We start from the raw sequence: 55279 nt of genomic DNA, 5'->3' as shown, positions 1-55279 counted from the left end.
CGCAGTGTAACATAAGGCTTTGACAGTTTGATGAATTCGCCTTTGACTCATGGTTTGATGTATGGATAGTTAAATCCTATTTGTGCATGGTCGAATAGGGTGCGCGGTCACATCATCTATTAAAATCCATCCGCACTATCATGACAGTTAATTCATGCTGTGCATATTTATTGATTTGAAAATAAGCAATAAAGTTTGTAAGTAAAAAAGCGATTCGTGGAAGAATCGCTTTTTTGAACCTTGAATGTGATCTTTTTTACACTGCGATGTACGCAAGGTTTCACCAGTCGCGAGCTTTAACTCGTCTTGAGATTTAACCAATCGCGTGGTTTTAAGTAATAGTCGGTGAGTTTTTTCTCTGCGGAATCTTCTGCCCATTCAGGACGGTACGACCATCCCGCCAAGTTCGGTAAGCTGACTAAAATGGACTCAATCCGTCCACCTGTCTGCAAGCCAAATAAAGTGCCACGGTCATAGACCAGATTGTATTCCACATAACGTCCACGACGGTAAAGCTGGAACTCACGTTGTGCTTCGGTATAGGCTTTGTCACGATTACGCTCAAAAATAGGCAGAATTGCAGCCAAATAACCGTTACCCACCGCCTGAATATAGTTGAAACAGGTGTCAAAGTCCCATTGATTCAGATCATCAAAAAATAAACCACCCACGCCACGCTGTTCATCACGGTGCTTTAAATAAAAATAGTCATCACACCATTGTTTATGTTCTGCATAGACTTGATCGCCAAAAGGCGCACATAAGTCATGTGCTGTTTGGTGCCATGCCAACACATCTTCATCATTTGGATAAAATGGTGTCAGGTCAAAACCACCACCAAACCACCAAATTGGCGGTTGTCCTTCAGGTTCAGCGACAAATAAACGCACATTGGCGTGCGAGGTGGGTACATGCGGGTTTTTCGGGTGAATTACCAATGATACACCCATCGCTTGCGCAGGTACGCCTGCAATATTGGGATGACGCTCAGTTGCAGAAGCAGGCAGTTTTGAAATATTGATATGCGAAAACATCACCCCGCCTTTTTCAATGACTGTACCGTTTTGTAAGACACGGGAACGACCACCGCCACCTTCAGGACGTTGCCAGTCATCAATTTCAAACTGTGCGCTTCCGCCACCTGCCTGTTCTTGTTGTTCTAAAGCCGCACAAATTCGCGCCTGCAAATCGAGAAGAAATTCACGTACACGTTGAATATCCGCGTGAGTAGGATGCGACATGGCCACCTCAGGATAAAAATAAAATGGCTTACATCAAAACATAAAACTGTCTAAAAATTAAGGGGTTTATCCAGTTTGCTGCAAATCGCTCAGGCAATTGTGCAAGGTGCTTTGTATTTCAGCATGTATTCCGAGCAAAAGACTAGGTTGATTTCCATGCCTAAGCTCAGCACAATAGTTTTTACAATCTAAATTTTAGTCAGCAGCAATTAACTGAATGGGGCAGAGTGGATGACACAGCAGGCAAATTCTTTAATTCAAAAATACAATGTGCCTGGACCACGTTATACCAGTTATCCAACCGTACCTTATTGGGATGATGCTACTTTTTCAGCCGAGGCATGGCAGCAGACGCTGAAGCGTTCTTTTGATGAATCTAATGCCAGCGAAGGCATTAGTCTGTATATTCATTTGCCATTTTGCGAAAGTCTATGCACTTTTTGTGGCTGTCATAAACGTGTCACCAAACGCCATGAAGTTGAACAGCCATACATTCAGGCGTTATTAAAAGAGTGGGACTTATATTGCCAATTGCTCGAAAGCACTCCCATCATTAAAGAAATTCACTTGGGCGGTGGCACACCAACTTTCTTTTCTGTCGAACATTTGACGCAGCTCATTCAAGGCATTCTGGCAAAAGCCAAAGTGGCAGAACAGCACGAATTTAGTTTTGAAGGTCATCCCAATAACACCACCCGCGAACATTTACAGGCCTTATATGACTTGGGTTTTCGTCGGGTCAGTTATGGCGTGCAGGATTATAATGAAAAAGTGCAGCGCGCCATTCATCGGATGCAGCCTTTTGAGCATGTGCAACGTGTGACCGAGTGGGCGCGTGAAATTGGCTATGATTCTATTTCACATGATTTGGTTTTTGGTTTGCCCTTTCAAAATCTAGACGATGTACTGAATACCATTGAGCAGACCCAACGTTTAATGCCAGACCGTTTGGCATTTTACAGTTATGCGCATGTGCCATGGATTAAAGGCAATGGGCAGCGTGGTTTTAAAGATGAAGATGTACCTAAAGATGAATTAAAACGTCAGTGCTATGAAGAAGGCAAACAGCGTCTTTTGGCCTATGGTTATCATGAAATTGGGATGGATCACTTTGCCTTAGAACGTGATGGTATGTATCAGTCGTTTAAAAATGGTACCTTGCACCGTAATTTTATGGGCTATACCGCATCTAAAACGCAGCTTATGATTGGCTTGGGTGTTTCATCTATTAGCGACAGTTGGTATAGCTTTGCGCAAAATGAAAAAAGCATTGAAGATTATTATGCCCGTTTAGCCTGCAATGAAATTCCTGTGTTTAAAGGGCATGTGCTGGATCGGGAAGATTTGGTAATACGTCAGCATATTTTAAATTTAATGTGCAGCTTTGAAACGTCGTGGGCCAGTCCAGAATTGGCATTTCCTGAAATTGAGCAAGTGCTGCAACAGTTACAGGAAATGCAGGAAGATGAATTACTGCTCATTCAAGATCAGCACATTCAGATTTTGGAAAAAGGTAAACCTTTTGTGCGCAATATTTGTATGGCCTTTGATTTGCGTTTAAAACGCCGTATGCCGAATAATCGTATTTTTTCGATGACGATTTAAGTAAGTTGAGTAGAAATTATTTAATTCAAAAATTAAAAGGTGACTCAGAAGTCACCTTTATCATACATGTGCGCCATGCGTTCGTGTTTGGTTTGCAAATATTCTTCATTGAATGGATTTAGACCCACAGTTAAAGGCACACGGTCTACCACCGTAATCCCTTGTTCCTGTAATGCTTGAATTTTCAAAGGGTTGTTGGTGATTAAGCGCACAGCTTTAACCTGCAAATGATCTAGCATAATGCTGCACATATCATAGCGACGTGCATCGGCAGGTAAATTCAGCATTAAATTGGCATCCACCGTGTCATGTCCTTGATCTTGCAGGGCATAAGCACGAATTTTATTGGTCAAGCCAATCCCGCGACCTTCTTGGCGTAAATATAAAATCACACCTTGTCCTGCGTCATTAATCAGACGTTGAGTGGCTTGAAGCTGTGGGCCACAGTCGCATTTTAAAGACGCGAAAGCATCGCCAGTTAAACATTCTGAGTGAATCCGTACCAGAACGGGCTGGGTTGGCGCAGTGTCCAAACCTTTGGATAATGCCACGTGTTCTTCGCCAGTTTCAGGATCTTGAAATACCGTAATGTTGAATTCACCAAATGCGGTCGGTAATCGTGAGGTTGCGACAAACTTAATCGGCACTGTTTAACTCGTGAAATAGTCGATAAATTGTTTAAAGTATAGCGTAATGCTCAGACATTAGTAGAATAGCGAACACGAATTTATACAGAAGATTTTCTTTTTTGTATAAAGCGCACGATAATGGTTGATAAATAGTTAGATTATTCAGGATAATCTACCCACCCAACGTGTGCCCAACTGAAATCACTGCTCAAAACTACATCGCTAGAAATGTGGCTGATTGAAGGTAATACCATTCGGTTATATGATCGAGTAATTCCCATTGACCTCGCTTAGGATTTGCCAGGCTTTAGAAGGCTTTGCCACATATGCTGTATACAGAAATTCCAACTCAACGCCCTGTAACACCATTGCTCGATGCGATTGACCATCCGCAGCAATTACGTTTACTCGCGCAAAGCCAGCTTCCACAGGTGGCAGATGAGTTACGTCAATTCATTTTGTATGCCGCAGGTCAAAGTGGAGGACACTTTGGCGCAAACTTAGGCGTGATCGAACTGACCGTTGCGCTGCATTATTGCTTTAATACCCCACACGATCGCTTAATTTGGGATGTCGGTCATCAGGCTTATCCGCATAAAGCCCTAACAGGACGCCGCGAGCAACTCACCACCATTCGCGCCAAAGATGGTTTGGCTGCATTCCCTGCGCGTGAAGAATCTATTTTTGATACCTTTGGCGTTGGTCACTCCTCAACAGCAATTTCTGCAGGATTGGGGATGGCGTTGGCACGACGTTATCAACAAAACCCGTGTGAAGTTGTTGCCATTATTGGCGATGGTGCCATGACGGCAGGTATGGCTTTTGAAGCCATGAATGATGCAGTGGCCCACCAAGCCGATATGATGGTGGTGCTGAATGACAACGATATGTCAATTTCATGCAGCACAGGCGGCTTTGCCAAACATCTTGCTGCTATTTGGGAGCGTGGTGAATCGGTTTATGTCAGTGAAACAGGTGAAGCTTACGTGCAGCCACATCCAAAGTGGACGTATAACTCGCGTTTGCACTGTGCTGCTACTGAAGCTGCTGACAACTTATTTAAAGCGATTGGGTTTGATTATTTCGGCCCTTTCGATGGACATGATGTTGAACAACTCACACATGTGTTCAATGCACTGAAAAAACGTAAAGGTCCACGTTTAATTCACGTTTACACCAAAAAAGGCAAAGGTTTTGCGCCTGCCGAAGCCGATCAAATTAAATATCACGCCATTGGTAAAATTCATGCCAAAGCTGCGCTTGTCACCGCACCTAAATATTCTGATGTATTTGGGCAGTGGTTATGTGATCAGGCAGAACAAGATTCGCGTTTATTGGCAATTACGCCAGCCATGTGCGAAGGTTCGGGCATGGTGCAATTTGCCAAACAATTTCCTGAACGCTATTTTGACGTCGCGATTGCCGAACAGCATGCCGTGACTTTGGCTGCGGGCATGGCCTGCGAAGGTTTAAAGCCTGTGGTGGCGATTTACTCTACCTTCTTGCAGCGCGGTTATGACCAACTGATTCATGATGTCGCTTTGCAAAACTTAGATGTCACTTTTGGCATCGATCGTGCAGGTTTGGTGGGTGAAGATGGTCCAACCCATGCAGGTGCTTACGACTATGCCTATATGCGTACCGTACCGAATATCGTGATTATGGCGCCAAAAGACGAAAATGAATGTCGTCAAATGCTGCACACGGCTTATTTATATAACGGTCCTGCAGCAGTGCGTTATCCACGCGGGCATGGTTTGGGTGTCGAAATTCAGCAGCAAATGACAGCAATTCCATTAGGACAAGCTGAAATTGTGGCGCAGTTTAATCCACAATATGATGACTATATTTCAGTGCTGGCTTTTGGTAGCCGTGTGCAAGCGGCAGTTGAGGCGGCAGAAGCATTTGCTCAGCAGCATGATGTCGCAGTACGTGTGGTGAATATGCGTTTTGTGAAGCCATTGGATGAAAAACTGTTAGCTGAGATTGCAGACAGCACTGCATTATTCGTCACTGTAGAAGAGCATGCGATTATGGGTGGTGCAGGCAGTGCCGTGAGTGAATACTTGGCGAAGGCCCAGATTGTCAAACCGATTATTCATTTAGGTTTAGAAGATAGCTTTATGCAACAAGCGACACATGGTCAAATGCTGCAACAGGCAGGTTTAGATGCACAAGGCATTGAAAAATCAATGCAAAATGCTTGGCAAAAACTGCATCAATCTATATTGAATTAATTTTTAGCAACACTTCTTCCCCAAAAGCCTCAATATTTGCTAAAATATTGGGGCTTTCATGCATTATTCTTTATCAAACTCTTCAAATTTGTAGTGGGTGTTCAATGGAACCTATGGTGGTGATGGCTGCGCGTGCGGCTCAAACAGTTGGTCAAGAGCTTTTAAAAGCGCATCAGAATCGTCATAAACTCGATCTACAAGTCGAAGAAAAAGGCATTGATGGTCCTGTAACGCGCGTAGATCGTTACCTCGAGCAATTGACCATTGATACATTACGCAAAAGTTATAAAAATCACAGCTTCCTGGGCGAAGAATTTGGCATGCAGGAAGGCAAAGGTCACGATGCCGACTGGTGTTGGGTGATTGATCCTTTAGATGGCACGCTAAACTTTGTTCACGGTTTCCCTCATTTCTGTATTTCGATTGCAGTGCAACACAAAGGTGTGACACAGCACGGTGTTATTTACGATCCTGTAAAAGATGAGTTGTTCTCTGCGAGCCGTGGCCGTGGTGCGATGATGAATCAACGTCGTATTCGTGTAAATGTAAAAGACAGTTTAGACAACACCTTCTTGGCAGTGGGTCATGCTTATCGTGCTAAGCGCGATGGCGAAATTGTTTCTTATGCCAAAAACCATTTTGAAAGTTTATTGAATGTGACAGAAGCAGGCGCTCAATACCGCCGTGCAGGTTCTGCTGCATTAGACTTGGCTTATGTGGCTGCAGGTCGTTTAGATGGTTATTTTGAACTTGGCTTAAAACCGTGGGATATTGCTGCGGGTGAGTTAATTGTGAAAGAAGCGGGCGGTACTGTGGTCGATGCACGTGGTGGCAGCGACTCTATGGAAAATGGGCAAGTTTTGGCATGTTCAATGAAAATGTTAAAACCACTTATGAAAGCGGTTGTGCCTGCTTGGGGCGAAGCAGCAAAATAATCAGCTGATCATATTTATACTTAAATAAGACACTTAGCAAAGCTCTCATCCTGAGGGCTTTTCTTTTACCTAACGGTCTAAAACTGCTGGTTTTAAATCTGTTGTTATCGTCCATATACTAGCCATAAAAGCAGAATCTATCACTGTTTACACAAAAAACAGCAAAAGTCGATTAAATAAGGTGACTTTTAAAATAATCCTGCTATAATCCGCGCACGCACTTAATTTCTGTTCATTACCTGAACATTTCTCTTCTAATCATTGTGTATGCGCGTGCGGTCCAAAGAGAGGACGATATCTCGCGCCCCAATCGCTAAAGCGATTCCTTCAGGTTAAGCCGTAATCATGCGTGCGTTATATCACATCGTCGTTACTCGGATCGCCGCTGAATCTTAAATTGTCAGCGATAATTGCTGTACCGCTTTTTGCCGATGTCCATCTGACTTTATTTAATGGAGCACCCATTTTCAGGGTGAAAATCTCTATGAGCAAAACTTTTGCTGATTTTTCTTTACATGAATCTTTACAACAAGCTTTAGAAGGCTTGAACTTTACTACGCCGACTCCTGTTCAAGAACAATCGATCCCAGCGGCACTTGAAGGTAAAGACTTATTGGTATCTAGCCAAACAGGTTCTGGTAAAACTGCTGCATTTTTACTCCCAACTTTAAACGCGCTTGCTAATCAAGATACTTTCGTACCATTTAAAGAGCGTATGAAAGCTATTACTCAGCCGTCAATTTTAGTGCTTTGCCCAACACGTGAATTGGCTCAACAAGTTAGCCAAGACGCGATTGCATTTGTACGTCACATGAAAGGTGTACGTATTGCAGCAATCATGGGTGGTATGCCTTTTGGTAAGCAAATCCAACAATTAAAAGGTGCGCAAGTGGTTGTAGCGACTCCAGGTCGTTTACTTGACTTGGTGAACCGTCGTCAAATCAAACTTGATAAAGTTGATGCCTTAATTGTAGACGAAGCTGACCGTATGCTCGATTTAGGCTTCTCTGAAGACCTAGAAGCGATTAGCGATTTAGCTGCTAACCGTAAGCAAACCTTGATGTTCTCTGCAACTTTTGCAAGCCGTATTATCACACTTGCAGAACGCATGATGAATGAGCCTGTACGTATTGCGATTGAAACAGGTCACTCAACGAATATGGACATCACCCAGACTTTACACTGGACTGATGGTTTCGAGCACAAGAAAAAATTATTGTCACACTGGTTATCTGATGAAGGTGTAGATCAAGCGGTTGTATTCGCATCTACTCAAGAAGATACCGATATGCTGGCTGAAGAATTGGCTGAAGCGGGTCACTCGGTTGTTGCACTACACGGTGCAATGCCACAAACCGTTCGTAACCGTCGTTTACGCAGCATTCGCGAAGGCCGTGCAAAAATCTTGGTTGCAACAGACGTTGCAGCACGTGGTTTAGACGTACCAACTATTTCTCACGTGATTAACTTCGGTTTACCAATGAAAAATGAAGACTATGTACACCGTATTGGTCGTACAGGTCGTGCGGGTCGTACTGGTAACGCGATTACTTTGGCAACTTACCGTGAGCGCGGCAAAATCCGTGCGTTGGAAGATTTCTTAGATGCACGTTTAAGCGTTTCTGAAATTGAAGGCTTAGAGCCATCTCCACCTCCAGCACGTTCTGGTCGTGACGGTGGTCGTGGTCGTCGTGATGGCGGTCGCGGTGGTCGTGGCGGTTTTGGTGGCGGTCGTCGTTTTGAAGGCGAAAGCAACTTTAAACGTCGTGAAGGTGGTGATGATCGTCCACGTCGCAGCTTTGATGACAAACCACGTGGTGAACGTCCTGCATTTGGTGAAGATCGTCCGCGTCGCGAGTTCAACTCAGACCGTCCACGTCGTGAAGGTGGTTTCGGTGATCGTCCACAGCGTTCATTTGAAGACCGTCCACGTCGTGAATTTAATTCAGATCGTCCACGCCGCGAAGGTGGTTTTGGTGATCGTCCACAGCGTTCATTTGATGATCGTCCACGTCGTGAATTTAATTCAGATCGTCCGCGTCGCGAAGGTGGCTTCAACGATAAGCCGCGTTTTGATGCGAATGATGACAACCGTGGCAACCGCGTAGATTACAAACCACGTCGTGAAGGTAGCTTCGGTGATCGTCCAAAACGTGATTTTGGTGATCGTCCTGCACGTCGTGAAGGTGGTTTTGGTGACCGTCAACCACGTTCGTTTGATGATCGTCCTAAGCGTTCTTTTGGTGGCGAAGATCGTCCACGTCGCGAGTTCAATTCAGATCGTCCACGCCGTGAAGGTGGTTTTGATCGCCCACGTCGTAAATTTAACGACTAAAACCGCGATAGTCATTTGTATAAAGAAAAACCAGTGCTCAGCACTGGTTTTTTTATGTTAAATATTTTTGCTTTAGATAAATAAAATGTATAATAGGTCACGTTTTTAACTCTATTTGCTAATTATGAACATCAATAGCTTACGATTGCTCATGCAGACGAGAGAGGGAATGATGCCGTATATTGGTTTAGCACTCATCTTATGCAATTTAATGTATTATATTATTTCTTCTTACTTTTAAATTGTTGCTGTCCTAAAAGTGATTTAAATAACAATAATAAGACTGCTTGAACAATACGTGCACAGTTTTTAAAAATTTGCTAGATAACATTTTGCGCTTCAATCCTTTATAGTATGCGTGCTGAAAAAATGCAGGAAGACCCTCAGCTATGAATAATCCAATGCCTCAACATGAGCCGTCATTGATTGAAGTCAATGAACTGAGCTTTAAACGAGGGAAACGTGTCATTTTCGAAAATGTCAGTTTAAAGATTCGCCGTGGTCAAATTACTGCCATTATGGGACCTTCAGGTACTGGTAAAACCACGTTATTACGTTTGATTGGTGGTCAGTTGACTCCCGATCATGGTGATATTTTTCTGGATGGAAAAAATCTTGCGCAAATGTCGCGTCAGGAGTTGTTTGCTGCGCGCGCACGTATGGGCATGTTATTCCAAAGCGGTGCGTTATTTACCGATATGAGCGTATATGAAAACGTCGCGTTTCCATTGCGTGCACATACCCAGTTGCCTGAACATTTAATTGCAGAACTGGTGGCTTTAAAACTTGAAGCAGTCGGTTTGCGTGGCACAGAACAGCTCATGCCTGCAGAACTCTCAGGCGGGATGAACCGTCGCGTGGCATTGGCGCGTGCGATTGCGTTAGACCCTGAATTGATCATGTATGATGAACCATTTGCAGGGCAAGACCCGATTGTAAAAGGTGTGTTGACTCGTTTAATCCGCTCGTTGCGTGAAGCGTTGGATTTAACCACTATTATCGTCTCGCATGATGTTGGTGAAACTTTATCAATTGCCGACTACATTTATATTATCGCGGAAGGCGTGATTCAGGGCGAAGGTACACCTGCAGAATTAAAACAGCATGAATCGGCATTTGTACGTCAGTTCTTAACAGGCGCTGCCGAAGGGCCAGTCGATTATCAATTTAGCCATCGGGCTTATTTAAGTGATGAGGTGCGTTCATGAATGCTATTGCCGCATTAGGTCAACGCGTCATTGAGCGTGTTCGTGGCATTGGTGTCGCCACCCAAATGTTGTTGCAAATTCTATTTTCCATGCCAACCCTGCTTGGGGTGAAGCTGTTCCTGTACCAAATGTACCGTGTTGGCGTGATGTCGTTATTGATTATTGCGGTGTCGGGTTTATTTATTGGTTTGGTCTTGGGCTTACAAGGCTACTCCATTTTGGTCAATATCGGTTCAGAAGCCATGTTAGGCACCATGGTGTCTTTGACTTTATTGCGTGAACTGGCACCTGTAGTGGCTGCACTGTTATTTGCAGGACGTGCAGGCTCTGCCTTAACTGCAGAAATTGGTTTGATGAAAGCCACAGAACAATTGGCCAGTATGGAAATGATTGGGGTAGACCCACTCAAGCGTATCGTGTCACCACGTTTATGGGCAGGAATTGTCAGCCTGCCAATGCTCTCCATTATTTTTGCTGCGGTTGGCATTATGGGCGGCAAAATGGTTGGGGTCGATTTTCTAGGTGTCGATGAAGGTTCTTTCTGGAGCGGTATGCAAAGCAGCGTGCAGTTCTATAAAGATATTTTTAATGGCACAATTATTAAAAGTTTTGTTTTTGCATTAATTTGTACTTGGATTGCAGTATATCAAGGCTATGCCTGTGTTCCAACATCGGAAGGCATTGCGACGTCGACCACACGAACCGTGGTGTATTCTTCATTATGTGTTTTAGGTTTTGATTTTGTGTTGACTGCGGTCATGTTCGGAGGTGTTTAATGAAATCACGTACAAGTGAGCTGGCCGTAGGTGTATTTGTCATTTTGACAGGCATTGCATTATTTTTCTTGGCTATGAAAGTCAGTGGATTGGTGGGTACCAATTTGCGCGACAGTTACAATATGACCGCAACTTTTGACAACGTGAATGGTTTAAAACCACGCGCCAAAGTCACTATGAGCGGTGTCACCATTGGTCGCGTCAATGATATTACCCTAGACCCTGTATCGCGTTTGGCTACAGTTGAATTTGAACTGGATGGCAAGTTGACCAGTTTTAATCCTGAACAACTAAAAACAGTGCAAAATTATGCGCTTGAAGAATTGCGTTACAGTGCAGAATACCAAGAAGCAAATCCTCAGCAACAAAAAGAAATGGAACAACAACTGTTGGGTAACATGAAATCCATCACCAGTATTGATGAAGATGCTTACATAATGGTAGCAACCAATGGTTTATTGGGTGAGAAATATCTCAAAGTGGTTCCAGGTGGTGGTTTGAACTTTGTGAAGCGTGGCGAAAGTATTGCCAACACGCAAGGCACCATGGATTTAGAAGATTTAATCAGTAAGTTTATTACTGGCGGTGCAGCGAAAACATCCAACGTAGCGTCAGATGCAGATAAAGATACAGCGACAGCTGAAACAACAGATGCAGAAGTGTTATTTGTTGAGTAATGAAGGAGATTGTCCGTGAAAACACTTTTAAAGCAAACTCTGGCGGTAAGTGTACTTTCAACCATGTTGGCAGGAACTGCATTTGCTGCACCTGCAGAAGCGCCACCAGCTTTTGTGAAAAAAGTTGCCGATAGCTTGATTGCACGTTTAAAAGCAGATCATGCTAAATTGCAGAACAATCCAGCATTGGTCAAAACGATTGTGCGTCAAAACCTTGATCCGTATGTAGATGCGCAAGCATTTACCCGTATTGTGATGGGTACTTATGCGACGAATCAATACAGTTCAGCAGCACAGCGCGCGCAGTTTGAGAAAAACTTCCGTGAAACCTTAATTGAGAATTATGGCACAGCGTTTGCGAAATTTAGCAACCAAAGCTACACCATGCGTCCTTATAAGGCGACCAACAGCAAGAACCCAGTGGTGACCATTGACTTCTTGCATAATGGTGAAAAAATTCCTGTGTCATTCCAGTTGGCAGACAAAGGCAGTCAATGGAAAATCCGTAACATTAACGTGTCGGGTATTGATTTAGGTTTGCAATTCCGTAACCAGTTTGCAGCGAACGTGAAGCGTAATGGCGGCAATATTGATAAAGCCATTGCAACCTTTAAGCCAGATGCAGAAGCTGCGGTTGAAAAGAAAAAATAGGTTAGGTGTGGCGTGATTGAATTATCAAATCAGGAATTATGTGTTTCTGGAAAAATAGATTTCAGTAATGCAGAGCAATATTACCAAAAAGGTCTGCAGTTGATTCGTAAGCAGCAGTTGCCTTTGGTGGTTAATTTGGCGCAGCTAGAACACGGGAGTACTTTAGCTTTGGCCGTTTTGGTGCAATGGTTGCGTCAGACGCCTGAAGCCAAGGGCTTACAGTTTAAAGCGGTTCCTGAAAAAATGATGAAGATCATTCAAGCCTGTCATTTGCAAGATGATTTGCAGCTAATCGTCTAAAACTGAAAAAACCATCAAAAAAGCACCTTCTTGTAAGGTGCTTTTTTATTGCGTTTAGTTTCCCGCTTTATTCGTAAGCATCCGGTGAAGCTTATTTGAGTCAGGCAGGCTTCCACTTATGCGGTAGTAATTCTTCAACCTGGATTATTTTCTGTGTCGGCAGTCTTTTCAACACATCACTTAAATAGGCATAAGGGTCCAGTCCATTCAGTTTTGCTGACTGGATTAAGGTGCTGCAATTGAGGCTAGACTGATTATTGCGGTGGTTAAAGATATTAATGAAAAGACAGTTGCAAGATGGTCATTGATCAGCAATGTACCAACCGAGATTACCGCAGTGGAATTGACGACTTGGTATTACTGGCGTTGGTCAATCGAATGTTATTTCAAACTTCTCAAGCAAGCAGGCCATGATATTGAGTCATGGCTTCAGACTACGCCAGAAGCGATTTTAAGGCGTTTGCTGATCAGTTGCATGGCTTGTGTGTTGACGTGGAGAGTGCAGCGTTGTACAGATGAACAAAATCAGAAAGTCCGTGCATTTCTGACTAGGCTCTCAGGTAGACAACAGAAAAGAGGCAAGATAGAGAGTGCGCCTGCCATATTGGCAGGACTCTCGATTTTACTAAATACTCTTCAACTGCTCTCAGAATATTCAATAGATGAACTGAATGAAATCGCAACCATTGCACTAGGTACTTAAAGATGTGTAGATACCTATGCCTAAAAAGAGAGGGAATAAAAGGCATCAAATCCATTTTTTCCATCTAAAGTAAATTAATGGACCAATAAAGAAGCCAATTAAAATAATACTGACCACAATAAAACTGGTGGTGCCTTTGGCAAAAGGTAACACATCGGTGTTCATACCATAAACACTGGCAACCAACATCGGTGGCGCTAACATACTTGGTAAAATCGAGAATCGACGAATCGTGTCGTTCTGTTCGGTGTTAATGAAGCCTGAAGTGGTATCGAGCAAGAAGCGCACTTTTTGGAATAAGAAGGCATCGTGTTCGACCAGTGAGCGTACATCTTCACTGAGTTCTCGAATGTCGGCATCGTAAATATGACTGCCCAACGCACGCGGACGAGCCAAAAAGGTCAGGACACGACGTAAATCAATCAAACACAGTTGCGCTTTTCCAAGCATGTCTTCTAATTGCGCCAATCGGGTAATCATGTCATCGAGGTCTAAAATTTGCTCACGATGACGGTTATTCAGAACTTCTGTGGAATACTTTTCCAAGTCCTTGTGGATATCTTCTAAGATATCCGCAAGTTCGTCCAGTTTGGCTTCAAGCAAGCCTAAAAGCACCCAAGTCGGGTCTTTATAGTCAATTTCGTAGTCGTTACGTCGTGCACGCGCCCGAAATGCCCGAAACGCCACTAATTTTTCACCACGTAGGGTAAACAGGTGACCTTTATGTAAAATAAAGGCGACGGTTTGCACAGTGGCTAAAATACTGGAATTGTCTTCAGTTTCGCCATCGACTTGATAGTTTTTATTTTTAGTTAAAAAATAGGTACTAATGTGTAAAATACCGTCATCATCACGGTAGAATCGCGCTGAAGATGAAATATCTTCCAAAGATTTTAAGGTTGGTAAATTTTGTGAGTATGCGTCTAGTACCCATTGCTGTTCTTCTTGTGAAGGGGCAATCAGGTCAATCCAGACCAGATCTGGATGCAAATCAAAACCACCGTTAATGGTGGCATCTTCCAGACTACCGCGCTCTGTGGCATAAAAGGCTTCAAGCATTCGTCTTTTCTCCTTGCGCAGTATGGGTTTTGTGGATGGGTGTATTTTAGACAAGGATCTTACTAAATACACTGCTCAGAATGCTATTTTATTTAAAAATCTCCCTGAAGTTTAATTTTATGGCATGACAGCCAGATAACATGGTGAAAAAATGATGTCGTCAATTGCTATTTTCTGTGGTTCTGCCCCAGGAAAAGATTCAGTTTTTGTTGAAAATGCACGAAAAGTGGGTGAAACATTGGCTGCACAAGGCAAAACTTTAATTTATGGCGGTGGACGCTCAGGCTTAATGGGTGTGGTGGCAGATAGTACTTTGGCCGCAGGTGGGCGTGCAATTGGTGTCATGCCTGAAAGTTTGGCAGAGCATGAATTGGCGCATCCGCATTTGACCGAATTACACATCGTAGAAAACATGCATGCCCGCAAAATAAAAATGTCAGAATTGGCCGAGGGCTTTATTGCTTTGCCGGGTGGTTCTGGAACTTTAGAAGAAATTTTTGAGCAATGGACGTGGGCACAATTAGGAATTCACTCAAAACCCTGTGCCTTTTTTAATGTAGCTGGCTTTTATGATGATTTGCTGAAGTTTTTAAGACAGACCTCTGAAAAAGGTTTTACTCAGCCACGTTTTTGTGAGGCATTGATTGTATCGAATTGTATTGACAATATTTTGCAGCAATTTGAACAATACCGTGTTCCTGAAATGAAATGGGAAGTGCCTGAGCTAGAGTGGGTGCAGCAGGAACTGGCGAAATAAAATGGCTGAGATCAACAACATCATTACCGTTGCAGCTGCAATTATTTTAAATGTCAAACAGCAGTTATTGGTGGTGCGTAAACAGCATACCGCGTGTTTTATGCAGGTCGGTGGCAAATTAGAACCCAATGAAGCGCCTGAAACGACCATGTTGCGAGAAATTGCCGAAGAAATTGGCTGTCAGGCGCAAATTCAACAATTTATTGGACGCTATGAAACAGCAACGGCCAATGAGCCCGACTGCCGTTTGGTCAGTTATGTGTATTGGGTTCAGCTTGATCAGGCACCAAAAATTGCTGCTGAAATTGCCGAAATGAAGTGGGTAGATTTGGATGATCAAGATACTTTGTTGGCACCGCTGACCCGTGAAGTGGTGATGCCGTGGTTAAAACAATATTTACAACAAAATTAAGAGCAGTTGATCATTCTTCTATATTTTAAGTTCAACTTTTTAATGCGTTGAGCATATTCAACCGAATAGTTTTTTTATTCAGCACTGGCCAGACAAACCGCCTCGACTTTTTGACAGCCGAGCTTGAGCAACTGCTGTTTGAGTGCATGAATTGAACTGCCCGTCGTGACCACATCATCCACAATTAAAACCCGACGAAAACGGATTTTAGGCGCATTCTGAATTTGAAATTGCTGTTGGATGTCTTCCAATCGTTCTAAGCGACTTAAGCCTTTTTGCGCGTGCTGTTGTAAGCGGGTCACAGGTTGCCAAATCGGGACATTTAAATGCCGCGCTAGTCCTTTTGCTAACAATAAAGATTGATTGTAGCCGCGTTCAGTCAAGCGGGCAGTGGAAATTGGCATCGGTACAATGGCTTGGATTTTAGGATAAGACAGTTGTTTTAGCGCGCCTACTAAAAGCAGTTGGTAATGTAACTGCTGTTCATATTTAAATTGTTGAATGATGCGATTAATTGGATAGTGATAATCAAAAGTGACTTGAATCTGCATTTCTTGTCGTTGTACCGCTTGGCTACGCCACGGCAATTGTTGCCAACAGGTTTGACAGACCGAATGTTGCCATTGCGTGTCGCTATGGCAGAGCTGACACGGTTGCAGTTGGCGCAGCCATTGTATGCCGCATTGTAGTAGATTGATCGGCTGAGTCATCTTAGGACTGCAATCCGTTTAAACATAGGCATAACGTGGTGCCTCAGGCAGCCAGCGTTTTAGCAAAGCTTCGGCATGTGTAGGATAATCGTTTAAAATTTGCTGTGCCACATGATGCGCCTGTGCCAGCAAATGATCATCCCGTTCTAATTTAGCCACCCGAAAGCCCATATCTCCCGTTTGTTTGGTTCCTAAAAGTTCCCCAGGGCCACGCAGTTCTAAATCTTTTTCTGCAATCACAAAACCATCGTTGGTTTCGCGCATAATCCGCAAGCGTTCTTGTCCATTTTGCGAAAGTGGATTTTTATACAACAAGGCACAAAAACTGGCTTTGGCACCCCGTCCGACTCGTCCACGTAACTGATGCAGCTGTGAAAGTCCTAAACGCTCGGCATTTTCGATCACCATAATTGAAGCATTGGGTACATCGACCCCGACCTCAATTACTGTGGTGGCAATCAGTAATTGTAGTTGATTGTCTTTAAATTGCCGCATGACGGCTTGTTTTTCATCGGCTTTCATTTTACCGTGTACCAACCCAATATTCAGTTCAGGAAAGCGTTCTTTAATTTCAGCAAAAGTCACTTCGGCAGCTTGTGCATCTAAGGTTTCCGATTGTTCCACCAAGGTACAGACCCAATAGGCTTGTTTGCCTTCGGCACAATTGCTGGCAATACGTTGTAAGACTTCTTCACGACGATCTAGCGGAATGGTCACCGTTTGAATAGGCGTACGCCCTGGCGGTAGTTCATCAATCACCGAAGTATCCAAATCGCCATAGGCGGACATGGCTAAGGTACGTGGAATAGGCGTTGCAGTCATCACCAATTGATGCGGTGTAGTATGATTGGCACCCTTATTGCGCAAAGCCAGACGTTGATCGACCCCAAAACGGTGTTGTTCGTCAATAATCACCAAACCCAATTTGGCAAATTGCACATTGTCCTGAAATAACGCATGTGTCCCAACCACCAAATTGGCGCTACCATCTTGAATGCTCAGTTCAGCCGCTGCCCGTGCTTTGCCTTTTTGCTTGCCAGACAACCACGCCACTGTTAAGCCCAACGGCTCAAACCATTTTTGAAAGTTCAGATAATGTTGTTCTGCCAAAATTTCAGTGGGTGCCATCAGCGCGACTTGCCAACCTTCTTCTAGCGCATGACACGCTGCGACTGCAGCGACCAGCGTTTTACCTGCACCTACATCACCTTGTACCAAGCGCAGCATGGGTTTATTACGCTGCAAATCCTGCATGATTTCTTGCGAAACCCGTTGCTGTGCGCCTGTCATTTGAAATGGCATGTTGCCGAGTAACGCAGGCGCTAGTTTTTGACTTGGGGAAAAGGCAGGTGAGGCAATTTGCTGAATATAAGCCCGTCGGGTCAGTAAACTGACTTGATGCGCCACCAATTCTTCAAAAATCAGGCGTTGCTGTGCAGGGTGAGAGCCTTGTGCCAATTGCAGCATATTGGCATTTAAAGGTGGATGATGAATATAATCTAGCGCCTGTTTGAGTGCATAACCATTGGTCATTTTTTCAGGCAAGAGTTCAGGCAAATCATCACTATGCTGTGCCAAAGCTTGTTTGACATATTCACGTAATTTGGCTTGGGTCAGCCCATCGGTGCTTGGGTAAATAGCGGTCAGTTGGGTTTTAGGCAGTGGAGTATGTTCAGTAATCAGTTGTAATTCGGGATGATACATTTCCAGACCACGCGCTCCAACCCGTACTTCGCCAAATACTCTTAAACGATTGCCGAGTTTGGCACGATCTGTAATACCTTTATAAATATGATAAAAACGTAAGGTAATTTTGCCAAATTCATCTTCTAAATTGACAGCCATCGACTTGCGTTTACCCGGTGGAAAATCGACCCCTTTGACCACACCTTCGAGTAAATAGCTACGTCCCACGTTTAATTGGTTCATGGGGATGATCGTGCTACGATCTTCATAGTCACGCGGTAGATGAAACAACAAGTCATCTGTGGTGAAAATATTTAGTTTTTCGAGTAATGCGGCAGAGGCAGAGCCTACCCCTTGCAACTGATGGACTGCAGCCATGTCCCCTCAACTTCAAATGCTATGATTAGGTGCTGAATGCATATTCTATTTATTGGTTATGGTAAAACATCGCAGCGTGTTGCAAAACAACTATTTACGCTCGGTCATCAAATTACCACAATTAGCCGCAGTCCGAAAACAGATCCTGATATGACGCATCTGCTTCAGGATATTCAACAGCTCGATTTATCACAGATTCAACCTGTGGATGCCGTTTATGTATTACTTGCACCATCTCGAAATACGGTTTTGAGTTCTGTAGAAGCGTATCAACAGACTTATGTAGATTCTGTTCAGCCGATTGTTACTGCATTAAAAGATCATCCTGTAAAGCGAATTATTGTGGTGTCATCTACACGGGTTTATGGTGAAAACGCAGGTGAATGTATTGATGATGATACTGTGCCTAAGCCGAGTGATGTGCAAGGTCAGTTGTTGTTGCAGATGGAACACTTGTGGCAACAGGCTTATCCTGAACAATGTGTGATTGTACGTCCTTCGGGTATTTATGGCACATCGGCAGCACGCATGCTCAAACTTGCAGAAAGCACGCAAAGTTACCCGAATATACATTGGTCAAATCGAATTCATATTGATGATTTGGCGGGGTTTTTGGCACATTTACTTCACGTGGAACATCCAGAACCATCATATATTTGTAGCAATAACCAAGCTCAGCCTTTGCATGAAATGATTTTAAAGATTCAGCGTGAATTGAATTTACCTGAATTGGTATTGGAAAGTGAGAGAGAAACAGGGAAAAGGATTTTTGCCCAGAGGATGGTGGCGAGTGGATTTGAATTATTCAATGTGTAATCATTTATATCAAATAATAACCAAACAACAATAACTAAATTTAGTTGCAATTTTTACTTAGTAGTAACTATAATTAGTTGCAAAACCATGAGCCAAATATGGGTAAAACAGAAAAACTGTTGGATAAAATTGGGAATTCAAAGAATACATTCCCGTATAAGGACTTAGTTGTTTTACTAAGTCAGCTCGGCTATGAAAAGTTTGAAATGGCAGGCTCTCGCGTCCGTTTTTATAACTTCAAAACCGAGCACATGATTTTACTGCATCGACCTCACCCTGAAAATGAAATCAAAGGTGGGGCATTGAAAGCTGTAAAGCAGGCACTCAAGCAGGAGGGTTTTTTATGAGCTATTTTAAATACAAAGGTTATCTGGGGACGATTGAACCAGACCTTGAAACAGGCGAGTTATTTGGAAAATTGGCGTTCATTCGAGATCTTATTACTTATGAGGCTGAAACCTTAAAAACACTTGAGCAAGCTTTTCAGGAATCGGTAGATGGATATTTAGATTCTTGCGCAGAATTAGGGAAGAAACCTGATCAACCATTCAAGGGAACATTTAATGTTCGTATCAGTCCTGAATTACATCGCAAAGCTGTTTTAGCTTCGGAGGAGAGTTCTTTGAATGCATTTGTGAGTGATGCAATTCAAGAGAAATTAATGCGTTTAGGTGTGTGATTTATCAGGGTCTGTTGCTATTGCGTTATGTGCCAGTCATTTAGAATGACTAAATTTCCTGTCCCATGCCTTATATCAGCTAAAAAACTTACGAGATCTCTCTCTCTCACGTCGCAGACATAGACGAAGTGTCAACAGCCCCTAGAGTTTATCAGTGCTATGAACTTTCTTTCATATTCAATTCAAAGCATAGCGACCCATTGCTATACAGATCGCTATGTTTTTTTGTGTGAAAATTACTTCTTCTTACGTTTTAAGCGTTTCTTCGCCTGTTGTGCAGCAAGTGCCTCTAACGCCTCACGCAATTCTTCATCGCTAAAGGTGGTGATGTGTTGCAGCATCTGTAAAGTCACATCATCCAACACCAAATTGGCGTATTGTGCGACGTTTTTAAAGTTATCATCAAACACAATCGCATTGTCACTGTTGGTGCTGATATAACCTTGCTGAGTCAAAACTTTAATAAAGCTTTGGAATAAGGCTTTGTCAAAGAATTCAGGTGAATTGAATTCATACAGCACCGACAAACGCTGACCGACCAAATGGCTGAGTTCTTCGACTTGACGTGCCGAAATATTGCCTGAGCCGCGTTGTGTAATCAGCGCCAGTGTCATGTAATAACGCTCTAAACTCTGCATTACAGGTGCAGCCAATACTACCAACTGGTTATGGTCTTCACTATTTGGTGCAGGTGAAATTAAGTTGCCATCCGCATCTTCAGAAATCAATTTGGCCTGAATTAACGCTTCTACATAGGCACAAATCCGTTCTTTGAGTTCCTGATCTTGCCATTTCAAGAACAACTCAGCTTTCAGGAACGGATATAAAGTACGAATGACGTTGATTAAATCACCACGACGAATCGAACCATTATGTTTCACCAATGCTGCAATTAAAGATGGTAAGACAAAGGCATGCAAAATATTGTTGCGGAAGTAGGTGAGTAACACCGCCTGATGGTCTTCAATCGCGATAATATCGCCCAAAACGTGCTGCACGCGTTTAATCAGTTTGAGTTTTAAGCCGTAGGCAATAATTTCTTTACCTGATAATGGTGTGACTTGAGTGCGCTCATCATAAGGCAGGGCAGTGAGCAGATTACGGTAAGTGTCTAACTGCTTCACACAAATTTCTTCATCCAAGGTATGTTTTGGTGTTGCCAGTAAAATCAGCGATAACAAAGATACCGGGTTAATTACCGCAGCACGGTTAATGTTTTCCAAAATCGCATGTGCTGAAGTATTCACTGCATCTGACACTTGTGGTGGAATAGGATCATCATTTTTTTCAATGCTGATGTGTTCGGCATCGTGTTGTTTTAGAACATCATCTAAAAACACAGGTTCGCCAAAATTGACATGCACCTTGCCAAAAATCCGTTCAATCTTGCGCATGGTTTTTAAAATGCCCATTAGCGATTCAGATTCTTTTGGCTTGCCTTGCATTTCACCGACATAGGTTGAACCTTCCATCAGGCGTTCATAACCAATATAAGTTGGCACAAAAGCAATCGGTTTAGCACGACCACGCAAATGACTGTGAATGGTCATGGCGAGCATGCCTGTTTTTGGTGGCAACAAGCGGCCTGTACGTGAACGTCCACCTTCAATAAAGTATTCAAGCGGCGTGTTACGCGACAAAATACTGAATAAATATTCTTTAAAGACGGTTGTGTATAAGCCGTTGCCACGGAAAGTACGACGGATAAAAAACGCACCGCCACCACGAAGCAATTGACCTACAAATGGCATATTCAGGTTATCGCCCGCAGCAATGTACGGCACCATCATGCCGCGTTTGTAAATCACATAAGACAGCAATAAATAGTCGATATGACTGCGGTGACATGGGGTATAGATAATTTCATAGTCTTTGGCCAGTTCGCGCACGGTACTAAAATTATGCACTTCCACGCCATCGTACAATTGTGTCCATAAGCGGGTCAGTGCCATATCGGCAAAGCGTACCGCTGCATGAGAGTAGTCCGACACGATTTCATTTAAATAACCAATCGCACGACGCTCGGCTTCAATCACGCTAATTTTACTGCGTAAACTTTCACGACGAATGGCATCTTGCACATCGGGAGATTTAATCAGACTGAGCATGACATTGCGGCGGTCAGACAAGTCTGGGCCAAGTACGACTTCACGTTGTCCATCTAAGTAATTATTTAGAGTGTTAACAATAAAGGTCGCAGGCGACAGGTTCGGATGCTCAGTTTTGGCATGTTCAATTAAAGCGCGTAATGATTGTGGCTCGTGAAATTCCAAATAAGACTGACGACCATGCACCCCAATATTCATTAACTGCTTGACTGTGCCAGGCGTTGCCCACGTATCGGTAAACAGTAGTTTAAACCACGAATCCTCTTTGTCTGGAGAACGTCCCCACAACACGGTCACAGGTACCAATTCAATATCAAGTTCTGGGTGTTGTTCTAATTGTTCAATTAAACGTAACAAGCGTGGCGGAAAAGCATAAGGTGGTGGATTGAGTAGGTTGTTCTCATCGTGATGCTGTAAAAACAGAATCGAGGCTTTTTCTTTATGTGAACCCATCACCAATGGATCAAGCGCAGGCGTGAGTTTTAAGCGACGTGTTTCGCCATCGACCACCAAGGCATTGCTGCGTGAGTGATTTTGCAATACGTAGCAAGTTATCTTGGTGCGAGTGGCATTTGAGTCTACACTTTGCGCATCCTTGACAGGGACTTCACCCAAAACATGCGGTGTCACCACAAGGTCAAGCAGCTTACCAGAAAGCTGACGATACATTTGACCAAAACCACGCTTGGACATACTCACTCCTACTTCATCACCTAAGTCCCTAGCCAGTAGGGAATTTATTTTGCGTCATTGTATCTAATAATCGCGCTGCATTTTTAGATAATTTGCATGAATATTGTTAGATTTTATCGTTAAAAATCGTATTTTTAGCAAAATTGATCGGCTAAGTTGTGACACAGCGGTCAGTCTTTGATGGGTAAAAGATGCAGAATCTATGGCAAAATAGCAGGCTTAAAATAGTCAGTTTATTTTGACGATTTATTTTTTCATCGACTTCGATCCCGCATCCCCAATTTCCGCCATACATAGGTTAGTTATGAACGCACTCACACAAGAGCTGGTTGAACTTCTTTGTTTAGAAAAGTTAGAAGAAAATATCTACCGAGGTATCAGTCGTAACTTGGTGGGTAAACGTGTTTTTGGTGGACAGGTTTTGGGACAGGCTTTACGTGCTGCATCTTATACCACTGATCGTCCTGCGCACTCATTGCATGCCTATTTCTTGTTTGGTGGCGATGTCAACGCACCTATTATTTATGAAGTTGACCGTTTGCGTGATGGTAAAAGTTTTTCTAGCCGTCAAGTACGTGCCATTCAGCATGGGCGTACCATTTTTACTGCGATGGTGTCCTTTGCGCCGTTGGAAGACGGTCTGAATTATCAAATTTCAGAGCCAAACTATCCTGCAGCAGAAGCTTTAAAAAACGAAGCGGAACTCAAACAGCATATTGTCGAGTTTGTACCTGAAAATGTGCGTGCCAGTTTTATGCGTGATCGCTTGGTGGAGATTCGCCCGATTAATCCGAGCAATCCATTTTTACCGCAGCCTGAAGCACCTGCTTATGCACACTACATTCGTACCCATGACAGCATTTCACCAGAGGTGGATGAAGTGTCTTTGCATCAGGCAATTGCGGCATTTTATTCAGACTTCACGTTAATGACCACAGCACTGCGTCCGCATGGTTTGAGCTATTTATCACCAAGTTTGCAGTGTGCCAGTATTGACCATGCCATGTATTTCCATAAACCGTTCCGTGTGGATGACTGGATGCTGTACGACATGGAAGCCACCATTAGCACTAGTTCGCGTGGTTTGAACTTTGGGCGCATGTGGCAAAATGGTGAATTGGTGTGTAGCACCAGTCAGGAAGGCTTGATTCGTTTACGTGAAATCGAAACGCAATAAAATATAGCCTTTAAAATCTACATTCATCAGCCGACATTCATGTCGGCTTTTTTACATCCTGAAGCACGATCTGAACCTAATCAAAGTGCGCTAGAAAAATAATACTCGATTCAATTTCAGCCACATGGCATAGTCCACACATCACATTAAAAAACTCAATTGCGTATGAGCCTCAATACACAAATTCTAATTGCCGCAATTTTGGGTGTGGTGTTTGGTTTTATTCTGAATCTATTTCCAGACAGCACATTTTTTAGCGCCAGTTTGTATGGCATTGGTTTAATGAGCAGTATTTTTATTGGTTTATTAAAAATGCTGCTGATCCCACTAATTTTTAGCTCAATTGTGGTCGGTGTGTCGAACTTACAGGCTGTAGGGCAATTGAGTCGAGTCTGGAAAATTACGTTGGCGTGTTGTGTCACCACCACGACTTTGGCTTTAATTTTAGGTTTGGCGTGTGCGCATTTATTTGCAGTGGGTAAAGGCGTAGATATTGTGATGTTTCAAGATGCTATGGCGCAGCATCAAAGCCCAGACACGCTTACGCCGTCTTCGTTTTTTACCAATTTCATTCAAAACACCTTAATCAATCCGTTTAAAGCTTTTGCCGAGGGTAATGTTTTGGCAGTGGTGATATTTGCCTTATTGGTGGGTGTGGCGCTGGTCAAAGGCGGGGAGCACTTTAAAACGGTACGTAAACTCAGTCAGCAATTTTTTGAAATTATGATGTTGATGATTGGCTGGGTAATGAAACTGGCACCTTTGGGGATTTTTGCTTTATTGGCTAAGTTGGTTGCAACCGAAGATATTTCAGTCCTGAGTCGTTTGGCAGAGTTTGCTGCAGTGGTCACGGGCACCACGATTTTTCATGGTGTGGTGGTCTTGCCTTTGCTGTTGTGGATATTTGGCAAAATGGATCCGATCACCTTTTTTAAAGGCACACGTGCTGCCTTAATTACGGCTTTTGCCACCAGTTCCAGTTCTGCCACTATGCCACTTTCGATGAAATGTGCGCAGGAAAATTTAGGTGTGCGTCCGCAAACTGCAGGCTTTGTGATCCCGTTAGGTACACAACTGAATATGGATGGAACGGCATTGTATGAAGCTGCAGCGGCTTTGTTTGTTGCCAATTTAATGGGGCTGGATTTAAGTTTAGGACAGCAATTAATTGTCTGTGCCACAGCCATGATCGCTTCTTTGGGCGCGCCTGGTATTCCAAGCGCAGGTATGGTGACGATGATTATGGTATTACAATCGGTGGGCTTGCCTGCAGAAGCGATTGCGATTTTATTGCCGATCGACCGTTTGTTGGATACTGTGCGTACTGTGGTCAATGTGCAGGGCGATATGATGATTAGTGTGGTGGTCGATCGGCATACTCGTGATGACCCTGCACTGCATTCCTGATAATGGGTTTAAAATCGAATCAAGTTTTCAGCATCATCCTGTTTTATTGTGCTATGTAAAGACATGAGCCAAAGCAGATTAATCCCAACATGGGCTGTAGGCCACTTCCCAAATATGACCATCTAAGTCCTGAAAATAACCTGCATAACCGCCGTAAAAGGTGCTCTGTGCAGGTTTTAAAATTTTCGCACCTGCATTTTTTGCTTGTTTCAATACCTGATCGACCTCGAGTGGGCTATGTACATTATGTCCTAAAGTGATTTGTGCAGCACTGCTGGCTGTACCTGTTAAGCCTGTATCTTGTTGTAAACTTTGTTTAGACCATAAAGCCAGTTTTAAGCCTGCTTGCAGTTCAAAAAAGACCACCGCACCTTGTTCAAATTCCTGTCCAATAATGCCTTCAGTTACAAGTCCTAAGCCGTCGCGGTAAAAATCGAGTGCACGTTGTAAATCTTCTACCGCTAAGGTAATCACTGAAATGTGTGCCTGCATGTTTGATCTCCTTATCTTATGTAATTGTTTAAGCGTTTAATTGTTATGATCTTGACAGTAGGGCATTTCTGGCTGCGTTGTAAAGTGCAACTTTGGTGGAGAGGGAGATTGTGATTACGGCGTAAAACTGAAAGTGGACATACAAATAAAAAGTCCTATTCGAGATTGAGCGAATAGGACTTTATGTTATAGACCAATAGTCAGTAATTTAACGGACTATTTGGTTTCGGTATCAGATGCGGTTAAATCGTCAGTTTCTAAAAATTCAGGCTGATCAACATCAACATCATCGCCAGTCGCTTCTGGAATGCTGTCTAAATCAAATTGATGTGCTTGTTCTAAGGTGAAGTTCAAACGTCCGCCCATCACACTCGCAAGCTCTTCCAAACCTTGTTTGTTGAGTGATGAAAACAATTGAATCGAGAAATCTAGTTTCATCTTTTTCAACTGCTGTTTGACTTCAAGCAATACTTTATTGGCAGGGCCGCGGTTGAGTTTGTCCGATTTGGTGAGCAATACATGCACGAACAATTTACGTGAATATGCCCACTCCAGCATCATCACATCAAAGTGCTGTAAGGGATGGCGAATATCCATCAGTAACACCAATCCTTGTAAACTTTTACGATGAATCAAATAATTTTCGAGTTCTTTTTGCCACACAATTTTCATGGCTTCAGGTACGGCTGCATAACCATAACCGGGTAAATCGACCAAACGCTGTTCAGGGTTGCCCAAACTAAAGAAGTTGATCATTTGAGTACGACCCGGTTTTTTAGAAGCACGTGCCAATTGTTTTTGATTGGTTAAAGCATTAATTGCACTGGACTTACCTGCGTTGGAGCGTCCTGCAAAAGCCACTTCGTAGCCAGTATCTTCTACACATAAATTCAGTTTAGGCGCACTCATTAAAAACTCGGCTTTACGCAGCCAGTTTAAGGCGCGAACAGAGTATTCAGTAATGGCAGGGTCTACTTTTTTCTCGTAGCTAATTTTCTGCCGTGGCTGTGCTGCTGCCTTACTGTTTTTCGATTTTCCTCTGCTATGGTGCATAACTTAACTTCAATTCATGGTCTACAAACAGGCATTATAAAGCAAGTCATACAGGCAAGCGACCTTTGCGCTCTGAATGCCCGAAAAAAGCAACATCTAGGATGATATTGCTTTGACCGTTTAAGTTGCTTTAAAGATGAATCAGTGGGATTGGAGATTGTGTACTGAACTGTAAATTGGGTACAGGCTGTAATACTTCACCCAAGCTGTATTGATCTAAGCTTTGATAAAACTGTTCCATTGCCTGATTGAGAATGCCTTTTAGTCCACATTGCGCACGCAGCACGCAGGGCGGGGTATTACATTCTACAATTTGATTTTCACCTTGCAGGATCCTCACCACATGGCCTAAACGCAAAGGCAGTGCTTCAGGATGCAAACGAATCCCGCCACCTTTGCCACGAGTGGTAATGAGCCATCCTTGCTTACCCATAAAGTGAACGATTTTAACCAGATGGTTCTGGGAAACATGCAAATCCTGTGCAATTTCCGCAATGGTATAGGGTACATCTCGTGGACGCGAGATATACATTAAAATACGCAGCGCATAGTCGGTGAATTTATTTAATTGCATGATCGCACAGATGTTTTTTTAAAATACAAATAAATTAAGGCTAGTCTAGCATAACTAGACTAGCCTTACCTATTAGCTTTTAACGCTTTAGATTAGTGGCGAACACCACCTGTACCAAACGCTTCGCTATGGATTTGCTCATCTTTGATGCCACGCGCAAGTAAAGCTTTGCGCTGTTCTGCCATGAATGGCATTGGACCACATAAGTAGTAATCAGCATCGGCTGGTAACAGCGCTGCATCTACAGTGCTGAGGTCTAAACGACCCGCAACATCGTAATCTTGACCCAGTACATCACCTTCGTTCGGGAACTCATACGCAGTCAACGTATGAATACGTGGACATTTCGCAGTTAAGTCTTGTAGATGCTGTTTCATGGCATGCACTTGTTTGCTACGACATGCGTGAATAAATGTCACAGGTTGTGGTACATCTAAAGTCACCAATTGATTCAACATTGCAATCATTGGTGTTAAGCCAACGCCGCCGCTAATGAAGACATTACGTTTGTTGCTGTCGATGAGGAAGAAGTTACCTGTTGGTGCAGATACTTCAACTTCAGAACCTTCTGGTAATTGGTGCAATACGTTCGATACCCAACCTGCAACTTTATCTGCACCATTGCCTGGCTCACGTTTTACAGAAATACGTAAGTAATCTTGTTGTGGGCTAGTCGATAGCGTGTATTGACGTGGTTGCTTCAAGCCAAGTTCAGGAACAAATACGCGTACTGAAATATATTGACCTGCTTCGTATTTTGGTAAATCGCCACCATCTACTGGCTCGAAGTAAATAGAAGTGATTTCGTCACTTTCTACAACTTTCTTGGCAATTTTGAAATTACGCCAGCCTAACCAGCTGCCTTTAGTTTGTTCGTGTTGTTCATAGATCGCACGTTCAGCATTAATAAATACTTCTGCTAACTGACCATAAGCAGCTGCCCATGCATCAATTAGAGGATCTTCCATTGAAATGTTTAATACTTCGCTAATTGAGTGAAGTAGGTTTTCGCCCACAATATTATAGTCAGGTGCTTGAATGTTTAAGCTCACGTGTTTGTGGGCAATCAATTCAATCACAGGCGCAAGCACAGAAGGATCTTCAATGTTTTCAGCATAAGCCAATACAGCACCTGCAAGCGCTTGAGCCTGTGCACCACTACGTTGGTGACCCATGTTAAAGGTTTCTTTTAGATCAGGATTATTCCCCAACATGCGGTTATAGAAATAACCCGTTAGTGCGACACCATTTTCACGGAGTACAGGAACAGTTGCTTTTACAAGGTCAATTTGCTGTGGAGTCATGTTCGATCTCTCATGGCTGTTATTTACAAGATGTATTCAAAATACATCTTATAAGGTGTAGATGCAATAGGATTTTTTAAATTATTATACGATTGAAGACAAATACTTTACATTAAATTATAATCAATTTAATATATTCTAAATATTCTAAATATTCTAAATATTCTAAATATTATATATTTCGTCATTTACAATAATATTTTTTATATTTAGATGTGTGTTCCTTTATGGACTAATTTTTATAGCAAAAGGAGAGCATCCATGAATGCGAAATTACCTTTATTAAGCGCAATGACTTTAGTAACTGCTTCTTTATTAACAGCATGTGGTGGCGGAAGTGATTCTAATAATTCTCAACCTATCATTAAACCTGATCCTAAACCGCCTGTCGAAGAAGAGGCCACAGTACAAAATACTGCAACATTAATTAGCGAAAAGGCAAACATTGCAGTCTTTGGAAACGTTGATAAAAAATATTTTACAGAAACACAATTAGCCAATGGAAATGGTGTATTGCTACTTGATGATGGCGATATTAATAGTGTTGGTTTTGCATTAAATTTAAAAGAAAAACAAACTGATCTAAATAAATTTGTTTCAAATATTTTGGATCAGTTTAATAAAGCTTTGGCAGATAACAATGCTAAATCAAATGTTTTAGTCAACAAAGTATCAACTAATGCACAAGGTGAAGTGGTAAATGTTACTTTAGAGTTGGATTTTCCAAATGATGTTGCTATTGCCGATATTCGGCAACTGTTACTGCAAAGTTTAAATGAAGGGCAGTTGGTAAATGTACCAGCAATTGTGGTAGATAAGGATAAAAAATTACGTCTTGATCTTGCCTTCTGGATTGCCAACGAGACTGGATTTATCTGGGCAAATAGTTATGCACAAAAACAAGATGCAAAAGTCGATGCCCGTTATGGGGATTTAAACTTAGCAAGCAATCTATCAAGCAATGCTAAAGTAAAATTGACTAAAGTGACCAATACATTTACTCAAAATAATCAAGGCTCTAATGCGGTAGATATTTTATGGTCAATCGATTCATCGGGTTCAATGGATGAAGAGCAGAAAAATCTTGCTAACGGTGCGAATCAATTCTTTAGTTCATTAAACAAAGCAGGGATTGATTATCGCTTGGCTGTAAATACACAAGATGCTGATGATTGTAAGAATCTTCGTGTATTAACAGATGGTAAAACACAATTTATTGATAAAACCACCCCAAATGCGCAAACTGAGTGGGAAAAATTATCTCAGCCGGGTACTTGGGATTCTGCAACAGAAACAGGTTTTTACTGTGTAAGAGAGGCAGATTTAAGTCAATTTGATCGACCAACTGCTAAAAACTTAGTGGTATTTGTTTCAGATGAACCAGAAAATGAAACTTATAAACAAAGTATTTATGTAGGAGGTGGTGGCTATATAGCACGTGATTTTACTGATTATAAAAATTATTTCTTAAAATCAGGTGCAGTGTACTTTGCGATTACAGGTACAGGTACAACCATTAGACCTAACTTTAGCGATTCTCCTTCAAGTTATAATGATCCGAGTTGGAACTGCAGAGGGGAAGGCGGAAGTGCAACAGGTGGTGGTCACTTTAAAGAAATTGCACGTTTAACGGGCGGTAGTTCTGCCTCTATTTGTGCAAATGCTGCAAGTTGGAGTGTAGTTTTTGATGAGATTATTAAAGCTGCATCTGGTTTAGCAAGTAACTTTACCTTAACGCAAAATCCAATTGCATCAACTGTAAAAGTCACTGTAGGGGGTGTTGTAGTTGCACGTGATACAACACATCAAAATGGCTATGATTTAGTTTATAGTACACAAGGTACCTCTTTAGTATTCTATGGCACAGCAATTCCGAAAGCACAGCAAAAAGTAAGTGTGGAATATTCTTATTTTGCCAAATAAATCATGAATTTTGATCACAAGTTGAACAGGCTTGTGATCAAATCTCTAACTTAGAATAAAAATTAAGAAAGTTGTTGGAAGCCTATTTCTAGATCCTGAATCAAATCTTTTGAATTTTCCAATCCAATACAAAAGCGAATTAACCAGCCTGACTTTAAATGCGGGGTGGGTAATTGGCGCATGTCTTTTAGATTGTAGTACATAACTAAGCTGGTTGGTCCTCCCCAACTAAAGCCTAATCTGAAAAGTTTTAGCGCATTACAGAAATTTTTTACATCATTTAAGGTGTATTTTGGGTCAATAATAATGCTGATTAGCCCTGCTGCCAACTTTGCTGTACAAATCTCTTTCCAATATTGATGTCCAGCATGCTCTGCAAGAGTAGGATGTAAAATTTGAGCAATCTCAGGGCGTTGTTGTAAATACTCAATTAAAGTCTGTGAATTATTTTGGTGCTGAGTATAGCGTATTGCCATATGTGGCAGGCTTCGCGTGATTTGAGCTGCATCATCTCCACTAATTGCAATACCTTGCAGAGCGTGCGTTTTTAACATTTTAAAATACAAATCTTTATTTTTTGTGCTGATACTTCCCATTAAAATATCTGCACCGCCACTAGGGTATTTTGTAAGTGCATGCACTGAAATATCTATGGCCAGTTGTTCTTCACCAATTGCATAAGGTTTGAATGCTAAACCTGCTCCCCATGTATTATCCAAGGCGGTGAGTACATGGTGTGTTTGTGCGAGCTTTATGATAGAAACAATGTCTGGGAATTCAAGCGTCACAGAACCTGCTGCCTCAATCCAAATTAATTTACTGATAGAAGAAAACTTAATCGTACTTGGATCAATAGCTGAGTAGACCTTTAAAATAATGCCATATTTACTCTGTAAAGATGCTAAATGTTCATAATTAGGACCGTAAATATTATCTGGAATCCAAACTTCATCTCCTGCATCTAAAAAAGTACTATTAACTAAATTAATTGCTGATAACCCACTTGGTGCAAGTATACAGTAATCTGCGCCCTCTAACTGTGCAATTTGATCTGCCAAAGTATAAGTTGTAGGTGTGCCATGTGTACCATAACTATAGTCATGACGATCAGTCCAATGACGCTCAGTAAATGCGTCAGTATCTCTAAAAATAATTGTAGAGGCACGATAGACAGGAGGCTGAACCGTAGGAATATATTGCGGTGCATAGCGTATAGGTTGACTTAAAAACGTTTGGATAGATATTTCAAAATCTTTCATTGTGTACTCTAGGTAAAACAATATTTTCAATTGTTATTAAACATCATTTTTTTAATCTTTAGAGAAATCTTGGCTTTAATTTTGCAGTTAATTCGTTAATGGAAAAGGTTAGGCGATATAACAATGACGAAGCAACTGCGTGTACATTATTTTCAACATATTGCTGAAGAAGGTTTTGGGAGTTGCTATAGCTACCTGAAACAAATGCAGGCACACATCAGTGCCACCGAATTTTTTGCTTTGCCACCCGAACAAAATATTGAAATTGAAGCTTTGCCACGGGTCGAAGATGTCGATTTATTGATTGTGATGGGCGGCGCCATGAGTGTCAATGATGAGGCGAACTATCCCTGGCTAAAAATTGAAAAGCGCTGGATTCGACGTTATTTGGCTTCAGGCAAGCCTGCTATTGGCTTGTGTTTGGGTGGGCAGTTAATTGCCAATGCGTTGGGTGCAGCGGTCAGTCGTAATCCAGAACAAGAGCGTGGTTGGCATCCAGTCTATAAAGTCGAAAATACACCAGAAACCTGCTTTCAAATACCTGATCAAATCACAGTGATGCAGTGGCATGGTGAAACTTTTGAATTACCAAAGGGCGCGGTAAGACTTGCCAGTAATGCCGCCTGCGCTAATCAACTCTATCAAATTGGGAAAAATGTACTAGGATTCCAATTCCATCCAGAAATTACCCCACAAGCTTTGCAGCTGTTTTTAGACAATGCCGAAATGAAACCAGCATTTTCGGGCATGTATGTACAACCCGCGCATGAATTAAAACAGATGTCTGCGGCACAATTTCAGGCAGGCAACCAATTAATGAATCGTGCAATAGATTATGTTTTAGCACAAAGCAAACTTCGAGAATAAAGTCATGGATTGTGGCGCAAACACAGAAAAGAAAGTTAGGTCAGGGCGATGACGGTTTCTGCTGTCAGGGATGGCTGGAATGGTCAAAATGCAGATGGTCTAAATTTACACTCAATAAATGGATAGGAATGCTGCCTAACTCATATATAAAGTGCTAATCGTATATTTTAAAAAGAGAAATCGGCAGAGCGTGAAAAATAAAGCAATAAAGCCAAAAAGAGATTTGCTTATGCATTAAACAATCGTTATAATGGGCGACCCTTTATGCAAGGGGGTTAACTGCGAAGAAAGTAGTTAACATCGTGACAGTCGTGGCATCGATCATGACCTTAGTGATAATTCACTGCCTTTGACACTTGCCTTAAATTAGTGGGGTGAGATGCGTCAAGGGTGATTCTTTATATATTTGGCTTGGAGTTAACTGGTATGTCTAACCAGAGAATTCGTATCCGTTTGAAGTCTTTTGATCATCGTCTGATCGATCAATCTGCTCAAGAAATCGTAGAAACCGCTAAGCGTACTGGCGCACAAGTTTGTGGTCCAATCCCGATGCCAACTCGCATCGAACGCTTCAACGTTTTAACATCACCACACGTAAACAAAGATGCGCGCGACCAGTATGAAATCCGTACTTACAAGCGTTTGATCGACATTGTTCAACCTACAGATAAAACTGTTGATGCGTTGATGAAATTAGATCTAGCAGCTGGTGTTGATGTTCAGATTGCATTGGGTTAAGGCTTTCGGTTAATTAACACTCTAAGTTAATTAGGCCGCTTTTTTAGAGGTTTATGCACATGGCTATTGGTTTAGTCGGTCGCAAGTGCGGTATGACACGTATCTTTACAGATGCTGGTGTTTCTGTACCTGTTACAGTGATTGAGGTTGATCCTAACCGCATCACTCAAATCAAAACGCTTGAAACAGATGGTTATCAAGCAATTCAGGTTACTACTGGTGAACGTCGCGAATCTCGCGTAACTAACGCTCAGAAAGGTCACTTCGCTAAAGCGGGTGTTGCTGCTGGTCGTTTAGTTCAAGAATTCCGTGCTACAGAAGCTGACCTTGAAGGTCGTGAAGTTGGCGGAACTATCGGTGTGGATTTGTTCACAGTAGGTCAGATCGTTGACGTAACTGGTCAGTCTAAAGGTAAGGGTTTCCAGGGTGGTGTTAAGCGTTGGAACTTCCGTACTCAAGACGCTACTCACGGTAACTCTGTTTCTCACCGTGTTCTAGGTTCTACAGGTCAAAACCAGACTCCTGGTCGCGTATTCAAAGGCAAAAAAATGGCTGGCCATTTAGGTGCTGAACGCGTAACTGTACAGGGTCTTGAAATTGTATCTATCGACACAGAGCGTTCAGTTCTTGTTGTTAAAGGTGCGATTCCTGGTGCGACTGGTGGTGACGTAACTGTACGTCCTACGATCAAGGCTTGAGGGGAAATAACGTGAATTTAAATACTGTTTCCGGCTCTGCTGTTGAGTTATCTGAAGTTGCGTTCGGTCGTGAATTCAATGAAGCACTTGTACACCAAGTTGTTACGGCTTACTTAGCTGGTGGTCGTCAAGGCTCTAAAGCTCAGAAATCACGTGCAGACGTTGCTGGCGGTGGTAAAAAACCATTCCGTCAAAAAGGTACTGGCCGCGCTCGTGCTGGTTCTATTCGTAGCCCAATCTGGGTTGGTGGTGGTAAAACTTTTGCTGCTCGTCCACAAGATTGGTCTCAAAAAGTTAACCGCAAAATGTACCGCGGTGCAATGCAATGTATCTTAGCTGAACTTGTTCGCCAAGATCGTCTTGTATTGGTTGAAGAGTTTGCTGTTGAAGCTCCTAAAACTAAAGAGTTGCTTGCAAAACTTAACGACTTGAATGCAACTCGCGCATTGATCGTAACTGAAGCTGTAGATGAGAATCTATATCTTGCAGCGCGTAACCTTCCACACGTTGATGTGGTTGATGCTACTGCAATCGATCCTGTTAGCTTGATCGCGTTCGACAAAGTTGTAATGTCTGTTGCTGCTGCTAAGAAAATTGAGGTAGAACTCGGATGAACAACGAACGTTTATATCAAGTCCTACAAGGACCTGTATTTTCAGAAAAAGCACAAGTTTTAGGCGAAACTGCTGGTGTTCAAGTATTCAAAGTTGCATTAAATGCAAACAAACTTGAAATCAAAAAAGCAGTTGAGCAATTATTTGGTGTGGAAGTTGTTAAAGTTAACACGACTATCACTAAAGGTAAGACTAAGCGCTTTGGTCGTACATTAGGACGCCGTTCTGATGTTAAAAAAGCATACGTCACCCTGAAAGCTGGCCAAGATGTTGAAATGGCTGACTTGGGCGATACCGCTGAAAGCGCAGCGGAATAAGGACGAAATTTATGCCGATTCAAAAATGTAAGCCAACGTCTCCAGGACGTCGCTTTGTAGAGAAAGTCGTTCACGACCATCTTCACAAAGGTGCGCCTTATGCGCCGTTGGTGGAAGCTAAAAAACGTACTGGTGGTCGTAACAACAACGGTCACATTACTACACGTCACGTTGGTGGTGGTCATAAGCAACACTACCGTATCGTAGACTTCAAACGTAACAAAGATGGCATTCCTGCTGTTGTAGAGCGTATTGAATACGATCCAAACCGTACTGCACACATCGCATTGTTGAAGTATGCTGACGGTGAACGTCGTTATATTATTGCGCCTAAAGGTTTACGTGCTGGTGATCAAGTTCAATCTGGTAACGATGCTCCAATCCGCCCAGGTAACTGCTTGCCACTTCGTAACATGCCAATCGGTGCTACTCTTCACAACATCGAACTTAAAATCGGTAAAGGTGCTCAATTAGCGCGTTCTGCTGGTACTTCGGTTCAATTGTTGGGTCGTGACGGTTCATACGCTATCGTTCGTCTACGTTCAGGCGAAATGCGTAAAGTGCACGTTGAGTGTCGCGCTGTGTTAGGTGAAGTATCTAACTCAGAAAGCAACCTTCGTTCACTTGGTAAAGCAGGTGCTTCGCGCTGGCGTGGTGTTCGTCCTACCGTTCGTGGTATGGCAATGAACCCGGTTGATCACCCGCACGGTGGTGGTGAAGGGCGTACTAAAGGTATCCAACCTGTAAGCCCATGGGGTCAAAAAGCTAAAGGGTACAAGACACGTACCAACAAGCGTACGACTAAGATGATTATTCGCGACCGTCGCGTTAAGTAACAAGTAAAGGAATCTGACAATGCCTCGTTCTCTGAAAAAAGGCCCATTCGTCGATGCGCACTTGTTCGCTAAGGTTGAAGCGGCAATCGCGGCTAATAACCGTAAGCCGATCAAAACTTGGTCGCGTCGTTCGATGATCCTCCCAGATTTTGTTGGTTTAACAATTTCTGTTCACAATGGTCGTAACCATGTTCCAGTGATTATCTCTGAACATATGGTTGGTCATAAACTCGGTGAATTCGCGCCAACTCGTACCTATCGTGGTCACGGTGTTGACAAGAAGTCTAAACGTTAATAGGTGCTATGATGGAAGTAACTGCTAAATTACGCGGTGCCGCTATCTCGGCACAAAAAGCACGTTTGGTTGCAGATCTTATCCGCGGCAAATCTGTTGCGCATGCACTTAACATTTTAAACTTCAGCAACAAAAAAGCTGCTGTTTTAGTTAAGAAAGCATTGGAATCTGCAATTGCAAATGCTGAACACAATAACAGTTTAGATGTAGACGACCTTAAAGTATCTACGATTTACGTTGATGAAGGCATGAGCCTTAAACGTATTATGCCACGTGCGAAAGGCCGTGCAGATCGTATTACTAAGCGTACTTGTCACATCACCGTTAAGGTAGGGGTTTGATATGGGTCAGAAGGTTCATCCAATCGGTATCCGCCTAGGTGTTGTGAAACGTCATAACGCTAACTGGTATGCGAATCCGAAACAATACGCTGAATACTTGCTTAAAGATCTTCAAGTTCGTGAGTTTTTAACTAAAAAACTTAAGAACGCAATGGTAAGCAATATTCTTATCGAACGTCCAACGGGTGCTGCTAAAGTAACAATTAGCACTGCGCGTCCTGGTATCGTAATCGGTAAAAAAGGCGAAGACATTGAGAAATTACAACGCGAATTAACATCTATTATGGGTGTTCCTGCGCAAGTAAGCATCAACGAAATTGACCGTCCAGACTTAGATGCTCGTTTAGTTGCTGAAGCAATCGCTTCTCAATTAGAAAAGCGTGTAATGTTCCGTCGTGCTATGAAGCGTGCGGTACAGAACTCTATGCGTGCTGGTGCTAAAGGTATCAAAGTTGAAGTTTCTGGTCGTTTAGGTGGTGCAGAGATTGCACGTACTGAATGGTATCGTGAAGGTCGTGTACCTTTGCATACACTTCGTGCGGACATCGACTATGCAACTATGCGTGCTGAAACTACTTACGGTACGATTGGCGTTAAAGTTTGGGTATTCCGTGGTGAAATCTTGGGTGGCATGAAACAAGTCATGAACCCAGCACCTGCTGAAGAACGTCCAGCTAAACGCGGTCGCGGTCGTGGTGAAGGTCAAGAGCGTCGTGGTCGTCGCAATGATCGTTCTGCTGAAAAAGGAGAATAATCCATGTTGCAACCTAAACGTACTAAATTCCGTAAGGTGCAAAAAGGCCGTAACACTGGCTTAGCGCACCGTGGTAGCTCAGTATCTTTCGGTACTATCGCTCTTAAATCAGTTGAACGTGGTCAAATGACTGCGCGTCAAATTGAAGCGGCACGTCGTACAATCAGCCGTCGTATTAAGCGTGGTGGTAAGATCTTTATCCGTGTATTCCCAGACAAACCAATTACTTCTAAGCCTCTTGAAGTGCGTATGGGTAAAGGTAAAGGTTCTGTGGAATATTGGGTTTGTCAAATCAAACCAGGTAAAGTCTTGTACGAAATTGATGGTGTGAACGAAGAATTGGCACGTGAAGCATTTACGCTTGCTGCTGCTAAACTTCCGTTTAAAACCACTATCGTGACTCGGACGGTAATGTAATGAAAACTAAAGATCTACGTGAAAAGTCGGTAGAAGAGTTGACAGCTTTGCTTGATGAGCAACAGCTTAACCAATTCCGTCTTCGTATGGCGAAAGCAACTGGTCAATTGGGTAAATCGCATGAAGTTGCGCTTACTCGTAAAACTATTGCACGCATCAAGACCCTCCTTACCGAAAAACAGGGGAACGGGCAATGAGTCAAAATACAGTCCGCACGTTAACTGGCAAAGTTGTAAGCGACAAAATGGAAAAATCTATTGTTGTCCTTATTGAACGCCAAGTTCAACACCCGTTGTATGGCAAATTGATTCGCCGTTCAACCAAATTACACGCTCATGATGAGAACAATACAGCCAAGATTGGTGATGTTGTAACCATCAAAGAAAGCCGCCCAATGTCTAAAACTAAGTCATGGACTTTAGTTGAAGTTGTTGAAGCTGCTGCTGAGTAATTAACGTTCTTGTTGCATCATCGGTCAATTTCGAGTACTCTTTGAGCCTTTCGAAATTGTGACCGGTGATGCTCGGTTTTGGAGTAGGGCAATGATTCAAACCGAAACGATGCTTGACGTAGCTGACAACAGTGGTGCTCGCCGCGTACAATGTATTAAAGTACTAGGTGGTTCACATCGTCGTTATGCTTCTGTTGGCGACATTATTAAAGTTACTGTAAAAGAAGCTATTCCACGCGCACGTGTTAAAAAAGGTGACGTGATGAATGCTGTTGTTGTACGTACAAAGTTCGGTATTCGTCGTCCAGACGGTTCTGTGATCCGTTTTGATGATAACGCTGCTGTTATTTTGAATAACAACAAAGCACCGATTGCAACTCGTATTTTCGGACCAGTGACTCGTGAACTTCGTACTGAACAGTTCATGAAAATCATTTCATTGGCTCCTGAAGTTCTATAAGAGGCAATCATGGCTAAGATTAAAAAAGGCGATCAAGTAATTGTGATCGCAGGTAAAGAAAAAGGCAAACAGGGTACTGTTCTGTCAGTTTCTAATGACCGTGTTAAGGTCGAAGGTCTTAACTTGGTTAAGAAGCACCAGAAGCCAAACCGTGCTACGGGCGCTGAAGGCGGTATCGTAACGCAGGAAGCTTCGCTTCATATCTCAAACGTGGCAATTTTTAATGCTACAACCCAAAAGGCTGACCGTGTTGGTTACCAAACGATTGATGGCGTGAAAACTCGCGTTTATAAATCGAATGGTGAATCAGTGGCGGTGGCGAAGTAATAGGTTGAAATAGGCAATGGCCAGACTTAAAACACGTTACAACGACGAACTTAAGGCTCAATTACAAGAACAATTGGGCGTTAAGAATGTGATGGAGATCCCTCGCATCACTAAAATTACCATCAACATGGGTGTTGGTGCTGCAGCTGCTGACAAGAAATTGTTAGATGGCGCTCTTTCTGATATGCAAGCTATTGCTGGTCAAAAACCAGTTTTAACATTAGCTCGTAAATCAATCGCTGGTTTTAAAATCCGTGATGGTTGGCCGATTGGTTGTAAAGTTACTTTACGCGGCGAACGTATGTACGAATTCTTAGACCGTTTGATCTCTATCGCGATCCCTCGTATCCGTGACTTCCGTGGTTTCTCTTCGAAATCATTCGATGGTCGTGGTAACTACTCTATGGGTCTCAAGGAACAAATCATGTTCCCTGAAATCGATTTCGATAAGATTGATCAAATTCGTGGTATGGACATCACCATCACTACGACTGCTCGCACCGATGACGAAGGCCGTGCGCTTATGCGTGCATTCGGCTTCCCGTTCAAATAAGAGGTCGATATGGCTAAGAAAGGTATGATTAATCGCGAATTGAAACGCGAAGCTACTGTTGCGAAATACGCTGCAAAACGTGCTGAATTAAAAGCAACGATTGCAAACGTAAATGCAAGCGACGAAGAGCGTTTCGAAGCGATGATGAAGTTACAAGCATTACCACGTAATGCGTCTCCAGTACGTCTTCGTAACCGTTGTGGTTTAACTGGTCGTCCTCATGGTTACTTCCGTAAGTTCGGTTTAAGCCGTAACAAATTACGTGACACAGTAATGCAAGGTGATGTACCGGGCGTTGTTAAGGCAAGCTGGTAAGGAGCACTATAAATGAGTATGCAAGATACCGTTGCCGACATGCTAACGCGTGTTCGTAACGCCCAAATGGCAAAGAAACAAACTGTTTCTATGCCTAATTCTAAGTTGAAGGTTGCTATTGCAAACGTACTTCAACAAGAAGGTTATATCGCAAATGTAGAAGTGGCTGACAACGAAGGCAAACCTACATTAACGATTACTTTAAAATACTATGAAGGCAAACCAGTTATCGAAACTGTGAAACGCGTAAGCCGTCCAGGTCTACGTCAGTATCGCGGTAAAGATGCACTTCCAAGCGTTAAGCAAGGTTTAGGTATTGCAATCGTTTCTACAAGCAAAGGCATCATGACTGATCGCGCTGCACGTGCTGCAGGTATCGGTGGTGAAGTTATTGCTTTTGTTTCTTAATAATAGGTGATTCCTCATGTCTCGTGTGGCTAAAGCCCCAGTAACTGTACCTAACGGTGTTACAGTTACTCAGAACGGCCGGCAGGTCGAAGTGAAAGGCAGCAAAGGTACATTGTCTTTCAACCTGCATGCGCTGGTCGAGCTAAAACAGGAAGACGGTATTTTAGCTATTGCTCCTAAAGCTGAGTCGAAAGACGCTTGGATGCAAGCTGGTACTGCTCGCGCTGTGCTTAACAATCTTGTAAAAGGTGTGAGCGAAGGCTTCGAACGTAAGTTACAATTGATTGGTGTTGGTTATAAAGCTGCGGTAAAAGGTAACGTTGTTAACCTTAACCTTGGTTTTTCACACCCAATCGATTACACCCTTCCTGAAGGTGTAACTGCAGAAACTCCAACTGCAACTGAAATTATCCTTAAATCTGCTGACAAAGCAGCTTTAGGTCAAGTTGCTGCGGATATCCGTGGATACCGTCCACCAGAGCCATATAAAGGTAAAGGTGTTCGTTATTCGGATGAAGTTGTTCTTCGTAAAGAAGCTAAGAAGAAATAAGGCGCGAGGTTCTTATGAACGAAAAGAAACAATCCCGTTTGCGTCGTGCGAAAAGCACACGCTTGCACATCCGTGCATTGGGTGCGACTCGTTTGTGTGTAAACCGCACGCCGCGTCACATCTATGCTCAAGTTATTTCAGCAGATGGTGGCAAAGTTTTAGCGCAAGCTTCAACTTTAGATGCTACTTTACGTGCTGGTACAACTGGTAACGTTGAAGCAGCTCAAAAAGTAGGTGCTTTAATCGCAGAACGCGCGAAAGCAGCTGGCGTAACTAAAGTTGCGTTTGACCGTTCTGGTTTTAAATATCATGGTCGTATCAAAGCCTTGGCTGATGCTGCTCGTGAAAACGGCTTGGAGTTCTAATCATGGCTAAAGTTGAACAAAACGAAGGTCTTGTTGAAAAGCTGGTTGCCGTTGATCGCGTAGCCAAAGTTGTTAAAGGTGGTCGTATCTTCTCTTTCACAGCATTAACTGTTGTGGGTGATGGTAATGGTCGCGTAGGTTTTGGTCGTGGTAAAGCACGTGAAGTTCCAGCTGCTATTTCTAAAGCACTTGAAGCTGCACGTCGTAACATGATCACTATCGAATTGGCAGATGGTACTTTACAACACCCGATTCATGCGCGTCATGGTGCAAGCCGTGTTTACATGCAACCAGCATCTGAAGGTACTGGTGTAATTGCTGGTGGTTCTATGCGTGCAGTTTTAGAAGCTGCAGGTGTACGTAACGTATTGACTAAATGCCGTGGTTCTACTAACGCTGCAAACGTAGTGAACGCAACTTTTAACGGTTTGCGTGACATGACAACTCCTGAAAAGGTTGCTGCGAAACGTGGTCTTTCAGTAGAACAAATTCAAGGGTAATCAATCATGAAAACGATTAAAGTTACCCAGACTAAATCTGCATCGCACCGCTTGAAAAATCACAAGCTTAGCCTTAAAGGTTTAGGTCTGCGTCGTATTGGTCATACTGTAGAAGTGCAAGATACGCCTTCTAACCGTGGTATGATCAACCAAGTCTACTATATGGTTAGTGTAGAGGAATAAGCCATGACTCTGCGTTTAAATGAACTTGCACCTGCAGAAGGTGCTAAGCGTGAAGCCCGTCGTCTAGGCCGTGGTATCGGTTCTGGCGTTGGTAAGACTGGTGGTCGTGGTATCAAAGGTCAAAACTCACGTAAGAGCGGTGGTACACGTCCTGGATTCGAAGGTGGTCAAACTGCGTTATATCGTCGTTTACCTAAATTCGGTTTCACTAGCCAAATCGCTTTGAAAACTGCTGAAGTACGTTTATCTGAGCTTGCTAAAGTGGAAGGCGACATCGTTAGCCTTGAAACTTTAAAAGCAGCGAACGTTGTACGTAAAGATATGGCTCGTGCTCGTATCGTACTTTCTGGTGAAATTACTCGCGCATTCACTATTCAAGGTGTTGCTGTGACTAAAGGCGCTAAAGCTGCTGTTGAAGCGGCTGGCGGTAAAGTCGAGGAGTAATCCCCAGTGTCTATGTCTCCTAGTTCTTCAGGTCATGTTCACATGATGAAAGGCCAACCATTTCACGTGAAATACCGTGAAATTATACGCCGAATGATGTTTCTCATTGGTGCGTTGTTGGTATTTCGACTAGGAGCGCATATTCCAGTACCAGGCATTAATAATGCCGCACTTGAACAATTGTTTAATGCAAACCAAGGTACAATCCTTGGTTTGTTTAACATGTTTTCGGGTGGTGCATTAGAGCGGATGTCGATTCTTGCTTTAGGGATCATGCCATACATTTCTGCTTCGATTATCGTACAGTTGATGTCTACCGTGGTTCCTTCGCTTGAAGCTTTGAAAAAAGAAGGCGAGCAAGGCAAACGCAAAATTAATCAATATACGCGCCAAGGCACATTGTTTCTTGCACTTGTGCAAGCGATTGGGATGTGTGCAGGTCTGATTGGTCAAGGTATTACCTTAACGTCAGGTCTGGCTTTTTACGTTCCAGCTGTTACCTCTTTGGTTGCAGGCACAATGTTCTTAATGTGGTTGGGTGAACAAATTACCGAACGCGGAGTGGGCAATGGTATTTCCATGATCATTTTCGCAGGTATTGTTGCAGGCTTGCCTAATTTAATTATGCAATCCTTCACATCTATTGATAGTGGCCAGTCAAGCCTGATTGGTTTGGCAATTTTTGGTTTATTGTCTTTGGGTGTACTTGCAGCAATTGTGTTTATTGAGAAGGCGCAGCGTCGTATTCCAGTAAACTATGCTCAAAAACAACAAGGTCGTCGTGTATTTACTGCTCAGCAAACGCATTTGCCATTAAAAATTAATATGGCAGGTGTGATTCCAGCAATTTTTGCCAGTTCATTGCTTTTGTTCCCAGCGAGCTTAGGTCAATGGGTCGGCAGTGCGGATCCTAATGCTGGATTAATCAAGCGTAGTCTACAAGACTTGGCATTGGTATTGTCGCCTGGACAACCGTTGTATTTGGTGCTCTTTGGTGCGTTAATTATCTTTTTCTGTTACTTCTACACTGCGCTGGTTTTCAGCCCTAAAGAAGTTTCGGAAAACTTGAAACGCAGCGGAGCTTATGTGCCTGGTATTCGCCCAGGTGAGCAAACTGCTCGTTACTTAGATCATATTCTCAGTCGTTTGACCTTTATTGGCGCGATTTACATCACTGTAGTCTGCTTAATGCCGATGATTCTACAAAGCTCATTTGGAATTCCATTTAGCTTAGGTGGTACATCATTATTAATCGTTGTAGTGGTTGTGATGGACTTTATGGCTCAGCTTCAAGCACATCTCACCTCGCACCAGTACGATAATCAAACGTTAATGAGAAAAACGACTGCTCATCCTAAGGGATAAGCGCACTTAGAGGTTTCATCATGAAAGTACAAGCTTCTGTAAAGAAAATTTGTGGTAGCTGCAAAGTTATCCGTCGTAATGGGGTTATTCGCGTAATTTGCAGCGCAGAACCTCGTCATAAGCAGCGTCAAGGTTAATTTGATTAAGACCTGTTGATTTCAGTAGGCTAATTAGGTTATTATCCGCCCCTCAAGATTTTTGTGGGGCGGTTGATTATCTTAACTGCCTTTTTGGAGAAAATTGAATGGCTCGTATTGCCGGTGTAAACATTCCGGATAACAAGCACGCTGTTATCTCTCTCACTTATATCTTTGGTATTGGTCGCCACACTGCTAAGACTATCTTAGCTGCTGCTGGTATCGCACCAACAACAAAGATCCGTGAATTAGATGACGCTCAGCTTGATGCGATTCGTGCAGAAGTTGCTAAGGTTCCGACCGAAGGTGACTTACGTCGCGAAATTTCCATGAACATTAAACGTTTAATGGATTTAGGCTGCTACCGCGGTCTTCGTCATCGTCGCAGCTTGCCTGTCCGTGGTCAACGCACCAAAACTAACGCACGTACCCGTAAAGGTCCGCGCAAACCGATTAAGAAATAAGATTTCTGGAAGCTAAAAGATGGCTAAAGATACTCGCACACGCAAGAAGGTCACTCGTACCGTCTCTGAAGGTGTTGCACACATTCACGCTTCTTTTAATAACACCATTGTGACCATTACCGATCGTCAAGGTAATGCACTGGCTTGGGCTACCTCAGGTGGACAAGGCTTCCGTGGATCACGTAAATCAACTCCGTTCGCTGCTCAGGTAGCTGCTGAAGTTGCTGGTAAAGCTGCTTTAGATTACGGTTTGAAAAACTTGGACGTCCTTGTTAAAGGTCCTGGTCCAGGTCGTGAGTCTGCGGTTCGTGCATTAGGTGCAGTGGGTTATAAAATTAACAGCATTACCGATGTGACTCCAATCCCTCACAACGGTTGCCGTCCACCTAAAAAACGTCGCGTGTAAGGAGAAACATTCATGGCTCGTTATATTGGTCCAAAATGCAAACTCTCTCGCCGCGAAGGGACAGACCTGCAACTAAAATCCGGCGTTAAACCATTTGACGTCAAAACTAAAAAACACGCTAAAGCTCCTGGCCAACATGGTGGGGCTCGTGGTGGTAAGCAATCTGAGTACTCACTACAATTACGTGAAAAACAAAAAGTACGTCGTATGTACGGTGTTTTAGAGCGTCAATTTAGTAACTACTATAAAGAAGCTGCTCGTGTGAAAGGCGCAACAGGTGAAAACTTGTTGAAATTGCTCGAAAGCCGTCTTGATAACGTTGTTTATCGCATGGGTTTTGGTTCTACACGTGCAGAAGCTCGTCAGCTTGTATCTCACCGTAGCATTACTTTAAATGGTCGTCGTGTTAACATTGCGTCTATTCAAGTTAAAGCTGGTGATGTAATTGCAGTTCACGAAGGTGCAAAACAACAATTACGTATTAAAAACGCAATTGAATTGGCTGCTCAACGTGGTATTCCTTCATGGATGGAAGTTGACCATTCTAAATTTGAAGGTACGTTTAAAGCTGCACCAGATCGTTCTGATTTACCTGCTGAAATCAACGAAAGCTTGATTGTAGAATTGTATTCTAAATAATCCTTGAGGTAGCAATAATGACGCGTACTGCAAATGAGTTTCTTACTCCGCAAGCGATCAAGGTCGAAGCGGCAAGCGGGACCTCGGCAAAAGTTATTCTAGAACCATTAGAGCGTGGCTTTGGTCACACTCTTGGTAATGCTTTACGTCGCATCCTTCTTTCTTCTTTACCTGGCGCAGCTGTGGTAGAAGTTGAAATTGAAGGTGTCGAGCACGAGTACAGTACTTTGGAAGGCTTGCAGCAGGACATCGTCGAGCTCTTGCTGAACCTGAAAGGATTGTCTATTAAGCTGTTCGATCAAAATGAAGCTTATTTGACATTGGAAAAACAAGGTCCAGGCGATGTAACAGCTGCAGACCTTCGTTTACCGCATAATGTTGAAGTGGTTAACCCTGAACACTTGATTGGCACTTTAAGTGCTACAGGCAATTTAAAAATGCGCCTGAAAGTTGCTCAAGGTCGTGGTTATGAAACATCTGACTCACGTTTCCCAGAAGGCGAAACTCGCCCTGTAGGTCGTTTGCAGTTAGATGCTTCTTATAGCCCAATCAAACGTGTGTCTTACATCGTAGAAAATGCGCGTGTAGAACAACGTACTGACCTTGACAAGTTGATCATTGATCTTGAAACCAATGGTACAGTTGATCCAGAAGAAGCGATCCGCAAAGCGGCAACAATCTTGCAACAACAAATTGCAATTTTTGTTGATCTTCAGAAAGATCAAGCTCCTGTTGCTCAAGAGCCTCGTGAAGAAGTTGACCCAATCTTGCTTCGTCCAGTAGATGATCTAGAGCTTACTGTTCGTTCTGCTAACTGTTTGAAAGCAGAAAATATTTACTACATTGGTGATCTTGTACAGCGTACTGAAGTTGAGCTACTTAAAACGCCTAACTTGGGTAAAAAATCGCTTACAGAGATCAAAGATGTTCTGGCTTCTAAAGGCTTACAGCTCGGCATGCGTTTAGAGAACTGGCCACCGGCTAGTCTCCGTATGGACGATCGTTTCGCCTATCGTAGCCGTTAATTAAGTAGGACTATCACCATGCGTCATCGTAATAGTGGTGTGAAATTAGGCCGTACAAGCAGCCATCGCAAAGCGATGTTCCAAAACTTGGCTAATTCTTTGTTCGAACACGAGTTAATCAAAACAACTGTTCCTAAAGCAAAAGAATTACGTCGTGTTGCTGAGCCTTTAATCACTTTAGCTAAAAACGATACAGTAGCAAACCGTCGTTTAGCGTTTGCTCGTACTCGTTCAGCAGCAACTGTTGGTAAATTATTTACCGTTCTTGGCCCTCGTTACAAAGAGCGTAACGGCGGTTATCTACGTGTTCTTAAAGCGGGCTTCCGTGCGGGTGATGCTGCACCGATGGCTTACGTTGAGCTTGTAGATCGCGAAGTTAAATAATTTCGCCAAGAATAACGCACGTTGTTCAGAAAAGACCGGTTTTACCGGTCTTTTTTTTATGTAAAAAATAAGTTGAATCTCAAAAAATGATGTAATTGTCCCGAATTGATATAAATTTTAGCAACTTTTGCCAAACTTGACATTGTGTATTGTCAAATTTGTGCTTTAATAAAAAACATCATTCAAGCTGGACAATAAAACATGGATAAGCAGGTTGATATATTAATTATTGGGGCAGGGATTTCGGGCATTGGTGTAGCAGCACATTTAAGTCAAAACTGCCCACAGCGTTCTTTTGAAATTATTGAGCGTCGTCAAAGTTTTGGTGGCACTTGGGATTTATTCCAATATCCGGGCATTCGTTCAGATTCGGATATGTCGACTTTTGGTTATAATTTTAAGCCTTGGAAAAAAACCAATGTACTTGCCGATGGCGCATCTATCAAAGACTATCTAGAAGAAGTCATTCAAGAAAAAGCCTTACACTCAAAAATTCATTTTCAGCATCGTGTGTTATCTGCCAATTATGACTCTCAAACACGTAAGTGGACGTTACGTATAGAAAATGCAGTGCAACAGATTGAAACTTGGGTGGCTAATTTTGTTTTAGGTTGCACAGGCTATTACAATTACGATCAAGGTTTTCAGCCTGACTTTCCGAATCAACATGCGTTTAAAGGTACATTTATTCACCCACAGCATTGGCCTGAGAATTTAGATTATCGTGGTAAAAAGGTCTTAATTATTGGTAGTGGTGCAACCGCCATTACCTTAGTACCTGCTATGTCAAAAGGTGGTGCAGCGCATGTCACCATGCTACAACGCTCGCCGACTTATATTGCTTCAGTGCCTGCAATGGATTTTGTTTATCAGCAAATGCGTAAAGTTTTGCCTGAAGATGTTGCTTACAAAATCACGCGCGCACGTAATATTGGCATGCAACGCGCCATTTATGCTTTAGCACAAAAACAGCCGAAATTACTGCGGACTTTGTTGCTGAAATCTATCCAAATGCAGCTCAAGGGCAAGGTAGATATGAAGCATTTCACGCCACATTATAATCCGTGGGATCAGCGTTTATGTGTTGTGCCTGATGGTGATTTATTTAAGATTTTACGCGAAGGGCATGCCTCGATTGAAACCAATCAAATTGCAAGTTTTACTGAAACAGGTGTGCAATTAAAATCGGGTAAACATTTGGATGCCGATATTATTGTGTCTGCGACAGGTTTGAATATTCAGATTCTAGGCGGTATTCAAGCCACAATTGATGGTGTGCCTTTAGACACCTCGAAGCACATGCTATATCAAGGTGTGATGATCAGCGATGTACCGAATATAGCGATGATTATTGGCTATATTAATGCCTCTTGGACGCTTAAAGTTGATGTGGCTGCGGATTATATTTGTCGTTTGCTCAATTATATGGATCGACAAGGTTATGACGAGGTAATTCCTCAAGGTGACCAAACAGAGTTATTGGAAGATACGGTGATGGGCAGTTTGAGTTCGGGCTATATCGCGCGTGCTGCTGATGTGATGCCAAAGCAAGGCAAACATGCGCCATGGCGAGTGACCAACAATTACTTAGAAGATCGCAAAACTTTAAAACAAGCAAGTTTTGAAGATGGTATTTTAAAATTCAAACAAGCTGTGCCTGCACAGCAGCGTAAACCTAAATTAGTGTCTTAAATCGTTGGGTGCAAAAATAATATGGCACAAGAAATTTAAAATTGCTTGCGCCATTTTTATGTTGAGGTGGAAATTTTATAAAGAACGTGAAATCAGCTCTTTCATAATTTCATTGGTGCCTGCATAAATACGATTGGCCCGATTGTCTAAGTAAGCACGTGCAATTGGATACTCAAGCATATAGCCATAACCACCATGCAGTTGTAGACATTCATCCACCACTTTGGAGTACATCTCTGAAATTTTATATTTGGCGGCCGCTGCAGCTTCAACACTGAGCTGATCTTGAAGTTGTAACTGCATACATTGATCTAAAAAAGCACGACAGAAATCAATTTCGGTGCGTAATTCTGCCAGTTTAAAGCGCGTATTTTGAAAGCTATGAATACTTTTGCCAAAGGCTTGACGTTGCTGAGTATATTGCAGTGTATGTGCAAAAGCAGCTTCTGCACCTGCTTGGCAAATAATCGCGACAATTAAGCGTTCCCAAGCCAGTTCTTTCATCAGCATGATAAAGCCCATGCCTTCTGCACCCAATAAATTGCTGCGAGGCACGCGGACATTATCAAAAAATAATTCGCAAGTGTCCTGACCTTTCATACCAATTTTATTCAGTGGTTTGCCTTTGCTAAATCCCGCACGGTCTACTTCTACCAATATTAAAGACAGATTGGCTGAACCTTTGTCTGTGTTCGCTGTTTTACATACCACAATCGCCATGTCGCACAAATAGCCGTTGGTAATAAAAATTTTAGAACCATTAATCACGTATTCATCGCCATCCAATACCGCAGAGGTACGCACAGCTTGTAAGTCTGAACCTGTACCGGGTTCGGTCATGGCAATCGCGGTTATCACTTCGCCTGTGGCCATGCGGGGTAACCAGTGTTGTTTTTGTTCAGTTGTGCCAAAGTTATTAATGTAATTGGCGACAATATCTGAATGCAGTGAAAAACCGGTAGCACTGTCACCTGCATAGGCTTGTTCTTCAATCAAAATCATGCTGTATAAGCGGTCTACCCCTGAACCTGCATATTCTTCAGGCATGGTGCTACACAGCAAACCCAAAGCACCTGCTTTACGCCATAGCTCACGATCTACATGCTGCTGTGCTTCAAATTTTTCAGTATGGGGGATGACTTCCTGCAAATAGAATTTTCGTACCAAATCACGAAAACTATCGTGTTCAGCGCTGAATAAGGTGCGCGGTAACATATTGGCAATGGGGCGAATTGCGGCAGATTGCATGGTTTTATCTTCCTGATGTTATTTTGAATTCACCTTAGAAGAATTAATAGGGGTGAACAAGGTGCAAAAAGTTTCAATTACAAATGAAATATGATGCTTTTGGTCAATGCTGCATAAAAGTCATCGAAACTTTAAAAGGGGTCGGTTAAACTAGCCTGAGTTTAATTTTAATGGGGAAACCGCATGAGTGATGACATCAGCTTAGAAGAACGCAAAGTGATTTACCGTGCCCGTCGTGGTTTAAAGGAAATTGATGTCTATTTTGACCCGTATGTGAAAAATCATTATTTGACTGCCAGTGCGGAAGAAAAACAAATGTTTGCCGATTTGGTTGAGCAGGAAGACCCAGATTTATTGGATTGGTTTATGGAAGTGTCTGAGCCACCACGTCCTGAGTTGAAAGATTTTATCCGTAAACTAAAGCATTATGTGCATGGCTAAGCAGCAGTTTCAGCTGAAACCTAGTGTCATCGCAATAGTGTTTCAGCTGATGATCGCTCTACTCATCGTTTGGCTTTTACTACAAGTGTTAAAGCCATGGCTTAGCGTTGTATGTATTGTCATTATGGGCTGGACATATTTTAAATTTGTTCGTGCAAACCGAATTGTTGGTTTAGATCAATTAGATGACCGTGAATGGTCAATTTCCTATCTCGCGCCTCGTGTAGTATCACAACAGATTAAAAGCACAGCTCGCCAAATTGAAATTCAGCGTGTGCAACTGCGTCAAGTGATAGATCATCAAATTTATATCGTCATGGAATTTCAGCAAGCCTTTAAACCTCTGGTGATTTGGTGTGATCAGGTTTCCAAGGCGGAATGGAAGGCTCTAAAAGTATTGGCGAAAATGCTCTAATTTACAGACAGCTGTATATTTTTATAATAATAAAAAACTATAAGTATCATAAAGATAAAATTATCATCTATTTTTCGTGTCCTGATCAGTCATTTTATATTGGCATAAAAGATTACACATATCCCTATTTTTAGTTATATTCATTCCAGACAAGTGTAGATCAATACAAATCAGATTCCTGAAATGTGCAGATTTAAATTTAGTCGAAAGATTTTTTAAGATAAGCCCGAATTGGGCATCAGTTAATAAGTAGCATGTGCTGAACCGTCGCAATGCTACTTTTTTTTGCCTAAATTTTGTCGGATGACAGATTTCAGTCAATTTTAGTCACTTTAAAACATGGCAAAGTTATCCATCTGAAGCAGCAAGTAGACGCTTTTATTCAGATATTGCTTCTGCTATGTTTGTTGCAATGGACATAAACACAATTATAGAGGACAGGAAAATGTCGCAAGTCCAAAAAATAGGCCAGGGTGTGGCCGTATTTGCAATCACAAGTTTATTATTATCAGGTTGTTCACAAGTGATCAAAACAGGTGCCAATGTCGCACTTGGATTTACTGAAAAACATATTGTGCCGCCAATTTTAGCGATGGAAGATGCTGAAATGGTGTGTAATTCTGGTAATTCCTTAACCCCTGCCATTATGGCGACTAAAGATATGGGCGCAGACCCAACCCGTGTTGCGGTACTAATGTATTCGGCTGCGGGTATTTGTGCCGAAGAAAAAGCTTTGGATGCTGAATTGCGTTATTTACGTGCAGCAAAAGCAGGGCAAGTGGGCGAAGCGCAAGATGCGCGGATTCAGCAAAAACGTTGGGCGGCTTTGGCGGCACAGCGCCAATACACAGGCTATCAATTGTTTCAGCATCGTTGGGAAAAGAAATATCGGAAACCTTTGGGCGAAGGTTGTCCAAAAATGAACAGTGATATTGATCAAACTGTGTATATGTTGGGGATGTTGAGTGGCTTGCAAGCCATGACCAATGATATTAATTCAGGCGGGGCAGTGCATGTGCCTAAAGATATTGCCGCGATTGTTGAGCGTGGTATGACCTGTTTAAACAATGAAAAATTCTGGGGCGCACCAGAGGCTACACGTGCCGTAATTTGGACTTTGCTTCCAGGTGCGGGAGATGGCAAACCTGATCCGTATCAAACCTTAAAGCAGTCGATGCAAATTGGTGAAAATAAAGGGGTGCGTTTATCACACGCTTTATATGCGGTTGCTGCCCAAGCCAGTGGTGAAGATGCCAAAATCCGCGATGCACTCAAAGCCTTTTCTAATGCACGCAGTGACGAAAAACCTGTAAATCCACAATTTAAATTGATTGATGCCATGGCGGGAAGCATGGTACAAGGAATTTCAGACCGTTACTGGACTGAACATACAGGTGTGCGTACGGGTGATCAGCAACGTTTCTGGGATGAGCAAGATGATTCATCTGAATTAGATGATTTATTTAATGAGGATACGGCAGCTCAATTGTAAAAATATCAAGATTGCCCAATTCAATATAGACAAGAAGTTTTAGGATTGGGCAATCCGTTTGCCGAAGCACATAACAAGAATAATTTGGAGGATGCAAGCGCCTATGCAATATTCATCTCAATTTCTCAGTCGAAAAATTGTGTTTATTGCGGCATGTATGTCGGTTTCGGCATGTTTGCAGATTTTTGCAGAGCATTTTATTTATTGGTCTACACATTTATTGGATGAATTTTGGCGCTTATGGACAGGGCATTGGGTGCATGTGGGCTGGATTCATTATTTACTCAATATGATCGCCTTTGCCTGTTTACCTTTTATTTTTCCGCATGCCAAAGTATGGCACTTTGTGGCGCTTTTGCTGCTACTACCCCCAGCGATTAGTCTGAGTTTCTTTTACTTGCTTACCGATGTTGATGCCTATGCAGGGCTTTCTGGGGTATTGCATGGTGCTTATGTGGCGGTGGCGTGTGTGCATTTGCTCTATAAAAAAGAACGTAGTTTTGCCGCATTGGTCTTGCTGCTTATTTTATCTAAATTGATCTGGGAAAATACTTTGGGCAGTTTGGGTACAGCAGAATTAATCGGAAGTCCTGTATTAGTTGAGGCACATTTATTGGGCGTGATTTGGGGAGTAATTTTTGCACTGGCTTATATTGTTTGGGCCTATTGCATTGATTCGCATTAAATTTACATCGAAAAGGACTCACAAGAAATCTCACAATTGACCATTTTTACTTAAAAGAAAATCTATATTGTCATTTTAAAAATAACGACGTTCATTCACATTTAAACTGAATACAAAAATGCTCAATGGAAGATGGATATTCCGTTGAATAAGGACAGACAGAAATTCGAGTGTCTCGGTTTCTGCATAGAATAAAAACAGGAAAATATATGCACAATAACGGACAACGCAGGTCTGGCTTGGCTTTGCTCAGACATATATGGACAGAATGGATTTCTACATTCGTTATTTTGATCTTGTTGCTACTGACACTTATTATTGGTACAGGTGAAATGGTACATGGTCAGTTGTTGCGCATGGGTGAACGCCTATACGGTGACCCTGCAACGGGTATGCAGTATTCATTTTTGCGTGCCGAACCCACTGCACCTGACTGCGAACGCAACCCCGATATCGATGCACAAGTACATGCCCAAATGCAAGCCAATGCTGCTGATGAGTTTGCCGATATTTTTGGTACTGCCTCTGAGTCAGATGTCCGTGCTTCAATTTTGGCAGCCAAACAAATTTGTGAAGAAAAATTTCAATTTCATGATCAGGCGATTCAGCATATTCAAGCCCATCCAAGCTTGAAAATTTATCGAACCATTGAAACCTCTTTTTTTGGTATTTTTAAATTTGGTACTGAAAACCGTGCCATTTTATTGGTATTGATGGTGGTCTTTGCTGCAATTAGTGCCACTTTAAAGACCCATCACATTGGTTTACGTGGCCCTGCGACCAAAATTGACTTCAAGGTGTATTCGACCTTAATGGTGGTGGCGAATGGTTTCTTAACCTCGTCAAGTATCAGTCAATATCGTTCAGTACTCAATTCAGGCGTACCGATGAGTGGTGAAACGCAAATCATTTACTGGATGTGGATGATTCTGTTTGCAACTCTGACTTTAATTAGTTTATTCCAGCTTATTAAGCCACCTGCACCGACCCGTGAAGGCGGTAGTTTAGGTCTTGCTTTCCTGAGCGTACCTTTGTATGCCTATATGGCAATTAGTACGGGTTTCTCTTTTACCTTCCTGATGGATTATCCAATGGGGCAAGGGATTTACCTAGGGCAACTGGTCGAATTCTCTAGTATTTTCTTGAACTTGGCTTTGTTTATTTGGGCGGGGATGTTGCTCAAACAAACCCGAATTGTGGATTTGTTCCTGAATATTCTGCGTCCGTGGAATTTGGCACCTGAAACTTTAACCTGGCTGATTTTGATTGCTGCGGCATTGCCGACGGCTTATACCGGTGCATCGGGGATTTTTGTCATTGCCGCAGGTGCGATCATTTATAAAGAAGTTTGGAATGCGGGTGGACGACGTCAGTTTGCACTGGCGGCAACAGCTATGTCGGGTTCAATGGGGGTCGTGCTTCGTCCATGCCTATTGATTGTTGTGGTGGCATCGCTGAATAAAGAAGTCACAACGGACATGCTGTATCACTATGGTTTGTATGTGTTCCTACTGACTTCAACCCTATTTTTAGTGATTTCGTTGTTCTTTGCTGAAAATAAATTCCGCATTGCTGCACCGAACATAGCTGCGCCATTGTCCTTACGTGCTTTTGGCCCTGTACTACCATATATCCTCATTTTCGTGTTGATTTGGTTGTTCTATAAATATGCTTTAGACACCAATATGAATGAATTTACTGCACCTGTAATGATGCCGGTTATTTTATTGATGATGGTGTTGTTTGATAAATTGCGCCATGAACCTGCGCCTATTCCAGCGATGGGGCAGTGGGATCAGACTTTAGATCACAAGCCTGTAGCACAACAGACAGCAGCTTCATCTGAGCGCTCATTATTGACTGCACCTGATTCACCATTGCGTCAGTATGGTTTCTTCAAAGCTCTGCATTTATCGACCAGTGAAACGGTGGGACATATTGGGGCATTGGTAATTTTGATGGCGCTTTCAGTCAGTGTAGGTGGCTATTTAGAACGCATTGAAATTATGGAAGCGTTCCCAACCGACATTAGCAGCATCTTTATTGTGATTAGCCTGATTGTTGCCCTGATGATTTTTGTGGGCATGATTATGGATCCATTCGGTGCGGTAATTCTAATTTCGGCAACAGTTGCGCCCGTGGCGTATCAGTATGGGATTCATCCTGTGCATTTCTGGATGATTACCCTCATCGGCTTTGAATTGGGCTATGTGACGCCACCTGTAGCGCTGAATCACTTATTGGCAAGGCAGTCAATTGGTGATGAAGAAGTCGCTGCAGCCGATGCGGAAGTTCGTCATAAACCGTTCTATTATCGCTTTGAGCGTTGGGTTTTACCTGTGATTGTGATGCTGCCTGCGATGTTGATTATTGCCTATGTACCGTATGTGTTTAAGCTATTCGGTTGGTATGAATAAGCATACTTAATCACAGTCATCTTATTGTTTAACAACACCCTGTAGTTCGCTACGGGGTGTTTTTTTATCCACTGGAGCGAAAAACCTCGTGGTTCAGCACGAGGATATAAGCGACTGGAGTAAACCATATGAACGACACGAAATGTCGTTTTAAATACTTGTACTATAGTCACTATTAAGAAAAATACTGTTAAAATAATTGGATGAAGACACTCAAATTACGCATAAAAGACAAACATTGCAAGGTGCTAA

Annotated in this window: 64 protein-coding genes and 2 pseudogenes; 53 read left to right on the top strand and 13 right to left on the bottom strand. The window is 42.6% G+C overall.

Translation table 11 applies throughout. The features are described from left to right. Nucleotides 1-296 precede the first annotated feature (296 nt). Nucleotides 297-1241, bottom strand: coding sequence for an oxygen-dependent coproporphyrinogen oxidase (gene hemF, locus ACEO2X_RS05645; protein WP_179997387.1), 945 nt, complete (start codon nt 1239-1241; stop codon nt 297-299). Nucleotides 1242-1472: 231 nt separating this feature from the next. Between hemF and hemN the strand changes: the two genes are divergently transcribed. Then, a complete protein-coding gene (hemN, locus tag ACEO2X_RS05640; protein ID WP_096901232.1) occupies nt 1473-2846 on the top strand; it encodes an oxygen-independent coproporphyrinogen III oxidase in 1374 nt (457 codons plus the stop codon). 44 nt (nt 2847-2890) lie between these two features. Here the strand turns inward: hemN and ribA are convergent, their stop codons facing one another. Continuing rightward, complete coding sequence (gene ribA / locus ACEO2X_RS05635) at nt 2891-3493, bottom strand: GTP cyclohydrolase II (RefSeq protein WP_004974633.1); 603 nt, start codon at nt 3491-3493, stop codon at nt 2891-2893. Between the two features lie 308 nt (nt 3494-3801). Here ribA and dxs point away from each other — a divergent pair, with 308 nt between their 5' ends. The 8 genes from dxs (at nt 3802) to ACEO2X_RS05595 (ending at nt 12594) form a co-directional block, all read left to right on the top strand. Continuing rightward, the gene (gene dxs / locus ACEO2X_RS05630; protein WP_371971190.1) at nt 3802-5712 is read left to right on the top strand and encodes a 1-deoxy-D-xylulose-5-phosphate synthase; all 1911 of its coding nucleotides are present in this window, start codon (nt 3802-3804) and stop codon (nt 5710-5712) included. 104 nt (nt 5713-5816) lie between these two features. After that, nucleotides 5817-6647, top strand: coding sequence for an inositol monophosphatase family protein (locus ACEO2X_RS05625; protein WP_019836885.1), 831 nt, complete (start codon nt 5817-5819; stop codon nt 6645-6647). A 484-nt stretch (nt 6648-7131) separates the two neighbouring features. After that, nucleotides 7132-8982: a DEAD/DEAH box helicase gene (locus tag ACEO2X_RS05620; protein ID WP_070153378.1), complete on the top strand. Its 1851-nt coding sequence runs from the start codon at nt 7132-7134 to the stop codon at nt 8980-8982. Between the two features lie 389 nt (nt 8983-9371). Beyond that, a complete protein-coding gene (locus ACEO2X_RS05615) occupies nt 9372-10190 on the top strand; it encodes an ABC transporter ATP-binding protein (protein WP_004974642.1) in 819 nt (272 codons plus the stop codon). Continuing rightward, complete coding sequence (gene mlaE / locus ACEO2X_RS05610) at nt 10187-10966, top strand: lipid asymmetry maintenance ABC transporter permease subunit MlaE (RefSeq protein WP_180095330.1); 780 nt, start codon at nt 10187-10189, stop codon at nt 10964-10966. Before ACEO2X_RS05615 ends, mlaE begins: the two co-directional genes overlap by 4 nt. After that, nucleotides 10966-11643: an outer membrane lipid asymmetry maintenance protein MlaD gene (locus ACEO2X_RS05605; protein WP_371971188.1), complete on the top strand. Its 678-nt coding sequence runs from the start codon at nt 10966-10968 to the stop codon at nt 11641-11643. The genes mlaE and ACEO2X_RS05605 overlap by 1 nt, the downstream gene beginning before the upstream one ends. Before the next feature lie 15 nt (nt 11644-11658). Then, nucleotides 11659-12294, top strand: a complete 636-nt coding sequence (locus ACEO2X_RS05600) for a phospholipid-binding protein MlaC (protein WP_004974651.1) — start codon at nt 11659-11661, stop codon at nt 12292-12294. A gap of 12 nt (nt 12295-12306) precedes the next feature. Continuing rightward, the gene (locus tag ACEO2X_RS05595) at nt 12307-12594 is read left to right on the top strand and encodes a lipid asymmetry maintenance protein MlaB (protein ID WP_178866832.1); all 288 of its coding nucleotides are present in this window, start codon (nt 12307-12309) and stop codon (nt 12592-12594) included. Between the two features lie 100 nt (nt 12595-12694). On the opposite strand, the pseudogene ACEO2X_RS05590 reads toward ACEO2X_RS05595, so the two are convergent. Further along, nucleotides 12695-12835: pseudogene (locus tag ACEO2X_RS05590) on the bottom strand (transposase domain-containing protein); the annotation flags it as partial. Between ACEO2X_RS05590 and ACEO2X_RS05585 the strand changes: the two are divergent. After that, nucleotides 12824-13297 (top strand): annotated as a pseudogene (locus ACEO2X_RS05585) (transposase); the annotation flags it as partial. The pseudogenes ACEO2X_RS05590 and ACEO2X_RS05585 sit on opposite strands and share 12 nt — an antisense overlap. Before the next feature lie 45 nt (nt 13298-13342). On the opposite strand, the gene ACEO2X_RS05580 reads toward ACEO2X_RS05585, so the two are convergent. Further along, nucleotides 13343-14356: a magnesium and cobalt transport protein CorA gene (locus tag ACEO2X_RS05580; RefSeq protein ID WP_371971185.1), complete on the bottom strand. Its 1014-nt coding sequence runs from the start codon at nt 14354-14356 to the stop codon at nt 13343-13345. 154 nt (nt 14357-14510) lie between these two features. Here ACEO2X_RS05580 and ACEO2X_RS05575 point away from each other — a divergent pair, with 154 nt between their 5' ends. Together ACEO2X_RS05575 and ACEO2X_RS05570 are read left to right on the top strand one after the other, a co-directional pair. Next, entirely contained in the window at nt 14511-15113 is a 603-nt protein-coding gene (locus ACEO2X_RS05575; protein ID WP_026438479.1) for a TIGR00730 family Rossman fold protein, read from the top strand. Nucleotide 15114: 1 nt separating this feature from the next. Continuing rightward, the gene (locus tag ACEO2X_RS05570; RefSeq protein ID WP_004974664.1) at nt 15115-15525 is read left to right on the top strand and encodes an NUDIX domain-containing protein; all 411 of its coding nucleotides are present in this window, start codon (nt 15115-15117) and stop codon (nt 15523-15525) included. Between the two features lie 74 nt (nt 15526-15599). Here ACEO2X_RS05570 and ACEO2X_RS05565 read toward each other — a convergent pair whose 3' ends face one another. After that, the gene (locus ACEO2X_RS05565) at nt 15600-16235 is read right to left on the bottom strand and encodes a ComF family protein (RefSeq protein ID WP_136144659.1); all 636 of its coding nucleotides are present in this window, start codon (nt 16233-16235) and stop codon (nt 15600-15602) included. An 18-nt stretch (nt 16236-16253) separates the two neighbouring features. Then, complete coding sequence (recG, locus tag ACEO2X_RS05560) at nt 16254-18299, bottom strand: ATP-dependent DNA helicase RecG (RefSeq protein ID WP_225530399.1); 2046 nt, start codon at nt 18297-18299, stop codon at nt 16254-16256. Between the two features lie 36 nt (nt 18300-18335). On the opposite strand from recG, the gene ACEO2X_RS05555 reads away from it, so the two are divergent. The 3 genes from ACEO2X_RS05555 to ACEO2X_RS05545 all read left to right on the top strand — a co-directional run bounded on the left by ACEO2X_RS05555 (nt 18336) and on the right by ACEO2X_RS05545 (nt 19794). After that, nucleotides 18336-19115, top strand: a complete 780-nt coding sequence (locus ACEO2X_RS05555; protein WP_371971182.1) for an NAD(P)H-binding protein — start codon at nt 18336-18338, stop codon at nt 19113-19115. A gap of 98 nt (nt 19116-19213) precedes the next feature. Then, nucleotides 19214-19462 carry a type II toxin-antitoxin system HicA family toxin gene (locus ACEO2X_RS05550; RefSeq protein WP_371971181.1) on the top strand — a complete coding sequence of 83 codons (249 nt, stop codon included), beginning with the start codon at nt 19214-19216 and terminating at the stop codon, nt 19460-19462. Continuing rightward, nucleotides 19459-19794 (top strand): type II toxin-antitoxin system HicB family antitoxin, encoded by a 336-nt coding sequence (locus ACEO2X_RS05545; RefSeq protein ID WP_004974672.1) that lies wholly within the window; start codon nt 19459-19461, stop codon nt 19792-19794. Before ACEO2X_RS05550 ends, ACEO2X_RS05545 begins: the two co-directional genes overlap by 4 nt. A gap of 236 nt (nt 19795-20030) precedes the next feature. Here the strand turns inward: ACEO2X_RS05545 and plsB are convergent, their stop codons facing one another. Continuing rightward, the gene (gene plsB / locus ACEO2X_RS05540) at nt 20031-22595 is read right to left on the bottom strand and encodes a glycerol-3-phosphate 1-O-acyltransferase PlsB (RefSeq protein WP_371971180.1); all 2565 of its coding nucleotides are present in this window, start codon (nt 22593-22595) and stop codon (nt 20031-20033) included. Nucleotides 22596-22899: 304 nt separating this feature from the next. Between plsB and ACEO2X_RS05535 the strand changes: the two genes are divergently transcribed. After that, nucleotides 22900-23772 carry an acyl-CoA thioesterase II gene (locus tag ACEO2X_RS05535; RefSeq protein WP_004974677.1) on the top strand — a complete coding sequence of 291 codons (873 nt, stop codon included), beginning with the start codon at nt 22900-22902 and terminating at the stop codon, nt 23770-23772. Between the two features lie 165 nt (nt 23773-23937). Then, nucleotides 23938-25179, top strand: a complete 1242-nt coding sequence (locus ACEO2X_RS05530) for a dicarboxylate/amino acid:cation symporter (RefSeq protein WP_004974680.1) — start codon at nt 23938-23940, stop codon at nt 25177-25179. A 78-nt stretch (nt 25180-25257) separates the two neighbouring features. Here the strand turns inward: ACEO2X_RS05530 and ACEO2X_RS05525 are convergent, their stop codons facing one another. The 4 genes from ACEO2X_RS05525 to hmpA all read right to left on the bottom strand — a co-directional run bounded on the left by ACEO2X_RS05525 (nt 25258) and on the right by hmpA (nt 28602). Beyond that, nucleotides 25258-25671: a VOC family protein gene (locus tag ACEO2X_RS05525; protein ID WP_019836869.1), complete on the bottom strand. Its 414-nt coding sequence runs from the start codon at nt 25669-25671 to the stop codon at nt 25258-25260. A 216-nt stretch (nt 25672-25887) separates the two neighbouring features. Continuing rightward, the gene (yihA, locus tag ACEO2X_RS05520) at nt 25888-26724 is read right to left on the bottom strand and encodes a ribosome biogenesis GTP-binding protein YihA/YsxC (RefSeq protein ID WP_096901358.1); all 837 of its coding nucleotides are present in this window, start codon (nt 26722-26724) and stop codon (nt 25888-25890) included. 130 nt (nt 26725-26854) lie between these two features. Further along, nucleotides 26855-27298: an Rrf2 family transcriptional regulator gene (locus ACEO2X_RS05515; protein WP_004974689.1), complete on the bottom strand. Its 444-nt coding sequence runs from the start codon at nt 27296-27298 to the stop codon at nt 26855-26857. 92 nt (nt 27299-27390) lie between these two features. Then, nucleotides 27391-28602, bottom strand: a complete 1212-nt coding sequence (gene hmpA / locus ACEO2X_RS05510) for an NO-inducible flavohemoprotein (protein WP_004974691.1) — start codon at nt 28600-28602, stop codon at nt 27391-27393. Nucleotides 28603-28863: 261 nt separating this feature from the next. On the opposite strand from hmpA, the gene ACEO2X_RS05505 reads away from it, so the two are divergent. Next, on the top strand, nt 28864-30525 hold the full coding sequence (locus ACEO2X_RS05505) for a vWA domain-containing protein (protein ID WP_371971179.1): 1662 nt from the start codon (nt 28864-28866) through the stop codon (nt 30523-30525). A 62-nt stretch (nt 30526-30587) separates the two neighbouring features. Here the strand turns inward: ACEO2X_RS05505 and ACEO2X_RS05500 are convergent, their stop codons facing one another. Beyond that, nucleotides 30588-31784: a PLP-dependent transferase gene (locus tag ACEO2X_RS05500; RefSeq protein ID WP_371971178.1), complete on the bottom strand. Its 1197-nt coding sequence runs from the start codon at nt 31782-31784 to the stop codon at nt 30588-30590. Nucleotides 31785-31907: 123 nt separating this feature from the next. On the opposite strand from ACEO2X_RS05500, the gene ACEO2X_RS05495 reads away from it, so the two are divergent. The 30 genes from ACEO2X_RS05495 (at nt 31908) to ACEO2X_RS05350 (ending at nt 48329) form a co-directional block, all read left to right on the top strand. Further along, nucleotides 31908-32651, top strand: a complete 744-nt coding sequence (locus ACEO2X_RS05495; RefSeq protein ID WP_371971176.1) for a type 1 glutamine amidotransferase — start codon at nt 31908-31910, stop codon at nt 32649-32651. Between the two features lie 426 nt (nt 32652-33077). Then, nucleotides 33078-33389 (top strand): 30S ribosomal protein S10, encoded by a 312-nt coding sequence (gene rpsJ, locus ACEO2X_RS05490; protein WP_000070912.1) that lies wholly within the window; start codon nt 33078-33080, stop codon nt 33387-33389. Between the two features lie 59 nt (nt 33390-33448). Next, the gene (gene rplC, locus ACEO2X_RS05485) at nt 33449-34087 is read left to right on the top strand and encodes a 50S ribosomal protein L3 (RefSeq protein ID WP_026438075.1); all 639 of its coding nucleotides are present in this window, start codon (nt 33449-33451) and stop codon (nt 34085-34087) included. Between the two features lie 11 nt (nt 34088-34098). Continuing rightward, nucleotides 34099-34701: a 50S ribosomal protein L4 gene (rplD, locus tag ACEO2X_RS05480; protein WP_004974702.1), complete on the top strand. Its 603-nt coding sequence runs from the start codon at nt 34099-34101 to the stop codon at nt 34699-34701. Then, nucleotides 34698-35018, top strand: a complete 321-nt coding sequence (gene rplW / locus ACEO2X_RS05475) for a 50S ribosomal protein L23 (protein ID WP_004974703.1) — start codon at nt 34698-34700, stop codon at nt 35016-35018. Before rplD ends, rplW begins: the two co-directional genes overlap by 4 nt. Before the next feature lie 11 nt (nt 35019-35029). Continuing rightward, a complete protein-coding gene (gene rplB / locus ACEO2X_RS05470) occupies nt 35030-35854 on the top strand; it encodes a 50S ribosomal protein L2 (protein ID WP_004974706.1) in 825 nt (274 codons plus the stop codon). A gap of 19 nt (nt 35855-35873) precedes the next feature. Further along, entirely contained in the window at nt 35874-36149 is a 276-nt protein-coding gene (gene rpsS, locus ACEO2X_RS05465; protein WP_004673001.1) for a 30S ribosomal protein S19, read from the top strand. Between the two features lie 11 nt (nt 36150-36160). Beyond that, nucleotides 36161-36490, top strand: coding sequence for a 50S ribosomal protein L22 (rplV, locus tag ACEO2X_RS05460; RefSeq protein WP_001982638.1), 330 nt, complete (start codon nt 36161-36163; stop codon nt 36488-36490). 1 nt (nt 36491) lies between these two features. After that, nucleotides 36492-37244 (top strand): 30S ribosomal protein S3, encoded by a 753-nt coding sequence (gene rpsC / locus ACEO2X_RS05455; protein WP_004974711.1) that lies wholly within the window; start codon nt 36492-36494, stop codon nt 37242-37244. A 3-nt stretch (nt 37245-37247) separates the two neighbouring features. Beyond that, entirely contained in the window at nt 37248-37661 is a 414-nt protein-coding gene (gene rplP, locus ACEO2X_RS05450; RefSeq protein WP_004691317.1) for a 50S ribosomal protein L16, read from the top strand. Beyond that, entirely contained in the window at nt 37661-37858 is a 198-nt protein-coding gene (gene rpmC / locus ACEO2X_RS05445; protein WP_004650482.1) for a 50S ribosomal protein L29, read from the top strand. The genes rplP and rpmC overlap by 1 nt, the downstream gene beginning before the upstream one ends. Continuing rightward, complete coding sequence (gene rpsQ, locus ACEO2X_RS05440; protein WP_004974714.1) at nt 37855-38112, top strand: 30S ribosomal protein S17; 258 nt, start codon at nt 37855-37857, stop codon at nt 38110-38112. The genes rpmC and rpsQ overlap by 4 nt, the downstream gene beginning before the upstream one ends. Nucleotides 38113-38203: 91 nt before the next feature. Beyond that, nucleotides 38204-38572, top strand: a complete 369-nt coding sequence (rplN, locus tag ACEO2X_RS05435; RefSeq protein WP_001982634.1) for a 50S ribosomal protein L14 — start codon at nt 38204-38206, stop codon at nt 38570-38572. Between the two features lie 9 nt (nt 38573-38581). After that, the gene (gene rplX / locus ACEO2X_RS05430; RefSeq protein WP_004974717.1) at nt 38582-38899 is read left to right on the top strand and encodes a 50S ribosomal protein L24; all 318 of its coding nucleotides are present in this window, start codon (nt 38582-38584) and stop codon (nt 38897-38899) included. A gap of 16 nt (nt 38900-38915) precedes the next feature. Further along, entirely contained in the window at nt 38916-39452 is a 537-nt protein-coding gene (rplE, locus tag ACEO2X_RS05425; protein ID WP_004974719.1) for a 50S ribosomal protein L5, read from the top strand. Between the two features lie 9 nt (nt 39453-39461). Then, on the top strand, nt 39462-39767 hold the full coding sequence (gene rpsN, locus ACEO2X_RS05420; protein ID WP_004825185.1) for a 30S ribosomal protein S14: 306 nt from the start codon (nt 39462-39464) through the stop codon (nt 39765-39767). A gap of 12 nt (nt 39768-39779) precedes the next feature. Beyond that, complete coding sequence (gene rpsH, locus ACEO2X_RS05415) at nt 39780-40175, top strand: 30S ribosomal protein S8 (RefSeq protein ID WP_004974720.1); 396 nt, start codon at nt 39780-39782, stop codon at nt 40173-40175. Between the two features lie 16 nt (nt 40176-40191). Next, entirely contained in the window at nt 40192-40725 is a 534-nt protein-coding gene (rplF, locus tag ACEO2X_RS05410; protein WP_004974722.1) for a 50S ribosomal protein L6, read from the top strand. A gap of 14 nt (nt 40726-40739) precedes the next feature. Next, a complete protein-coding gene (gene rplR / locus ACEO2X_RS05405) occupies nt 40740-41090 on the top strand; it encodes a 50S ribosomal protein L18 (RefSeq protein WP_004281497.1) in 351 nt (116 codons plus the stop codon). A gap of 2 nt (nt 41091-41092) precedes the next feature. Beyond that, entirely contained in the window at nt 41093-41590 is a 498-nt protein-coding gene (gene rpsE / locus ACEO2X_RS05400; protein WP_004974725.1) for a 30S ribosomal protein S5, read from the top strand. A gap of 6 nt (nt 41591-41596) precedes the next feature. After that, nucleotides 41597-41773 (top strand): 50S ribosomal protein L30, encoded by a 177-nt coding sequence (gene rpmD, locus ACEO2X_RS05395; RefSeq protein ID WP_004786899.1) that lies wholly within the window; start codon nt 41597-41599, stop codon nt 41771-41773. A gap of 3 nt (nt 41774-41776) precedes the next feature. Then, on the top strand, nt 41777-42217 hold the full coding sequence (gene rplO, locus ACEO2X_RS05390; RefSeq protein WP_004974728.1) for a 50S ribosomal protein L15: 441 nt from the start codon (nt 41777-41779) through the stop codon (nt 42215-42217). 45 nt (nt 42218-42262) lie between these two features. Continuing rightward, nucleotides 42263-43582 carry a preprotein translocase subunit SecY gene (gene secY, locus ACEO2X_RS05385; RefSeq protein WP_171257418.1) on the top strand — a complete coding sequence of 440 codons (1320 nt, stop codon included), beginning with the start codon at nt 42263-42265 and terminating at the stop codon, nt 43580-43582. Between the two features lie 20 nt (nt 43583-43602). Then, complete coding sequence (gene rpmJ, locus ACEO2X_RS05380) at nt 43603-43719, top strand: 50S ribosomal protein L36 (protein WP_000867907.1); 117 nt, start codon at nt 43603-43605, stop codon at nt 43717-43719. A 107-nt stretch (nt 43720-43826) separates the two neighbouring features. After that, nucleotides 43827-44183, top strand: a complete 357-nt coding sequence (gene rpsM / locus ACEO2X_RS05375) for a 30S ribosomal protein S13 (RefSeq protein ID WP_004974734.1) — start codon at nt 43827-43829, stop codon at nt 44181-44183. Between the two features lie 19 nt (nt 44184-44202). Next, nucleotides 44203-44589, top strand: coding sequence for a 30S ribosomal protein S11 (rpsK, locus tag ACEO2X_RS05370; RefSeq protein WP_001040166.1), 387 nt, complete (start codon nt 44203-44205; stop codon nt 44587-44589). 12 nt (nt 44590-44601) lie between these two features. Further along, a complete protein-coding gene (rpsD, locus tag ACEO2X_RS05365) occupies nt 44602-45228 on the top strand; it encodes a 30S ribosomal protein S4 (RefSeq protein ID WP_004974744.1) in 627 nt (208 codons plus the stop codon). A gap of 17 nt (nt 45229-45245) precedes the next feature. After that, nucleotides 45246-46253 carry a DNA-directed RNA polymerase subunit alpha gene (gene rpoA / locus ACEO2X_RS05360; RefSeq protein ID WP_004974745.1) on the top strand — a complete coding sequence of 336 codons (1008 nt, stop codon included), beginning with the start codon at nt 45246-45248 and terminating at the stop codon, nt 46251-46253. 18 nt (nt 46254-46271) lie between these two features. Continuing rightward, nucleotides 46272-46637 (top strand): 50S ribosomal protein L17, encoded by a 366-nt coding sequence (gene rplQ, locus ACEO2X_RS05355; protein WP_004974746.1) that lies wholly within the window; start codon nt 46272-46274, stop codon nt 46635-46637. A gap of 201 nt (nt 46638-46838) precedes the next feature. Then, nucleotides 46839-48329: a flavin-containing monooxygenase gene (locus tag ACEO2X_RS05350; protein WP_371971165.1), complete on the top strand. Its 1491-nt coding sequence runs from the start codon at nt 46839-46841 to the stop codon at nt 48327-48329. 75 nt (nt 48330-48404) lie between these two features. On the opposite strand, the gene ACEO2X_RS05345 is transcribed toward ACEO2X_RS05350, so the two are convergent. Continuing rightward, nucleotides 48405-49577: an acyl-CoA dehydrogenase family protein gene (locus tag ACEO2X_RS05345; RefSeq protein WP_371971164.1), complete on the bottom strand. Its 1173-nt coding sequence runs from the start codon at nt 49575-49577 to the stop codon at nt 48405-48407. A 183-nt stretch (nt 49578-49760) separates the two neighbouring features. Between ACEO2X_RS05345 and ACEO2X_RS05340 the strand changes: the two genes are divergently transcribed. The 5 genes from ACEO2X_RS05340 to ACEO2X_RS05320 all read left to right on the top strand — a co-directional run bounded on the left by ACEO2X_RS05340 (nt 49761) and on the right by ACEO2X_RS05320 (nt 55027). Then, on the top strand, nt 49761-50018 hold the full coding sequence (locus tag ACEO2X_RS05340) for a succinate dehydrogenase assembly factor 2 (RefSeq protein ID WP_004974752.1): 258 nt from the start codon (nt 49761-49763) through the stop codon (nt 50016-50018). Further along, nucleotides 50011-50433: a protein YgfX gene (locus ACEO2X_RS05335; protein WP_096901367.1), complete on the top strand. Its 423-nt coding sequence runs from the start codon at nt 50011-50013 to the stop codon at nt 50431-50433. Before ACEO2X_RS05340 ends, ACEO2X_RS05335 begins: the two co-directional genes overlap by 8 nt. A gap of 445 nt (nt 50434-50878) precedes the next feature. Then, entirely contained in the window at nt 50879-51925 is a 1047-nt protein-coding gene (locus tag ACEO2X_RS05330; RefSeq protein ID WP_004974758.1) for a hypothetical protein, read from the top strand. A gap of 103 nt (nt 51926-52028) precedes the next feature. Then, nucleotides 52029-52610: a rhombosortase gene (gene rrtA, locus ACEO2X_RS05325; RefSeq protein WP_371971163.1), complete on the top strand. Its 582-nt coding sequence runs from the start codon at nt 52029-52031 to the stop codon at nt 52608-52610. Between the two features lie 209 nt (nt 52611-52819). Further along, complete coding sequence (locus tag ACEO2X_RS05320; RefSeq protein ID WP_368782488.1) at nt 52820-55027, top strand: TRAP transporter large permease subunit; 2208 nt, start codon at nt 52820-52822, stop codon at nt 55025-55027. Nucleotides 55028-55279: the final 252 nt, after the last annotated feature.

It is taken from the genome of Acinetobacter sp. AL9 (genome assembly GCF_041464035.1).
GTDB classification, from domain to species: domain Bacteria; phylum Pseudomonadota; class Gammaproteobacteria; order Pseudomonadales; family Moraxellaceae; genus Acinetobacter; species Acinetobacter towneri.
The sequence above is the reverse complement of the archived record's forward strand: the minus strand, read 5'-3'. Positions and strand labels throughout refer to the sequence as shown.

What these genes read in the sequence shown, in the direction of transcription:
- hemF (WP_179997387.1), bottom strand. Translation starts at nt 1,241, where the DNA reads ATGTCGCATCCTACTCACGCGGATATTCAACGTGTACGTGAATTTCTT.
- hemN (WP_096901232.1), top strand. Translation starts at nt 1,473, where the DNA reads ATGACACAGCAGGCAAATTCTTTAATTCAAAAATACAATGTGCCTGGA.
- dxs (WP_371971190.1), top strand. Translation starts at nt 3,802, where the DNA reads ATGCTGTATACAGAAATTCCAACTCAACGCCCTGTAACACCATTGCTC.
- ACEO2X_RS05625 (WP_019836885.1), top strand. Translation starts at nt 5,817, where the DNA reads ATGGAACCTATGGTGGTGATGGCTGCGCGTGCGGCTCAAACAGTTGGT.
- ACEO2X_RS05620 (WP_070153378.1), top strand. Translation starts at nt 7,132, where the DNA reads ATGAGCAAAACTTTTGCTGATTTTTCTTTACATGAATCTTTACAACAA.
- ACEO2X_RS05615 (WP_004974642.1), top strand. Translation starts at nt 9,372, where the DNA reads ATGAATAATCCAATGCCTCAACATGAGCCGTCATTGATTGAAGTCAAT.
- mlaE (WP_180095330.1), top strand. Translation starts at nt 10,187, where the DNA reads ATGAATGCTATTGCCGCATTAGGTCAACGCGTCATTGAGCGTGTTCGT.
- ACEO2X_RS05605 (WP_371971188.1), top strand. Translation starts at nt 10,966, where the DNA reads ATGAAATCACGTACAAGTGAGCTGGCCGTAGGTGTATTTGTCATTTTG.
- ACEO2X_RS05580 (WP_371971185.1), bottom strand. Translation starts at nt 14,356, where the DNA reads ATGCTTGAAGCCTTTTATGCCACAGAGCGCGGTAGTCTGGAAGATGCC.
- ACEO2X_RS05575 (WP_026438479.1), top strand. Translation starts at nt 14,511, where the DNA reads ATGTCGTCAATTGCTATTTTCTGTGGTTCTGCCCCAGGAAAAGATTCA.
- ACEO2X_RS05570 (WP_004974664.1), top strand. Translation starts at nt 15,115, where the DNA reads ATGGCTGAGATCAACAACATCATTACCGTTGCAGCTGCAATTATTTTA.
- ACEO2X_RS05565 (WP_136144659.1), bottom strand. Translation starts at nt 16,235, where the DNA reads ATGACTCAGCCGATCAATCTACTACAATGCGGCATACAATGGCTGCGC.
- recG (WP_225530399.1), bottom strand. Translation starts at nt 18,299, where the DNA reads ATGGCTGCAGTCCATCAGTTGCAAGGGGTAGGCTCTGCCTCTGCCGCA.
- ACEO2X_RS05555 (WP_371971182.1), top strand. Translation starts at nt 18,336, where the DNA reads ATGCATATTCTATTTATTGGTTATGGTAAAACATCGCAGCGTGTTGCA.
- ACEO2X_RS05550 (WP_371971181.1), top strand. Translation starts at nt 19,214, where the DNA reads ATGGGTAAAACAGAAAAACTGTTGGATAAAATTGGGAATTCAAAGAAT.
- ACEO2X_RS05545 (WP_004974672.1), top strand. Translation starts at nt 19,459, where the DNA reads ATGAGCTATTTTAAATACAAAGGTTATCTGGGGACGATTGAACCAGAC.
- plsB (WP_371971180.1), bottom strand. Translation starts at nt 22,595, where the DNA reads ATGTCCAAGCGTGGTTTTGGTCAAATGTATCGTCAGCTTTCTGGTAAG.
- ACEO2X_RS05535 (WP_004974677.1), top strand. Translation starts at nt 22,900, where the DNA reads ATGAACGCACTCACACAAGAGCTGGTTGAACTTCTTTGTTTAGAAAAG.
- ACEO2X_RS05530 (WP_004974680.1), top strand. Translation starts at nt 23,938, where the DNA reads ATGAGCCTCAATACACAAATTCTAATTGCCGCAATTTTGGGTGTGGTG.
- ACEO2X_RS05525 (WP_019836869.1), bottom strand. Translation starts at nt 25,671, where the DNA reads ATGCAGGCACACATTTCAGTGATTACCTTAGCGGTAGAAGATTTACAA.
- yihA (WP_096901358.1), bottom strand. Translation starts at nt 26,724, where the DNA reads ATGCACCATAGCAGAGGAAAATCGAAAAACAGTAAGGCAGCAGCACAG.
- ACEO2X_RS05515 (WP_004974689.1), bottom strand. Translation starts at nt 27,298, where the DNA reads ATGCAATTAAATAAATTCACCGACTATGCGCTGCGTATTTTAATGTAT.
- hmpA (WP_004974691.1), bottom strand. Translation starts at nt 28,602, where the DNA reads ATGACTCCACAGCAAATTGACCTTGTAAAAGCAACTGTTCCTGTACTC.
- ACEO2X_RS05505 (WP_371971179.1), top strand. Translation starts at nt 28,864, where the DNA reads ATGAATGCGAAATTACCTTTATTAAGCGCAATGACTTTAGTAACTGCT.
- ACEO2X_RS05500 (WP_371971178.1), bottom strand. Translation starts at nt 31,784, where the DNA reads ATGAAAGATTTTGAAATATCTATCCAAACGTTTTTAAGTCAACCTATA.
- ACEO2X_RS05495 (WP_371971176.1), top strand. Translation starts at nt 31,908, where the DNA reads ATGACGAAGCAACTGCGTGTACATTATTTTCAACATATTGCTGAAGAA.
- rpsJ (WP_000070912.1), top strand. Translation starts at nt 33,078, where the DNA reads ATGTCTAACCAGAGAATTCGTATCCGTTTGAAGTCTTTTGATCATCGT.
- rplC (WP_026438075.1), top strand. Translation starts at nt 33,449, where the DNA reads ATGGCTATTGGTTTAGTCGGTCGCAAGTGCGGTATGACACGTATCTTT.
- rplW (WP_004974703.1), top strand. Translation starts at nt 34,698, where the DNA reads ATGAACAACGAACGTTTATATCAAGTCCTACAAGGACCTGTATTTTCA.
- rplB (WP_004974706.1), top strand. Translation starts at nt 35,030, where the DNA reads ATGCCGATTCAAAAATGTAAGCCAACGTCTCCAGGACGTCGCTTTGTA.
- rpsS (WP_004673001.1), top strand. Translation starts at nt 35,874, where the DNA reads ATGCCTCGTTCTCTGAAAAAAGGCCCATTCGTCGATGCGCACTTGTTC.
- rplV (WP_001982638.1), top strand. Translation starts at nt 36,161, where the DNA reads ATGGAAGTAACTGCTAAATTACGCGGTGCCGCTATCTCGGCACAAAAA.
- rpsC (WP_004974711.1), top strand. Translation starts at nt 36,492, where the DNA reads ATGGGTCAGAAGGTTCATCCAATCGGTATCCGCCTAGGTGTTGTGAAA.
- rplP (WP_004691317.1), top strand. Translation starts at nt 37,248, where the DNA reads ATGTTGCAACCTAAACGTACTAAATTCCGTAAGGTGCAAAAAGGCCGT.
- rpmC (WP_004650482.1), top strand. Translation starts at nt 37,661, where the DNA reads ATGAAAACTAAAGATCTACGTGAAAAGTCGGTAGAAGAGTTGACAGCT.
- rpsQ (WP_004974714.1), top strand. Translation starts at nt 37,855, where the DNA reads ATGAGTCAAAATACAGTCCGCACGTTAACTGGCAAAGTTGTAAGCGAC.
- rplN (WP_001982634.1), top strand. Translation starts at nt 38,204, where the DNA reads ATGATTCAAACCGAAACGATGCTTGACGTAGCTGACAACAGTGGTGCT.
- rplX (WP_004974717.1), top strand. Translation starts at nt 38,582, where the DNA reads ATGGCTAAGATTAAAAAAGGCGATCAAGTAATTGTGATCGCAGGTAAA.
- rplE (WP_004974719.1), top strand. Translation starts at nt 38,916, where the DNA reads ATGGCCAGACTTAAAACACGTTACAACGACGAACTTAAGGCTCAATTA.
- rpsN (WP_004825185.1), top strand. Translation starts at nt 39,462, where the DNA reads ATGGCTAAGAAAGGTATGATTAATCGCGAATTGAAACGCGAAGCTACT.
- rpsH (WP_004974720.1), top strand. Translation starts at nt 39,780, where the DNA reads ATGAGTATGCAAGATACCGTTGCCGACATGCTAACGCGTGTTCGTAAC.
- rplF (WP_004974722.1), top strand. Translation starts at nt 40,192, where the DNA reads ATGTCTCGTGTGGCTAAAGCCCCAGTAACTGTACCTAACGGTGTTACA.
- rplR (WP_004281497.1), top strand. Translation starts at nt 40,740, where the DNA reads ATGAACGAAAAGAAACAATCCCGTTTGCGTCGTGCGAAAAGCACACGC.
- rpsE (WP_004974725.1), top strand. Translation starts at nt 41,093, where the DNA reads ATGGCTAAAGTTGAACAAAACGAAGGTCTTGTTGAAAAGCTGGTTGCC.
- rpmD (WP_004786899.1), top strand. Translation starts at nt 41,597, where the DNA reads ATGAAAACGATTAAAGTTACCCAGACTAAATCTGCATCGCACCGCTTG.
- rplO (WP_004974728.1), top strand. Translation starts at nt 41,777, where the DNA reads ATGACTCTGCGTTTAAATGAACTTGCACCTGCAGAAGGTGCTAAGCGT.
- secY (WP_171257418.1), top strand. Translation starts at nt 42,263, where the DNA reads ATGAAAGGCCAACCATTTCACGTGAAATACCGTGAAATTATACGCCGA.
- rpmJ (WP_000867907.1), top strand. Translation starts at nt 43,603, where the DNA reads ATGAAAGTACAAGCTTCTGTAAAGAAAATTTGTGGTAGCTGCAAAGTT.
- rpsM (WP_004974734.1), top strand. Translation starts at nt 43,827, where the DNA reads ATGGCTCGTATTGCCGGTGTAAACATTCCGGATAACAAGCACGCTGTT.
- rpsK (WP_001040166.1), top strand. Translation starts at nt 44,203, where the DNA reads ATGGCTAAAGATACTCGCACACGCAAGAAGGTCACTCGTACCGTCTCT.
- rpsD (WP_004974744.1), top strand. Translation starts at nt 44,602, where the DNA reads ATGGCTCGTTATATTGGTCCAAAATGCAAACTCTCTCGCCGCGAAGGG.
- rpoA (WP_004974745.1), top strand. Translation starts at nt 45,246, where the DNA reads ATGACGCGTACTGCAAATGAGTTTCTTACTCCGCAAGCGATCAAGGTC.
- rplQ (WP_004974746.1), top strand. Translation starts at nt 46,272, where the DNA reads ATGCGTCATCGTAATAGTGGTGTGAAATTAGGCCGTACAAGCAGCCAT.
- ACEO2X_RS05350 (WP_371971165.1), top strand. Translation starts at nt 46,839, where the DNA reads ATGGATAAGCAGGTTGATATATTAATTATTGGGGCAGGGATTTCGGGC.
- ACEO2X_RS05345 (WP_371971164.1), bottom strand. Translation starts at nt 49,577, where the DNA reads ATGCAATCTGCCGCAATTCGCCCCATTGCCAATATGTTACCGCGCACC.
- ACEO2X_RS05340 (WP_004974752.1), top strand. Translation starts at nt 49,761, where the DNA reads ATGAGTGATGACATCAGCTTAGAAGAACGCAAAGTGATTTACCGTGCC.
- ACEO2X_RS05335 (WP_096901367.1), top strand. Translation starts at nt 50,011, where the DNA reads ATGGCTAAGCAGCAGTTTCAGCTGAAACCTAGTGTCATCGCAATAGTG.
- ACEO2X_RS05330 (WP_004974758.1), top strand. Translation starts at nt 50,879, where the DNA reads ATGTCGCAAGTCCAAAAAATAGGCCAGGGTGTGGCCGTATTTGCAATC.
- rrtA (WP_371971163.1), top strand. Translation starts at nt 52,029, where the DNA reads ATGCAATATTCATCTCAATTTCTCAGTCGAAAAATTGTGTTTATTGCG.
- ACEO2X_RS05320 (WP_368782488.1), top strand. Translation starts at nt 52,820, where the DNA reads ATGCACAATAACGGACAACGCAGGTCTGGCTTGGCTTTGCTCAGACAT.